Source organism: Sphingomonas sp. ATCC 31555, assembly GCF_000282895.1.
Lineage (GTDB): Bacteria > Pseudomonadota > Alphaproteobacteria > Sphingomonadales > Sphingomonadaceae > Sphingomonas.
Genome location: NZ_ALBQ01000003.1, coordinates 115,343 through 171,690, shown reverse-complemented (window position 1 = coordinate 171,690; position 56,348 = coordinate 115,343). Strand labels below are relative to the sequence as shown.

55 protein-coding genes and 1 riboswitch (2 of these 56 running past the window's edge) are annotated in these 56,348 nt (G+C 65.5%); of the genes, 35 read left to right on the top strand and 20 right to left on the bottom strand.

Translation table 11 applies throughout. From position 1 onward, the window contains the following. Both B215_RS0101525 and B215_RS0101520 read left to right on the top strand, forming a co-directional pair. A protein-coding gene (locus tag B215_RS0101525) for a PhoX family protein (protein ID WP_019367860.1) crosses the window boundary here: on the top strand, window positions 1-1,639 show its 3' portion. It extends 824 nt beyond the left edge of the window; 1,639 of the gene's 2,463 nt are visible here — the last part of the coding sequence; its start codon lies off the left edge, out of view; the stop codon is at window positions 1,637-1,639. Between the two features lie 94 nt (window positions 1,640-1,733). Next, window positions 1,734-2,363 carry a DJ-1/PfpI family protein gene (locus B215_RS0101520; protein ID WP_026008834.1) on the top strand — a complete coding sequence of 210 codons (630 nt, stop codon included), beginning with the start codon at window positions 1,734-1,736 and terminating at the stop codon, window positions 2,361-2,363. Here B215_RS0101520 and B215_RS0101515 read toward each other — a convergent pair. From B215_RS0101515 to B215_RS0101505, 3 genes are all read right to left on the bottom strand, one after another. Then, window positions 2,344-2,712, bottom strand: a complete 369-nt coding sequence (locus B215_RS0101515; RefSeq protein ID WP_019367858.1) for a hypothetical protein — start codon at window positions 2,710-2,712, stop codon at window positions 2,344-2,346. The genes B215_RS0101520 and B215_RS0101515 overlap by 20 nt on opposite strands. 107 nt (window positions 2,713-2,819) lie before the next feature. Further along, window positions 2,820-4,127 carry an amidohydrolase family protein gene (locus B215_RS0101510; RefSeq protein ID WP_026008833.1) on the bottom strand — a complete coding sequence of 436 codons (1,308 nt, stop codon included), beginning with the start codon at window positions 4,125-4,127 and terminating at the stop codon, window positions 2,820-2,822. After that, complete coding sequence (locus B215_RS0101505) at window positions 4,127-5,545, bottom strand: amidohydrolase (protein ID WP_019367856.1); 1,419 nt, start codon at window positions 5,543-5,545, stop codon at window positions 4,127-4,129. Before B215_RS0101505 ends, B215_RS0101510 begins: the two co-directional genes overlap by 1 nt. A gap of 351 nt (window positions 5,546-5,896) precedes the next feature. Between B215_RS0101505 and B215_RS0101500 the strand changes: the two genes are divergently transcribed. Both B215_RS0101500 and B215_RS0101495 read left to right on the top strand, forming a co-directional pair. Then, complete coding sequence (locus B215_RS0101500) at window positions 5,897-8,479, top strand: PAS domain-containing sensor histidine kinase (protein ID WP_236704501.1); 2,583 nt, start codon at window positions 5,897-5,899, stop codon at window positions 8,477-8,479. After that, entirely contained in the window at window positions 8,479-9,093 is a 615-nt protein-coding gene (locus B215_RS0101495) for a response regulator transcription factor (RefSeq protein ID WP_019367854.1), read from the top strand. Before B215_RS0101500 ends, B215_RS0101495 begins: the two co-directional genes overlap by 1 nt. A 72-nt stretch (window positions 9,094-9,165) precedes the next feature. On the opposite strand, the gene B215_RS0101490 is transcribed toward B215_RS0101495, so the two are convergent. Next, a complete protein-coding gene (locus tag B215_RS0101490; protein WP_236704502.1) occupies window positions 9,166-9,504 on the bottom strand; it encodes a hypothetical protein in 339 nt (112 codons plus the stop codon). Between the two features lie 237 nt (window positions 9,505-9,741). Beyond that, window positions 9,742-10,107 (bottom strand): flagellar biosynthesis regulator FlaF, encoded by a 366-nt coding sequence (gene flaF, locus B215_RS0101485; RefSeq protein WP_019367852.1) that lies wholly within the window; start codon window positions 10,105-10,107, stop codon window positions 9,742-9,744. Between the two features lie 112 nt (window positions 10,108-10,219). Between flaF and B215_RS0101480 the strand changes: the two genes are divergently transcribed. The 13 genes from B215_RS0101480 to B215_RS0101420 all read left to right on the top strand — a co-directional run bounded on the left by B215_RS0101480 (window position 10,220) and on the right by B215_RS0101420 (window position 21,512). Further along, window positions 10,220-12,640 (top strand): HAD family hydrolase, encoded by a 2,421-nt coding sequence (locus B215_RS0101480; RefSeq protein ID WP_019367851.1) that lies wholly within the window; start codon window positions 10,220-10,222, stop codon window positions 12,638-12,640. Window positions 12,641-12,730: 90 nt separating this feature from the next. Continuing rightward, window positions 12,731-13,615, top strand: a complete 885-nt coding sequence (gene motA, locus B215_RS0101475) for a flagellar motor stator protein MotA (protein ID WP_019367850.1) — start codon at window positions 12,731-12,733, stop codon at window positions 13,613-13,615. Continuing rightward, a complete protein-coding gene (locus B215_RS0101470) occupies window positions 13,590-13,910 on the top strand; it encodes an STAS domain-containing protein (RefSeq protein ID WP_019367849.1) in 321 nt (106 codons plus the stop codon). Before motA ends, B215_RS0101470 begins: the two co-directional genes overlap by 26 nt. Beyond that, the gene (locus B215_RS0101465) at window positions 13,907-14,272 is read left to right on the top strand and encodes a response regulator (protein WP_019367848.1); all 366 of its coding nucleotides are present in this window, start codon (window positions 13,907-13,909) and stop codon (window positions 14,270-14,272) included. Before B215_RS0101470 ends, B215_RS0101465 begins: the two co-directional genes overlap by 4 nt. After that, window positions 14,269-16,536: a chemotaxis protein CheA gene (locus tag B215_RS20515; RefSeq protein ID WP_019367847.1), complete on the top strand. Its 2,268-nt coding sequence runs from the start codon at window positions 14,269-14,271 to the stop codon at window positions 16,534-16,536. The genes B215_RS0101465 and B215_RS20515 overlap by 4 nt, the downstream gene beginning before the upstream one ends. After that, window positions 16,533-17,030: a chemotaxis protein CheW gene (locus tag B215_RS0101455; RefSeq protein WP_019367846.1), complete on the top strand. Its 498-nt coding sequence runs from the start codon at window positions 16,533-16,535 to the stop codon at window positions 17,028-17,030. Before B215_RS20515 ends, B215_RS0101455 begins: the two co-directional genes overlap by 4 nt. Continuing rightward, window positions 17,027-17,914 (top strand): CheR family methyltransferase, encoded by an 888-nt coding sequence (locus B215_RS0101450; RefSeq protein WP_026008829.1) that lies wholly within the window; start codon window positions 17,027-17,029, stop codon window positions 17,912-17,914. Before B215_RS0101455 ends, B215_RS0101450 begins: the two co-directional genes overlap by 4 nt. Beyond that, window positions 17,911-18,957 (top strand): protein-glutamate methylesterase/protein-glutamine glutaminase, encoded by a 1,047-nt coding sequence (locus B215_RS0101445; RefSeq protein ID WP_019367844.1) that lies wholly within the window; start codon window positions 17,911-17,913, stop codon window positions 18,955-18,957. The genes B215_RS0101450 and B215_RS0101445 overlap by 4 nt, the downstream gene beginning before the upstream one ends. Window positions 18,958-18,959: 2 nt before the next feature. Next, on the top strand, window positions 18,960-19,349 hold the full coding sequence (locus tag B215_RS0101440; protein WP_026008828.1) for a response regulator: 390 nt from the start codon (window positions 18,960-18,962) through the stop codon (window positions 19,347-19,349). Continuing rightward, window positions 19,349-19,873 (top strand): chemotaxis protein CheD, encoded by a 525-nt coding sequence (locus B215_RS0101435; RefSeq protein ID WP_019367842.1) that lies wholly within the window; start codon window positions 19,349-19,351, stop codon window positions 19,871-19,873. Before B215_RS0101440 ends, B215_RS0101435 begins: the two co-directional genes overlap by 1 nt. Next, window positions 19,873-20,205: a hypothetical protein gene (locus B215_RS0101430; RefSeq protein WP_019367841.1), complete on the top strand. Its 333-nt coding sequence runs from the start codon at window positions 19,873-19,875 to the stop codon at window positions 20,203-20,205. Before B215_RS0101435 ends, B215_RS0101430 begins: the two co-directional genes overlap by 1 nt. A gap of 1 nt (window position 20,206) precedes the next feature. Next, on the top strand, window positions 20,207-21,052 hold the full coding sequence (locus tag B215_RS0101425; RefSeq protein ID WP_019367840.1) for a flagellar motor protein MotB: 846 nt from the start codon (window positions 20,207-20,209) through the stop codon (window positions 21,050-21,052). Between the two features lie 7 nt (window positions 21,053-21,059). Continuing rightward, window positions 21,060-21,512 (top strand): hypothetical protein, encoded by a 453-nt coding sequence (locus B215_RS0101420; RefSeq protein ID WP_019367839.1) that lies wholly within the window; start codon window positions 21,060-21,062, stop codon window positions 21,510-21,512. Window positions 21,513-21,530: 18 nt separating this feature from the next. Here B215_RS0101420 and B215_RS0101415 read toward each other — a convergent pair whose 3' ends face one another. Then, window positions 21,531-22,286 (bottom strand): competence/damage-inducible protein A, encoded by a 756-nt coding sequence (locus B215_RS0101415; protein ID WP_019367838.1) that lies wholly within the window; start codon window positions 22,284-22,286, stop codon window positions 21,531-21,533. 53 nt (window positions 22,287-22,339) lie between these two features. Between B215_RS0101415 and map the strand changes: the two genes are divergently transcribed. Together map and B215_RS0101405 are read left to right on the top strand one after the other, a co-directional pair. Then, a complete protein-coding gene (map, locus tag B215_RS0101410) occupies window positions 22,340-23,164 on the top strand; it encodes a type I methionyl aminopeptidase (protein ID WP_026008827.1) in 825 nt (274 codons plus the stop codon). A 94-nt stretch (window positions 23,165-23,258) separates the two neighbouring features. Next, a riboswitch (SAM-I-IV-variant riboswitch) is annotated at window positions 23,259-23,369 on the top strand. 57 nt (window positions 23,370-23,426) lie between these two features. Then, a complete protein-coding gene (locus tag B215_RS0101405) occupies window positions 23,427-24,482 on the top strand; it encodes a threonine aldolase family protein (RefSeq protein ID WP_019367836.1) in 1,056 nt (351 codons plus the stop codon). A 43-nt stretch (window positions 24,483-24,525) separates the two neighbouring features. Here the strand turns inward: B215_RS0101405 and B215_RS0101400 are convergent, their stop codons facing one another. Then, window positions 24,526-25,341 (bottom strand): ferredoxin--NADP reductase, encoded by an 816-nt coding sequence (locus B215_RS0101400; RefSeq protein WP_019367835.1) that lies wholly within the window; start codon window positions 25,339-25,341, stop codon window positions 24,526-24,528. 219 nt (window positions 25,342-25,560) lie between these two features. Between B215_RS0101400 and B215_RS0101395 the strand changes: the two genes are divergently transcribed. The 3 genes from B215_RS0101395 (at window position 25,561) to glnA (ending at window position 28,870) form a co-directional block, all read left to right on the top strand. After that, entirely contained in the window at window positions 25,561-26,868 is a 1,308-nt protein-coding gene (locus tag B215_RS0101395; protein ID WP_019367834.1) for a methyl-accepting chemotaxis protein, read from the top strand. Between the two features lie 155 nt (window positions 26,869-27,023). Beyond that, the gene (locus B215_RS0101390; protein ID WP_019367833.1) at window positions 27,024-27,362 is read left to right on the top strand and encodes a P-II family nitrogen regulator; all 339 of its coding nucleotides are present in this window, start codon (window positions 27,024-27,026) and stop codon (window positions 27,360-27,362) included. A 95-nt stretch (window positions 27,363-27,457) separates the two neighbouring features. Next, a complete protein-coding gene (gene glnA, locus B215_RS0101385; RefSeq protein ID WP_019367832.1) occupies window positions 27,458-28,870 on the top strand; it encodes a type I glutamate--ammonia ligase in 1,413 nt (470 codons plus the stop codon). A gap of 94 nt (window positions 28,871-28,964) precedes the next feature. Here glnA and B215_RS19420 read toward each other — a convergent pair whose 3' ends face one another. Continuing rightward, window positions 28,965-29,600 carry a class I SAM-dependent methyltransferase gene (locus B215_RS19420; RefSeq protein WP_019367831.1) on the bottom strand — a complete coding sequence of 212 codons (636 nt, stop codon included), beginning with the start codon at window positions 29,598-29,600 and terminating at the stop codon, window positions 28,965-28,967. After that, on the bottom strand, window positions 29,597-30,214 hold the full coding sequence (locus tag B215_RS0101375; RefSeq protein WP_019367830.1) for a S24 family peptidase: 618 nt from the start codon (window positions 30,212-30,214) through the stop codon (window positions 29,597-29,599). Before B215_RS0101375 ends, B215_RS19420 begins: the two co-directional genes overlap by 4 nt. Window positions 30,215-30,351: 137 nt before the next feature. On the opposite strand from B215_RS0101375, the gene B215_RS20765 reads away from it, so the two are divergent. Both B215_RS20765 and B215_RS0101370 read left to right on the top strand, forming a co-directional pair. Next, complete coding sequence (locus B215_RS20765) at window positions 30,352-30,501, top strand: hypothetical protein (protein WP_237718449.1); 150 nt, start codon at window positions 30,352-30,354, stop codon at window positions 30,499-30,501. Beyond that, window positions 30,498-30,812 (top strand): hypothetical protein, encoded by a 315-nt coding sequence (locus B215_RS0101370; protein ID WP_037512746.1) that lies wholly within the window; start codon window positions 30,498-30,500, stop codon window positions 30,810-30,812. The genes B215_RS20765 and B215_RS0101370 overlap by 4 nt, the downstream gene beginning before the upstream one ends. Window positions 30,813-30,821: 9 nt before the next feature. On the opposite strand, the gene B215_RS0101365 is transcribed toward B215_RS0101370, so the two are convergent. Both B215_RS0101365 and B215_RS0101360 read right to left on the bottom strand, forming a co-directional pair. Then, complete coding sequence (locus tag B215_RS0101365; protein WP_019367827.1) at window positions 30,822-31,388, bottom strand: hypothetical protein; 567 nt, start codon at window positions 31,386-31,388, stop codon at window positions 30,822-30,824. 264 nt (window positions 31,389-31,652) lie between these two features. Beyond that, window positions 31,653-32,204: a DJ-1/PfpI/YhbO family deglycase/protease gene (locus B215_RS0101360; RefSeq protein WP_019367826.1), complete on the bottom strand. Its 552-nt coding sequence runs from the start codon at window positions 32,202-32,204 to the stop codon at window positions 31,653-31,655. A gap of 113 nt (window positions 32,205-32,317) precedes the next feature. On the opposite strand from B215_RS0101360, the gene B215_RS0101355 reads away from it, so the two are divergent. Next, on the top strand, window positions 32,318-33,334 hold the full coding sequence (locus B215_RS0101355; protein ID WP_019367825.1) for a DNA topoisomerase IB: 1,017 nt from the start codon (window positions 32,318-32,320) through the stop codon (window positions 33,332-33,334). An 8-nt stretch (window positions 33,335-33,342) separates the two neighbouring features. Then, the gene (locus tag B215_RS0101350; RefSeq protein WP_019367824.1) at window positions 33,343-34,509 is read left to right on the top strand and encodes a mechanosensitive ion channel family protein; all 1,167 of its coding nucleotides are present in this window, start codon (window positions 33,343-33,345) and stop codon (window positions 34,507-34,509) included. A gap of 13 nt (window positions 34,510-34,522) precedes the next feature. Here B215_RS0101350 and B215_RS0101345 read toward each other — a convergent pair whose 3' ends face one another. Beyond that, the gene (locus B215_RS0101345; RefSeq protein WP_019367823.1) at window positions 34,523-37,456 is read right to left on the bottom strand and encodes an L-glutamate gamma-semialdehyde dehydrogenase; all 2,934 of its coding nucleotides are present in this window, start codon (window positions 37,454-37,456) and stop codon (window positions 34,523-34,525) included. Between the two features lie 130 nt (window positions 37,457-37,586). Between B215_RS0101345 and B215_RS0101340 the strand changes: the two genes are divergently transcribed. From B215_RS0101340 to B215_RS0101315, 6 genes are all read left to right on the top strand, one after another. Then, window positions 37,587-38,045, top strand: coding sequence for a MaoC family dehydratase (locus tag B215_RS0101340; protein ID WP_019367822.1), 459 nt, complete (start codon window positions 37,587-37,589; stop codon window positions 38,043-38,045). A gap of 132 nt (window positions 38,046-38,177) precedes the next feature. After that, complete coding sequence (locus tag B215_RS0101335) at window positions 38,178-39,353, top strand: acetyl-CoA C-acyltransferase (RefSeq protein WP_019367821.1); 1,176 nt, start codon at window positions 38,178-38,180, stop codon at window positions 39,351-39,353. Between the two features lie 41 nt (window positions 39,354-39,394). Beyond that, window positions 39,395-39,886, top strand: coding sequence for a DUF805 domain-containing protein (locus tag B215_RS0101330; RefSeq protein ID WP_019367820.1), 492 nt, complete (start codon window positions 39,395-39,397; stop codon window positions 39,884-39,886). A 98-nt stretch (window positions 39,887-39,984) separates the two neighbouring features. Continuing rightward, a complete protein-coding gene (locus tag B215_RS0101325; protein WP_019367819.1) occupies window positions 39,985-40,935 on the top strand; it encodes a glucokinase in 951 nt (316 codons plus the stop codon). Window positions 40,936-40,977: 42 nt separating this feature from the next. Beyond that, window positions 40,978-41,457: a pyridoxamine 5'-phosphate oxidase family protein gene (locus tag B215_RS0101320; protein WP_019367818.1), complete on the top strand. Its 480-nt coding sequence runs from the start codon at window positions 40,978-40,980 to the stop codon at window positions 41,455-41,457. Between the two features lie 41 nt (window positions 41,458-41,498). Continuing rightward, window positions 41,499-41,867, top strand: coding sequence for a YkvA family protein (locus tag B215_RS0101315; protein WP_019367817.1), 369 nt, complete (start codon window positions 41,499-41,501; stop codon window positions 41,865-41,867). A 23-nt stretch (window positions 41,868-41,890) separates the two neighbouring features. Here the strand turns inward: B215_RS0101315 and B215_RS0101310 are convergent, their stop codons facing one another. Next, the gene (locus B215_RS0101310; RefSeq protein WP_019367816.1) at window positions 41,891-43,123 is read right to left on the bottom strand and encodes a polyhydroxyalkanoate depolymerase; all 1,233 of its coding nucleotides are present in this window, start codon (window positions 43,121-43,123) and stop codon (window positions 41,891-41,893) included. Window positions 43,124-43,274: 151 nt separating this feature from the next. On the opposite strand from B215_RS0101310, the gene B215_RS0101305 reads away from it, so the two are divergent. Continuing rightward, a complete protein-coding gene (locus B215_RS0101305; RefSeq protein ID WP_019367815.1) occupies window positions 43,275-45,053 on the top strand; it encodes an ABC transporter transmembrane domain-containing protein in 1,779 nt (592 codons plus the stop codon). Here B215_RS0101305 and B215_RS19415 read toward each other — a convergent pair. From B215_RS19415 to B215_RS0101290, 3 genes are all read right to left on the bottom strand, one after another. Beyond that, the gene (locus tag B215_RS19415) at window positions 45,050-46,813 is read right to left on the bottom strand and encodes a putative bifunctional diguanylate cyclase/phosphodiesterase (protein WP_019367814.1); all 1,764 of its coding nucleotides are present in this window, start codon (window positions 46,811-46,813) and stop codon (window positions 45,050-45,052) included. The two genes, B215_RS0101305 and B215_RS19415, sit on opposite strands and share 4 nt — an antisense overlap. Before the next feature lie 70 nt (window positions 46,814-46,883). Further along, a complete protein-coding gene (locus tag B215_RS0101295; RefSeq protein ID WP_019367813.1) occupies window positions 46,884-48,494 on the bottom strand; it encodes an NAD(P)/FAD-dependent oxidoreductase in 1,611 nt (536 codons plus the stop codon). 260 nt (window positions 48,495-48,754) lie between these two features. Next, window positions 48,755-49,186: a MarR family winged helix-turn-helix transcriptional regulator gene (locus B215_RS0101290; RefSeq protein ID WP_026008823.1), complete on the bottom strand. Its 432-nt coding sequence runs from the start codon at window positions 49,184-49,186 to the stop codon at window positions 48,755-48,757. A 138-nt stretch (window positions 49,187-49,324) separates the two neighbouring features. Here B215_RS0101290 and B215_RS0101285 point away from each other — a divergent pair, with 138 nt between their 5' ends. Then, window positions 49,325-49,750: an organic hydroperoxide resistance protein gene (locus B215_RS0101285; protein ID WP_019367811.1), complete on the top strand. Its 426-nt coding sequence runs from the start codon at window positions 49,325-49,327 to the stop codon at window positions 49,748-49,750. 41 nt (window positions 49,751-49,791) lie between these two features. Here the strand turns inward: B215_RS0101285 and B215_RS0101280 are convergent, their stop codons facing one another. From B215_RS0101280 to B215_RS0101265, 4 genes are all read right to left on the bottom strand, one after another. Continuing rightward, entirely contained in the window at window positions 49,792-50,208 is a 417-nt protein-coding gene (locus B215_RS0101280; protein WP_019367810.1) for a flagellar basal body rod protein FlgC, read from the bottom strand. 97 nt (window positions 50,209-50,305) lie between these two features. Beyond that, complete coding sequence (locus B215_RS0101275; protein ID WP_019367809.1) at window positions 50,306-52,393, bottom strand: M3 family metallopeptidase; 2,088 nt, start codon at window positions 52,391-52,393, stop codon at window positions 50,306-50,308. 413 nt (window positions 52,394-52,806) lie between these two features. After that, window positions 52,807-54,477 carry an MFS transporter gene (locus B215_RS0101270; RefSeq protein ID WP_026008822.1) on the bottom strand — a complete coding sequence of 557 codons (1,671 nt, stop codon included), beginning with the start codon at window positions 54,475-54,477 and terminating at the stop codon, window positions 52,807-52,809. A 14-nt stretch (window positions 54,478-54,491) separates the two neighbouring features. Continuing rightward, entirely contained in the window at window positions 54,492-55,889 is a 1,398-nt protein-coding gene (locus B215_RS0101265) for a DcaP family trimeric outer membrane transporter (RefSeq protein WP_019367807.1), read from the bottom strand. 183 nt (window positions 55,890-56,072) lie between these two features. Between B215_RS0101265 and acs the strand changes: the two genes are divergently transcribed. Beyond that, on the top strand, window positions 56,073-56,348 hold the 5' end (the start) of the coding sequence (gene acs / locus B215_RS0101260) for an acetate--CoA ligase (protein ID WP_019367806.1). 1,671 nt of this gene lie beyond the right edge of the window; the window shows 276 of its 1,947 coding nt (coding positions 1-276); it begins with the start codon at window positions 56,073-56,075; the stop codon falls past the right edge of the window.

The window sequence follows — 56,348 nt, the reverse complement described above, 5'->3', positions numbered from 1 at the left end:
CCACGGCGTGTCGGTGACCGAAGTCGTCGAAGGCGCGAACCGCGTGTGGAGCGTAAAGCAGGATTCGACCTTCAACCGGCGGATCACGCCGGCGACGCCGATGGTGTTCAACGGCCCGGCACGTGGCTCCGATCTGCTCAAGACCGTCTTTTCGCCCACCGGCGTGGCCGGCCGCGGCACGATCAACAATTGCGCCAACGGCTACACGCCCTGGGGCACCTCGCTGACCTGCGAAGAGAATTGGGCCGGCTATTTCCGCCGCAGCGGCGACACTGCGAACCGCACCGCGAAGGAGCTCACTGCGCTCAGCCGCTATGGCGTGACGAGCAGCACGGGCAGCTATGGCTGGTCGACCGTGGTGGCCGCGGACAGCACCAACACGCTGTTCCGCCGCTGGGATGCGCGCGCCGGAACGGGTGCCGCCACCGGCGATTTCCGCAACGAGCCGAACCAGTTCGGCTGGGTTGTCGAAGTCGATCCCTATGCACCGACCTCCACGCCGCGCAAGCGCACCGCGCTGGGCCGCATGGGGCATGAGGGCTGCTGGCCGGGCGCATTCGTCGCTGGTCGGAAGCCGGCCTGGTACATGGGCGACGATTCGCGCCGCGAATACTTCTACAAGTTCGTCTCGGCGACTGCCTGGGCAGCAGCCGATGCGAATGCGACCGACCGCCTGGCGATCGGCGACAAATATCTCGATGCTGGCACGCTGTATGTCGCCAAGTTCAACGCCGACGGTACCGGCACCTGGCTGCCGCTGGTCTACGGCCAGAATGGCCTGGACGCGAGCAACGCCGCCTATCCGTTCGCGGATCAGGCAGACGTGCTGGTGAACACCCGTCTCGCCGCCGACAAGCTGGGCGCGACGCCGATGGATCGCCCAGAATGGACGGCGGCGAACCCGGTGACGGGCGAGATCTACCTCACCCTCACCAACAACAACGCCGCTGGTCGTCCGCTGAACGGCACCGACGCCGCCAATCCCCGCCATTATAACGACCCCAAGGCGGGTTCGGCGCAGTATGGCAACCCGAACGGGCACATCATCCGCATCAAGGAAGCCACGACCGAGGCGACCAGCTTTACCTGGGACATCTATGGCTTTGGCGCCGGCGCCGACCTGGACAAGACCAACATCAACCTTTCGTCGCTCGACGACAGCAACGACTTCTCCAGCCCCGACGGCCTGATGTTCGCCCGTGCGAGCCATGCCGGCGGCCAGGTGAAGCCGATGCTGTGGCTGCAGACCGACGACGGCGCCTATACTGACGTCACCAACTGCATGATGCTGGCGGCCCAGCCGGGCACGGTAGGCGATGGCGGCGCACGCACCATCACCAACACCGGCTCGGGCGGCGTCACCGCCACCCAAGCGACCCGCATCGGCGCGGCGCCGGGCGCCAATCTCCGCCGCTTCCTGGTCGGCCCGATCGAATGCGAGATCACCGGCGTGGATTCGACGCCGGATGGGCGCACGCTGTTCGTCGGCATCCAGCACCCCGGCGAAGGCGGCACACCCGCGGCGCCGACCAGCAACTGGCCCGACACCCAAGCCGGCGGCACCGTCGCGAAGACGATCCGCCCGCGCTCGGCCGTGGTGGTGATCACCAAGAATGACGGCGGCGTCGTCGGCCTCTGATCCGGTACGCCACGACCAATCGTAAGGGGGAGGTCCGCCAGGGCCTCCCCTTTTTTGTATCAGCGCGTACAGTCTGGGCGAGCGGGAGACGATGATGCAAATTGCAGTGCTGACGTTCGACGGGTTCAACGAACTGGATTCGTTTATCGCCGCCGCGATCCTCAATCGCCTGCGGCCGCGCGGCTGGACTGCCCATATCACCTCGCCGACCGAGCGAGTGACGTCGCTCAACGGCGTTACAATCCACCGTCAGAAGCCGCTCGCCTTCGCGGCAGAGGCCGATGCCGTGCTGATCGGCAGCGGAATCAGGACGCGCGAGATCGCCGCCGATGCAGACCTGCTGGGCGAGATCCGCCTCGATCCGGCACGCCAGCTTATCGGCGCACAATGTTCGGGTACGTTGCTGCTGGCGCGGCTGGGACTCATCGCCACCCTGCCCGCCTGCACGGACCTGACCAGCAAGCCCTGGGTGATCGAAGCGGGCGTGGACGTTCTTGATGCGCCGTTCGTGGCGCACGGCAATGTCGCCACCGCAGGCGGCTGTCTCGCCTCGCAATATCTGGCCGCCTGGATGATCGCGCGCGCCGCTGGAGAAGCGGCCGCGCGCGAGGCGATCCATTATGTCGCGCCGGTGGGCGAGAAGGAGGAAACGGTCGCCCGCACGCTTGGGGTCGTCGCTCCGTTCCTTCTCGCCGACGCCACCGTTACCGGTCGGTACGGCTGACGATCTTGGCGGTGCCGTCCGGCGTGATGGTGATCATGTGCGCCGCACCGCCCTGGCAGTTGGCGCGCCACAGGGGATTGCCGTCCTGATCGGGCAGCCGCTCCGACTTGTCGACATGCTCGCAGGTGAGCCCCGCATCCATGATCGCGCGGATGAAGACAACGTTGCGCTGCGCATCATTCATCGCGATCACCTGCGCGGCGACGTTGTTGCCGGCATCACCATTGTCGACCACGGCGTTGCTTTCCGCTGCGGTATCGGCGGCGGCATTGCCGGTCGCCTCGCCGCCCGATTGGCACCCGGCCAGCGCCAGCAGCGCCAGGGCTGGAAGAAGGATCGGCTTGGTCATGGCTCTATTCTCCAGATGTCCCGGCGCGGAGGGATCCGCGCCGGGTTTGGTCCATCATGCCGCCAAAGCATCTGCGATTGTGAAGGTTCCGGATCGATCCCGTGCCTTCACCGCTCATAGGCCTTGGGCAGCGCGCTTTCGGTGGGCTTCCAGTAGCGATCGCGCAAGCGCGTCTGGCGTGTGGCCAGCGACTGTTCGATGCCGTCGACGAACAGCTTTACGGGCGCGCTGCCGATCTCGAGCGGATCGCCGTCCCACACCACCACGTCGCCGGCCCGGCCGGGGCGCAGCGATCCATAGCTTTCGCCCATGCCCATCGCCTCAGCAGGCTTCGAGCTGATCGCGGCGAAGGCCGCGTTCCAGTCGAGCCCGGTCGCGCCCGGCACGCGGGTCAGCGCCACCAGATTGCCGGCATATTGCTTCTCCAGCCGCGCCTGACGCGCTTCGTCGTCGTTGATCGTGCCGATGCCGACCAGCACGCCCGCCGCCTGCATCCGCCCGACGTTCGACTGGGTGGCGGCAAGCTGTTCGAAACTCACGGGAAGATCGGTCAGCGCATTCGCGATCACCGGCACGCCCGCGGCGGCGATTTCCTTCGCCACCGTCCAGCCTTCGGTTGCGCCGATCAGCACCAGCTTCAGCGCCGGCGTCTCGCGCTTAAGGTCCAGCAGCACCAGGATGTCAGATGCGCGCTCGACATGGACGAGGAGCGGCACCTTGCCCTGCACTACCGGCGCAAGCGCCTCGGCGTCGGCGCGGGTGAGGAAGGCATCCTTGCCCCGGTCCGCAAAGCTTGCCGGGTTACGGGCGAAATCGCGCAGCTGGGCGAAGACGTTGCGCAGCATCGCCACCGCCGCCGGACGGCTGCCACCCGCCAGCTGGCCGCCGCTTTCGCCGAATTCCATGAACTGAAACGCCCGCGGCCGCGCAACCGTGTGCAGATCGCTGCGCAGATCGATCACCGCGCCCTGGCCGGCGAAGATCGATCCCTTGCTGGCTTCCGGCGCAACGACGGCACGGGTAACGCCCTCTGCCCGGTTGATCGCGATCGGCGTCGCGCGCGGGTTCACCGCCGGTGCCACGTCGAGCGCGGCGTTGAACGGCGAATTTCCTGCCGACGCGTCGTTGGTCGGGCCGACGGCATCGACCTCGACAATGCCCATGCGGGTAAAGCCGGCGAAAATGCCGGGCGTGACAAAGCGTCCGCCCGCATCCATCGCCTGCATGCCCGCGGGCACTGCCACGCCGCGGCCGGCGGCAACGACTTTGCCGCCGCGCACCACCACGGTACCGCCCTCGACCGGCGCGGAGCCGTCGCCGATTACCAGTTTGGCGTTGGTGATCGCCACATCCTGCGCGATCGCAGGCGCCGCAAGTCCGATACAGGCCGCGGCGGCGAGAAACATGCTCTTCATCACTTCACATCCCCCTCACCCGGCTGGCCGAGCTCGAAATCGGAAACCGGTCGGCGCTTGGGATCCTTCGCATCGTAGAGCAGTGCACCATCGACCCACACCATCTCGGGCCGCGTATAGACGCTGTACGGATTGCCGTTCCACAGCACCACGTCCGCCATCTTGCCGGGCTTCAGGCTACCGGTCTTATCGGCGATGCCCAGTGCCAGCGCGGGGTTGTAGGAAAGCCACTTCCACGCCTCTTCCTCGCTGATCTGGAACCCGCCGCGCAGCGCGGAAGCGCGCGCCTTGGCAACTTCCTGGTTCAGCCGCTGGATGCCGTTCGCGTCGTCCGAATGGATCATCGCACAAGCGCCTTCCTTCTCCAGGATGGCGAGGTTCTCCGGAACCGCGTCGTAGGACTCCATCTTGAAGCCGTACCAATCGGCCCAGACGGCGGCGCAGGTGTTGTTCGCCTTCAGCAGGTCGGAGATCTTATAGGCTTCCACGGCGTGGTGGAATGCCGAGACATGGTAGCCGAACTCCTTGGCCATATCCATCACGATGGCCATTTCGTCGGCGCGGTAGCAGTGGTTCTGCACCCGGATCTCGCCTTCGATCACGCCGCGCAGCGTATCCATGGCGATGTCGCGCGCGGGCGGCTCGCCGCCGTCCTTCTCATACTTGTCCCAGCGACGCTTGTATTCGACCGCTTTCGCCCAGGTCTGGCGATCGACGGCGACGTTGCCCATGCGCGTGGAGGGCTGGCGGCCGCGGCTGCCATAGACGCGTTTGGGGTTTTCGCCGCACGCCATCTTCAGACCATAGGGGGCACCGGGGAACTTCATCCCCTGCATGGTGCGGGCATAGACGTTCTTCAGCACCACCGATCGGCCGCCGAACAGATTGGCCGATCCTGGGAGGATCTGCAGCGTCGTCACTCCGCCGTTCGTCAGCGCGCGGCCGAAGCCCGGATCCTGCGGCCAGACGCTGTGTTCGGCCCAGACATCGGCGGTGACCGGCCCGGTCGCCTCGTTGCCGTCGGAATGCGCATCGACACCGGGCGAGGGATAATCGCCCAGATGGCTGTGAATATCGATCACGCCCGGCGTCAGATACTTGCCCTGCCCGTCGATCACCGTCACGCCGGCGTCCGCCGCCAGATTCTGCCCGATCGCCACGATCTTGCCGTCGTGGAACAGCACCGCCCCGCGTTCGATCCGCCCGCCTTCGCCATCAAAGATGGTGACGTTGGTCACCAGCGTCGGCGTGCCGGCATAGGCCCGGTAGGTGGAAGGAAAGGGATCGTGGCTATAGCCTTTGCCGATCCCCGGCCCCTTGCCTTGTCCCGCCCCCTGTCCGGATGCTGCCTTGGCGGCGGTGGATGGGCGGCCGCCATCCCCCGCGCAGCCGACCAGGGCGGCGCATGCGGCCACCATCGCCAATGTTCTAATCAAGCGTGACTCCTCGCAAGGTTCTGATTTGCCCCGGTAGGATTGATCGCCGCAGACAGGAGTTTTGGCAAGCGCGCGCCGCCACACCGGAAAAGAAATCGCGCAACTCCGCCACATACGGATCAGTCCCTATGGCTTTTCGCTTTGATATAACGGATGCTAGCATGCTCGTGGCCCTCGGCTTCGACCTGTGCAGGGGCAGGTGGTTTGCGCGTTGAAGAACAATATTATCCGATGGGCTTCCGTCCATCGCGCAGGAGCAGGACTGTGGCCAAGGGGCTGGCCCTGTTTGCAATGCTTTGCAGCGCCGTTGCGCTGTCAGGCTGGGCATTCGGCTTGCCCATCCTCTATCAGTTCGTCCCAGGCACGCATCCGATCTGGCCGCTGACGGCGCTTGCCTATGGCTTCCTGGCGACCGGCGTCCTCGCAGACAGCGGCGAACGCCCGCGTCTCGCTCGCTTCTTGCTGGCGGTGCCGCTCATGATCGCCATCGGCGCGACCCTGCAACCGCTGATCGACGACGGCTTCGATTTTGGGATCGACTTTGCCAGCGGCGTCGCGCGGCACGCCGCGCACGTCCATGCCGGCCGACCGGGCGTGAATGCGATCGTCAATTTCCTGATGCTCCCCCTTGCCGTGCTCGCACGACGGAGCCGCCGACAATTGCTGCGGGATGTCGCGCCTCTGATCGCCATGGCCCCGCTCGCGCTGGCGGTGGCATCGGCGACGATGCTGCTCGTTTCCGGCGATCCCGCCAAGCTGAACATAGGGTTGCGCGCATCGGTACCGGGTACCGTGATGGCGCTTTCCATCACCGCCGCGGTGCTGTTCGGGCGCAACGCCGCGGTTTCGCGGCTGGGGCGGGTGGAACGCTCCGATCCGGTCCGCATTCAGGCCGTGGTGGCCGCCGCAATCATCCTGCCCGCGCTGCCGGCGATGATCGAACTAGCACTGGAGCGGGGCTCCCATGGCAACTCCACCTTCGGGCAGATCGTGCTGATCCTGTTCAACCTGATCGCAATCGGTCTGGTTTCCTTCTGGGCCGTCCACCGGGTCAGCCGCGAACAGGCGGCGCGCGCCGAGCTCTCCGTGGCGCTGGACAGCGCGATCGTGATCATCACCGATCCCGCCGGCACCATCCTCCATTGGTCGCGCGGCTGCGAACAGCTTTACGGCTGGCGCGAAGACGAGGCGCTGGGCCAGAACAAGTACATGCTGTTGCGGGCGCAATGCCCCAGCTGGCAGAACAGCTATTCGCTGCCCGACGCCGATGGCGCGCAGGAACTGATCGAACAGCGCAAGGACGGAAGCGAGATCCATGTGATCGAGCGGCTGCAGCATTTCGATGCTTCCGGCCGTCCGGAAGTCGTCGTGCACAACATCATCGACATCTCCGAGCGCGTTTCAGCGCTGCGGGCGCTGCGCGCCAGCGAGGAGCGATTGGCGCAGGCCACCGCCGCGCATGAACTGGGCATTTTCGACCTGGATCTGGGGAGCGGGCGGATCGAATGGTCCCCCGGAATGGAGCAGCGCCTGGGGCTCGCCCCCGGCGCGCTTTCCACGCTCGATTCCTGGCGGGAGCATGTGCTGCCGGAGGACCTGGAGAGCCTGCGCACAACCGTGCTTCGGGCCGTGCCGGAACGCTCCGAGCGGGTTTCCTTCCGCTATCGGCTGATAAAGGGCGGCGCGACCGGGCGCACGCTCGAGGGATCGGCTCGGTGCTTCTATGACAACGAAGGCGCGCTGGTGCGGGTGGTCGGCGCGGTGCTCGACATCACCGAGCGGGACGAACGCGAGGTGGCGCTCCGCCGTCGCGAGGCGCAGCTGCGCACGGTGCTGGAAACCGTTCCCGACGCGATGATCGTGGTCAACGCGCAGGGCACCATCCTGCAGTTCAGCACCGCTGCCGAAAGCCTGTGGGGCTATCGCGCCAGCGAAGTGGTCGGGCGCAACTTCACCATGCTGGTACCGGAGGAAGAGCAGGAGCCCAACGAGTCCGTATTCCGCCGCTTCATTGAAACCGGCCAAGGGCTGATCGGTGAAGTCCTCGTCGGCACCGCGCAGACTGCGGACGGCCGGTGCTTCCCTGCCGAACTGCGCGCCGGTGCCGCGAAGAGCGATGACGACATGCTCATCACCGTCTTCATCCGCGACCTGACCGAGCGCGTCGCCGCGGATCAGCGGCTGAGCGAGCTCAACAACGAAATCGCCCATGTGTCCCGCCAGAGCGCGATGAGCGAAATGGCGGCCGATCTCGCTCATGAGTTGAACCAGCCGCTCAGCGCGACGGGCAACTTCCTGGCAGCCGCGCGCATGCTGATCGAGCGCGGAGAATCCGGCGAGCGGGTCACGGACCTGCTGCGCATGGGTTCCGAACAGACGCAGCGCGCCGGCGAGATCATCCGGCGGCTGCGGGCATTCGTGGCGCGCGGCGAAGTGGAAATGCGGGTCGAATCGGTCGAGCGCACGATCCGCGACGCGGTCGAACTGGTGCTGGTCGGTACCGGCCACTTCAACCTGCGCGTCAATTATCAGTTCGATCGCGCGGCCCGTTTCATCCTCGCGGATCGCATCCAAGTGCAGCAGGTTTTGGTTAATCTGTTGCGCAATGCCGTGCATGCATTGAAGATGGTGGCGCCAGACGACCGTCAGATAACAATCACTTCCGAAAAACTACCCGACCAATTGATCGCGATTACGGTTACCGACAGCGGCCCGGGCATTCCGCCGCACGTCTTGGAAAGCTTGTTCTCGCGTTTCAGCACCACGAAGGGAGGATCCGCCGGAATGGGTATTGGACTTTCGATCAGCAAGCGTATCATTGAAGGCCATGGCGGGGTACTAAGCGCGGAAAACGATCCAGCAGGGGGGGCATCGTTCCGCTTCACCTTGCCAGCCGTGGAAGAAGGTGAAGAATAATGACCCGAACCATCTACATCGTTGACGACGACGATGCCGTCCGCGCTTCGCTGCACAGCCTGTTGTCCGTCCGGCCCGACCTGATCGTGCGCGGCTATCGTTCGGGGGATGCGTTCCTGACGCAGGTCGCCGAACTGGATCCCGGCGTCGTGCTGCTCGATTTCCACATGCCCGGATCGAGCGGGCTCGACGTGCTTGTGAAGCTCGATCGGTCCCCGAAGTTCGTCGCCATCGTGCTGACGGGCCAGGGCAATGTCGGCCTAGCGGTACAGGCGATGAAGGCGGGGGCGCTCGATTTCATCGAAAAGCCCTACGAAGCCGAGTTCCTGCTGAAGGTAATCGACCAGGCCTTCTCGCGTCTCGAAGAGGATAGCGAGGCGGCCGCACGCGTCGCCGGCGCGGAGGCGAAGATCGCCAAGCTCTCGCCGCGCGAAACCGATGTGCTGAAGGGGCTGATCGAAGGTCGCTCGAACAAGATCATCGCTTATGAGCTCGATATCAGCCCACGCACGGTGGAAATCTATCGCGCCAACCTGATGGAGAAGCTGGAAGTGCGCAGTCTGTCCGAAGCGCTGCGCATCGCGTTCGCCGCCGGGCTGTTTCCGAAAAGCTGAACCTACGGCCGCATTCCGAAGGCGGCGCCCGGCGCACACACGTCGCCTTCGGGATTGCTGCCTATCGCTGCGTCAATGCGTGGTCGCGGCCCCGCGCAGCAGTGCCGAGATCGAAGCAACCGGATCGTCCGCCCGGACATAATGGACATGGTCGGCGCCGTCCGCTGCGTGCTCCATCCCGATGATAACGACGAGGCGCCAGGCCGCATCGGCCGCCAGTGCATCGATGCCGCCCGGGTGTCGGGCAGCAGCAGCCGCGTCCGCGACCAGCGTGGGCGATTGCGAGGTGAGCCGGGCGATCCGCCCCGCGTCGACATTTTCCATGCTGACGACGTCGGCGCCGGCCAGCGCGAGTCGCGCCGCAAGCATGCTGCGCAGCCCCGCCTCATCGATCATCAGTATCACTAGCATGTTCGCGAAAACCAATCCGAACATCTCGCCACCACCCGCCCCTGCCGCTCGACACCAGCGCCGGGGGCGAAGGTTGTCTCCGTTCTGAATAGCATAACGCCGGGCCGGGAACTTCAAAATTCGCGGGCACCCACGGCAGATGCCGGCCGCCCGTCTCGCCGCGGCTGATCGGGCACGCACCAAAAAAGCCCCGGAAGTGCTTCCGGGGCTCTGCTGGTGCTTGCGGAAGGATCGGGATCAGGCGGCTACGGCGCGTTCCTGCCCCGCCAGTCCTTCCATGACCGACCGATTTACCTCGACCAGCGCCATGACCGATTCACGACCGGCGACGACATCGCTGGTGAACCGATCGACCCACAGGCCGAGCGAAATGATCTTGGCGCGCAGATCGTTCGGCAGGTTGTTGCCGCGCGTGCCGCAGTCGGTGACGAATACCGACCACATCTCACGGTTGCGATAGAGCGCCGGCATCAGGAACGCGCCCTTCAACCCGGCGTCGTGCGCCGCCATCATCTCACCGGTGATTTCGCGCATCAGCCGCAGTTCCGCGGCGCGTGGCGTCTCGGCCCGGCTGCGGGCCGCCTGATAAGCATTGATGGTCATCGTGGCTCCTTTGCTACTGCCCTATTCTAGGAAGATTTTGCCGGGTTGGTTCTTCGCCCTCCTATAAGATTCGTGCGTCCCATGGTGCGGGCGCATCTCCAGGGACAGGGCCTTGACCGACTTCATCCTTCCGCATGCCTTGCCGACCGCGCTCGACGGACGCGACACGGTGGCGCTGCTTTCGCTCGATTGCTTCGACACCTTGCTGTGGCGCGATTGCCATGCGCCGCGCGACCTGTTCGATGCGCTGCCGGAAATCACTGCGCTGCAACGCCAGTGGGCGGAAACGCGCGCACGCACGGCCGCGCTAATGCAGCATCGGCGCAACGAAGTGACGATCGGCGAGATCTATCGCCAACTTTTTCCCAACGCCGGCCGCGCGGTGATCGAGGCGGCTGTCCGCCACGAAATCGACGCCGAGGCGCGTCACTGCTTCGGGTTCCAACCCACCGTGGCGCTGATGCGTGAGGCGAAGCGCCGGGGCATCGGCGTCATCATCGTATCCGACACCTATCTCGATGCGGAGCAGTTGCGCACGCTGATCGCCCGCGCCGCGGGAGACGATGTCGCAGCCCTGATCGATCGGATCTTCTGCTCGTCGCGCTATGGTCGCTCTAAGGCGGAAGGCCTGTACGAAGACGTGCTGAAGGCGCTGAAGCGCGCGCCGGGCACCATCCTGCATATCGGCGACAACAAGGCGGCGGATGTCGGGGGCGTCGCGCCGTTCGGGGTGCAGACGCTTCACCTGCAACAGTTCGCGGCGGGCACCGAACAGCGCCTGCGCATGGAATCGGCCGTTGGAGCGATGCTCCACCCGCGTCTGCCGGGCGTGATCGGCGGGCAGCAGCCGCACCGCGCCGCACTCGCCGCTGCGGAGCCGCTGATCACCGACGATGCCGAAGCGCTGGGCTTCTCGGTGCTCGGCCCAGTGCTGCACGGGTTCGAACGCTGGCTGCAACAGGAGGCGGCAACGCTGCAGGCCGAACGCGGCGGCACCGTGCATTGGCTGTTCATGCTTCGCGACGGGCTGCTGCCCATGCGTGTGCACCAGACATCCGGGCATGCCGCCATCGGCCATCCGGTCGAGATCAGCCGCTTCACCGCCACCGCCGCGTCGCTGACCAGCGATGCCGCCGTGGATCGCTATCTCCAGTTCGAGCTCGGCACGGATCTGGAGGCGGTCACGCGCCAGCTGATGCTGCCGGCGCCCGAAGCGAAGCAGTTGCTGCGCGGCTTGCCAAAGGAAAACGGCCGCCTGGCGGCGTTCCTGCGCGAGATCCGCAAGCCTTTGCGAATGAAGCAGATCCAGAAATCGGCTAAAGCCTTTGGCGATCGGCTGGAGGCGCACGTCCGGGCCATGGTGGATCCGCAGCCCGGCGACACGCTGATGCTGGTCGATCTCGGCTACAACGGATCGGTCCAGAACCAGATCGACACCTTGCTCGCCAAGCGTTTCGACGTGCACGTCGCTGGCCGGTACCTGCTGCTGCGCGAGCAGTTCCGCAGCGGCTTCGACAAGAAGGGCCTGATCGACGAAAGCGGCTATGATGCGCACACGCTCGAGGCGATGGCGCTCAACGTCGCGGTGCTAGAGCAGATCTGCACGGCGGCTCAGGGCTCGACCGTCGACTACCAGGCGGACGGCACGCCGATCCGCAAGGGCAACAGCATCAAGGGCCGACAGAGCGAAACGCGTGAGCGCATCCAGAGCGGCGTGGTTCGGTTCGAACGCGAACAGGCGGCGATGCGGCTGCGCGGCGCTCCGATCGACGAGCTAAGTTTGTGGCGGAACGCCGCCACCGCCACGCTCGCCCGACTGATGTACCTGCCCCTGCCGCACGAGCTGGCGGTGCTCAACGCGTTCGAACACGACATCAACCTGGGCGTCGACGATACGGTGGCGCTGTTCGATCCGGAGATCGCCCGGCGCGGGCTGCGGCGGCGCGGGCTGTTCTACATGAAGGGTTCGGAACGGATGTACCTGCCCGCCGAACTGCACGGCGAAGGCATGCCGATACGTCTTTCGCTGCTCACCCAAAAGCGGTTCGGGCTCCCGTTCAAATATGCGGATTTCGTCGACAGCACGATCTCGCTGCCGCTGATCGTTGCGGATGGCACCACGGCGTCCACCGGCACCGTTACCGCAACGCCCACGCACGACGGCTATTATCTAGCCCCTATCCCGATAGGCGATTGCCGCTTCTCGGTGGGAGTGCAGTTCGGCCAGCTATTCGATTGGGTGCAGGTGGAAAGCGCGGTGTTCATGCCGGTCGAACGCTTCCTCAGTGAAACCCAGCGGCCGGGGGAAGAGGAACAGGATGCCGCGCCCTCGCTGGAGGGAATGGTGCAGGCAGCGCCTCACCTGTTCCACTGCGAGAACGAATTTGCCTTCATGATGGTGCCGCCGCCGCCTCGCGCCGACGATCGGCCGATGATGCTGGCGATCACCTTCCGCCCGATTGCGCGGCGGGAAACGCAGGCGGCCGAAGCGCCGCAGCACGCGGCGCCGGTGCACGCGCCGGGCGTACGCTGAATCGTCACTAAGCAATAGTCCCGAGCCACCGCTGCGTCCCAAACCATCCTATAATTCTGGAAACATCCAGGGAAAGTTTTCGAGCCCGTCATGCTGAACGCCGTCGGTTTCATAATCATTTTGGGTTGCGTGTTCGGCAGCTTCGTGATCTCGGGCGGCAAGTTCGAGATCATCGCGCACGCGCTGCCACACGAAATGATGGCGATTGCCGGTGCGGCGATCGGCGCCTTCATCGTCGGCAATTCGATGGCAACGGTGAAGAAGGCCGGTGCCGGCCTGGTCCGCTCGTTCAAGGGCGGCCGCTGGAAGGCAAGCGACTATACCGACCTGCTGACGCTGATGTTCACGCTGCTGTCACTGTTCAAGAAGTCCGGCGCCACCGGGATTGAACCGCACCTGGACAAGCCGGAAGAAAGCGATCTCTTCAAGCCCTATCCCCGGCTGCTCGCGGATCACCACCTGATCGAATTCATCTGCGATTACCTGCGGATGATGACGGTGAACTTCGAAGATCCGCATCAGCTCGAATCGGCGATGGAAGCCGATATGGAGAAGCACCATCACGAGGAAACCGGCCCGCAGCACGCGCTGCAGCTGATGGCCGATGGCCTTCCCGCCATCGGCATCGTCGCCGCGGTGCTCGGCGTCATCAAGACGATGGGCTCGATCGATCAGCCCACCGAAATCCTGGGCGCGATGATCGGCGGCGCGCTCGTCGGTACCTTCCTGGGCGTGCTGCTCTCCTACTGCGTGGTCGCCCCGCTCGCCACCAAGCTGCTCGAAACCATCGAGGGGGATTCCAAGCCCTTCTCCATCGTGAAGACCGCGATCGTTGCCTATGCCCAGAACCAGCCGGTGCAGGTGGCCATCGAAATCGCCCGTCGCATGACGCCGTCCGCGTACGCGCCGAGCTTCCAGCAACTCGAAACCGCTCTCGACGAGGCCAAGAATGGACTTTCCCCTGCCGCCGCTTGACGACAGCGCTGATGATGCGCTCGCGTTGCCCGCTCACGGCACGACCGTGACGGCCGCGGACCTCCAAACGCGCCTGATCCAGGCGATCGACGGCGACGGCCCGGTCGAAATCGATGCCTCTCAGGTCGAGAGCGTCGGTCAGGCGGTGCTGCAGCTACTGATCGCCGCCCGCACCGAAGCCGAACGGATCGGCAAGGCCTTCACCATCCTCAACCCCAGCACTGCCTTCACCGATCGTGTGAACCGCTGCCAACTCGCCGCCGCGGTCGGCATTGATACCGGAGACCTCCTGTGACCAAGCTGATCCTTACCGTCGACGATTCCGCGAGCATGCGGATGCTCCTGAAGACCTCGCTGACCTCGCAGGGCTTTCGTATCGAAAGCGCGAATGATGGCCAGCATGGCCTGGAGCGCATGCACGAGGTGAAGCCGGACCTGCTCATCACCGACATCAATATGCCGAAGATGGACGGATTCGAGCTGATCGAGGCCGTACGCAAGGTTCCCGAGTTCAAGGGCGTGCCGATCCTGGTGCTCTCGACCGAATTCTCGGACGAGAAGAAGACTCGTGCCCGCAATGCCGGTGCCACCGGTTGGATTACCAAGCCCTTCGAAGCCACCAAGCTGGGAGCGGCCATCCGCCGCGTTTGCCCGTGAGCGACGAGTTCGACGATATCCAGGCAATCTTCTTCGAAGAGTGCACTGAAGGCCTCACGACAGCCGAAGAAGGCCTGTCGGCGATGCAGGCGGGCGACCTGTCCGCGGAAACCATTGCCGGCGTGTTCCGCGCGATTCACTCGATCAAGGGTGGCGCCGGCGCCTTCGGCCATTCGGATTTGACCGCATTCGCGCACAAGTTCGAAAACGTGCTCGATGAAGTGCGTGCTGGAAAGATCGTCCCCACGCCCGGCGTGATCCGGGTGATGCTCAGCTCGTTCGACGTGCTGTCCGATCATGTCGAAGCGGCGAAGGGCAATGCCTCGCGCCCGAACGACGCGGCGGCGCTGAGCGCGCTGGAACAGGTGCTCGCCAACAAGGGCGTTCCCGATAGCGACGCGCCGGCTGCGGCCGCGCCTGCCCCCGCGCCTGCTGCACCGGCGCCCGCGCCGGCGATGCAGGAAGAGGAAGACGAATTCGGCTTCCGCCCCGTTGGCGTGTCGCTCGATGATCTCGATGGCCCGGCGGAGGAAGCTGCCGGCTGGACCGTCCGCTTCAAGCCCTCGCGTGCTGCGCTCGCCAATGCGGCCGAGCCGCTGCTGACGGTGCGCGAGCTGGAAGGCCTGGGCGCCCGCGTCGAGTCGGTGGATCTCAGCGCGCTGCCGCCACTTCGCGAGATCGATCCGGAGGACAGCTATGTCACCTGGGTCATCGCCGCACCGGCCGAGCTGCCCGAGAGCGACCTCTCCGACTGCTTCGATTTCGTCGCGCCGGACTCGGTGATCGAGATCAAGCGCGGTGGTGAAGAAACGCCTCCCCCCGGCACGACCGAAGCACCCATGGACGGCGACGAAATCCCGTTCGTGCCGGTCACCGCCACCGTTGAAGACTTCATGGACCTTGGTCCTGCCCCGACGCCCGCACCTGCGCCGACCGCAGCTGCGGCAGCGCCTGCCGCCCCCCCTCCCGCGCCGGATCCCGCCCCCGCAGCGGCCGCTACGCCGCCGGCGGGCGGTGGCGGCACGCCGGGTTCGGGCGGCCCGGGTGGTGGTGGCGGTGGTGGCGGTCCGGCCAAGCCTGCCAACGAAGCCGCGCAGACCATCCGCGTCGACCTGGTCAAGCTCGACCTGCTGCTCAACCTGGTCGGCGAGCTTGTGATCCGCAACTCGATCCTGGCTGACCGGCTGTCGCCGGCCGATCGCCAGCGCGTTGAACTGCCCGAACTGGCCCGCCTCACCCGGCAGATCCAGGACAACGTCATGTCGCTGCGCGCCCAGCCGATCCGGCAGGCCTTCAGCCGCGTGCCGCGCATGCTCCGCGATCTTTCGGTCGAGACCGGCAAGCAGATCAACCTCGAGACGATCGGTGAGACGACCGAAGTCGACAAGGGCGTGATCGAGAAGATCGGCGATCCGCTGACCCACATGATCCGCAACGCCGCGGACCATGGCCTGGAAAGCGCCGAGGAGCGGATCGCGGCGGGCAAGGACCCCGCCGGCACGATCAAGCTGTCGGCCGAGCAGAAGGGTGCCCGGATCTTCGTTCGCGTCGCGGACAATGGCCGCGGCATCAATCGCGAACGCGTCCGTGCAAAGGCGGTTGAAAAGGGCATTATCAGCGCCGATGCGGTGCTGACGAACGAGGAAATCGACCAGCTGATCTGCGCGCCGGGCTTCTCCACCGCGGAGAAGATCTCGAACATCTCGGGTCGCGGCGTGGGCATGGACGTGGTGCGCTCGAACGTGGAAGCCCTGGGCGGCCGCGTCGAGATTCACTCGGTACCGGGCGAAGGCACGACCTTCACGATGATCCTCCCGCTCACGCTGGCCATTCTGGACGGCATGATCGTGCGGCTCGCCGGCCAACGCTTCGTCCTGCCGCTGACGCACGTGCTGGAGACGATCCAGCCCGAGCCCGGCCAGGTGAAGCGCACCGCGCCCGACCACGAAGTGATCGACATGCGCGGCGAATATCTGCCGGTGAAGCGCGCGACCGAGATCTTCGGCCTGAACGACGACCGCGCCATCGAGGACTCGCTGGTGGTGATCGTCGAGAGCGAAAGCTCGGGCAAGGTCGGTCTCGTCGTCGACACCATCGATGACCGTCGCGAAGTCGTGATCAAGAGCCTGGATCAGAACCTGCATCCGATCCGCGGCCTGGGTGGCGCGACCATCCTGGGCGACGGCTCGATCGCTCTCATCCTCGACATCGAGGCGCTGGTTTCCTCGCCCACTCGTTTCACGCCCAAAGGACTGGCAGCATGAGCACCACCCCCGACACCGCCAATGATCGCAAGATCGTAACCTTCTCGCTCGCCAAGCAGATCTTCGGGATCGACATGAGCGCGCTCATCGAAATCCGCGAATGGGACGAGCCCACCCCGCTCCCCAACGTGCCCAGCTTCGTCAAGGGCGTGACCAACCTGCGCGGCAACGTCATCCCGGTCGTCGGCCTGGCCGAGCGCCTGGGCTGGGAGCCGAGTGTGCTCCACGCACGCTCGTGCATCCTCGTCGTCAACATCGCAGGCAAGCAAGCGGGCTTCCTCGTCGATGAGGTCAACGACATCGTCGGCATCAACGTGGGCGAGATCCAGCCGGCGCCTGCAGTCGAGACCGCGCTGGAGGAAAGCGTGATCGCGGGCCTGGTGCGCATCGCCACCCGGGCGAAGGACGGCAGCCGGGACGAGAATGGCAGCATGGTGCTGCTGCTCGATCTCGACGCGCTGAGCCTCACCAAGCATCTGGATCTGGCAGCATGAGCCCCGCCGGGGGCGCCATGACGGCGTCCGCCGGCGCCGGGAACGGGATGGCACCGGGCCAGGTGGCGGAGCTCACGCCTCGCGACTTCCAGGCCATCGCGACGATCATGCACGAGGATGCCCGCATCGCGCTGAGCGAGGCGAAGACCACGCTGGTCCAGTCCCGCCTCGCGCGGCGGCTGCGCAAGTTCGGCCTCACCCGCTTCTGCGACTATGTCGATCTGGTGCACAGCGATGCGGAGGAACGCCATGCGATGGTGGTCGCGCTCACGACCAACCACACGCATTTCTTCCGCGAGCCGCACCATTTCGACCATTTCCGCGAAACGGTACTGCCGACGCTGAAGCGCAAGCAGGGCCCGATCCGGATCTGGTCGGCAGGGTGCTCGTCGGGCGAGGAAGTCTATACGATCGCCATGTGCCTGCTGGGGCCGGACCGGAGTTCGGCATCCTGGCTGCGCCAAGCCGACGTGCGGCTGCTGGCCACCGATATCGCCCCGCATGTGGTGGAGTCGGTGCAGCGCGGAGTCTATGCCGAGAACGTCGCCTCCGGCGTGCCGGAACCGTATCGTTCCACCTGGATGCGGCCTGCTGCCGGCGGCTTCCAGATGGCGGACGAAGCGCGCCAGCTCGTCACCGCAAAGGTGCTGAACCTGTTCGAACCATGGCCCCTCAAGGCCGCGTATGACGTGATCTTCTGCCGTAACGTAATGATCTATTTCGGGGATCCCGCGAAGGAAGAGCTGGAACATCGCTTCGTCGAACAGCTCGCACCCGGCGCATTCCTCTATATTGGACATTCCGAACGACTGATCGGCCCCGCCGCTGCCAAGATGCGGTCGTGCGGGCACACAATTTATCATAAGCCGGAGTCCAGGGCATGAAACCAGTACGTACGCTCATCGTCGACGACAGCGCTTCCATGCGCGCGACGCTGAAGCGGATGCTCTCGGCCGATCCCGATATCGAAGTGGTCGGCATGGCGCCGGAGCCGTTCGCGGCCCGCGACATGATCAAGGCGCTCAATCCCGACGTGCTGACGCTCGACGTCGAAATGCCGGGGATGGACGGCCTGTCGTTCCTCGAGCGCATCATGCGCCTCCGGCCGATGCCGGTGGTGATGTGCTCCACCCTCACCGCGCGCGGTGCGGAAGTGACGATCGAGGCGCTGCGCCTCGGCGCGGTCGACTATGTGACCAAGCCGAGCGGCACACCCGAGGATATCGAACGCGACGCGCATCTGCTGTGCGAGAAGGTGAAGACCGCCGCCCGGTCGATCGCCCGCGCCGGGCCGCAGCGCCTGCCCGCCCAGCCGAGCGTCGGCGCAGGCGGCGGTGCCGCCGGCCAGCTGATCGCGATCGGCTCGTCGACGGGCGGCGTGGAAGCACTATTCTCGCTGCTGCCGTCGCTCCCGGAGGATTGCCCGCCGATCCTGATCGTTCAGCACATGCCGGCAACCTTCACGCGCAGCTTCGCACAGCGCCTGAACGCCGAGTGCCGGGTAACGGTGGTGGAAGCTACGGATGGTGCCCAGGTGGCCCCGGGAACCGTCTATATTGCTCCTGGAGGCGAAACGCACATGGAACTGTCTGGGGGGGCGAACGGCCGGATCAAGCTGATCCATGGCGATCCGGTAACGGGGCACCGTCCTTCGGTGGATGTGCTGTTCCGCTCGGTCGCCCGGCTGGGCTCGGGCGCGGTCGGCGTCATCCTCACCGGGATGGGCAGCGACGGCGCACAGGGCTTGCTGGAAATGCGCCGCGCCGGGGCTCGCACCTTCGGGCAGAGCAAGGAGACCTGCGTGGTATGGGGCATGCCCCGCGCCGCGAAGGAACTCGGCGCAGTGGAACGGGAAGTTGGTCTGTCGGCAATGCCGGAAGCTATTCTGAAGGCCTGTCGCGAAACGGTTAAGGTTGGGAGCGCATAAAAATGCCCGCTGCATCACAGATTAAGGTGATGGTCGTCGATGATCAGACCAGTATGCGGGCGATGATCCGTCGTGCGCTACAGGATCTCGGGTTCAAGGACGTGCGCGATAAGCCGAGTGCCACCGAGGCACTGCCGGCGATCAAGAGCGATCGTGTTCACCTGGTCATCTCCGACTACAACATGCCCGATATGGACGGGCTGCAGTTCCTGGAAGCGGTTCGCGCCGATCCGGTGATCGGCAAGACGGTGTTCATCATGCTCACCGGCTCTTCGGATCGCGAGGTTGTGCAGAAAGCGGCCGCGCTGGGCGTCAACAACTATGTCGTGAAGCCTTTCGCGCCAGCGGCGCTGAAGGAGAAGATCGAACGCGTTTTCGGTGAGCTGACCTGATGCGTAGAGTTTCCATCGTCCAGGGCGAAAACGCAGTCATCGGCGAGCCCCATGTCATCATCTCGACTCTGCTGGGAAGCTGCGTGGCCGCGTGCCTGTACGACCCGGTGGCAAAGGTGGGCGGCATGAACCATTTCCTGCTGGGAGAACCCGGCGCGGATCATAAGGTCTCGGGTTCGGATATGGCGCGCTATGGCGTCCACGCGATGGAGCTCTTGATCAACGGGATGATGGCCAAGGGCGCAACGCGCACGCGGCTTCAGGCCCATCTTTATGGTGGCGCCAACATCATCTCCGGTCTGGGCGGCATTGGTGCCTCCAATGCTGCCTTCGCCCGCCGGTTCATGGAAACCGAAGGCATTTCGATTGCGCATTGCGATCTCGGCGGCACGCTCGCCCGCAAGGTCGAGTTCCTGCCGCACGAGGGCAAGAGCCGCTGCACCAAGGTGGCGGAGCGCGTCCAAGAACGTCCCGTTGCGCCCCCGCCCATGCCCGCACCCGGCGGAGAATTGGAGCTTTTCTGATGTCGTGCCTGCCCATGTCGGAACCCTCGAACACGCACCCCCTGCCCGGCTACGATCCGTTCGCCGGCGTGCTGCACAGCGTGATGGCGGGCGAGATCCGCGAAATCCGGGAGAAGCTGGAACTGCTGGCCGAAGTGCTCGTGTGCGACGAGCATTTCGCCAACAACTATCTGGAACAGCTCCAAGCCTTCGATTACCTCATCCAGCACGCCGATGAGTGCGTGAACCTGCTTGATCGCATCGCAGGCGGCGAGGATTCGCTCTCGGCGATCAGCCATGTGCGGCTCGGCGCTGTGCAGGATCGCCTGCGTACCGCGTTGAAGGGCCAGTAACATGGCCCGAGGGGGGGACGCGCGGCCGATCATCGTCAAGAAGGTCAAGAAGATCGCGGGCGGCCATCATGGCGGCGCGTGGAAGGTGGCCTATGCCGATTTCGTGACGGCGATGATGGCGTTCTTCATGCTGCTGTGGCTCATCTCCAATCCCGACAAGGATCGGCTGAAGGGCCTGGCCAAGTATTTCTCCCCGACGATCGCGGACAACGCACCGGCAACACCGGTCAGCAACACCGCGCCCGGTGCGGGCGGCCCGACCCGCCGTTCCGAGGCGGATCCCACCCCTGCCAAAGGCCAGCCGACCTTCCAGGCTGCCACCGCAGGCACGGCGCGCGGCGGCACTGCGGACGTGCCGGCAACGATGCGCGTCATGGCCTCCGAACTGATGGTTGCGCTCGAAGCCTCGCCGGATGCTCAGGGCAAGAAGAATATCGACATCCAGCAGGATCGCTTCGGCCTGCGGATCACGCTGATGGATACCGACCAGCAATCGATGTTCAAGCCGGGCACGGCGGATCTCAACCCCTATGCCCGCCAATTGCTGGCCAAGGTGGCAGGCAAGATCGCCAATATCGGCGCCCAGATCGCCATCGAAGGGCATACCGATGGCGCGGGCGGGCAGAGCGATGCCAATTGGCTGCTCTCCGGCCAGCGGGCTCTTGCCGCGCGCTCGGCGCTGGTTGCGAACGGCGTGACGGCAGATCGCTTCGCGGAGGTGATCGCGATGGGCGCTACCCAGCCGGTCTATCCGGATCAGCCGGCGCGCGCCGAAAACCGCCGCATCAGCATCGTGCTGCGAGGCCAGACCTCCGCACTCCCCAGCGATTCCAGCTTCAAGTTCTGAGGGCGCGGTGAAGAAAATCCTGTTCCTGCTGGTCGTCCTGATCGCCGGCCTCGGCATCGGCGGCGGCGCGGCCTATGCGATGGTGCAGATGCTAGGCATCGGCGCAGCGGCGGCTCATGCCGAAGTCAAGGAAGAGAAGGCGGAGGAGCCGACCCGGTTCGTCCCTACCGGACGGGTGCTGGCACCCCTCGTCTTCGCCGACGGCCGGCTTGCCGGCTATGCCGCTTTCGAAGTGCAGCTGGAGGTGGACGAGGCGAAGGCCGATTACGTCACTACGCGCCTTCCGCTCCTGCTCCACGCGATCAACATGCGCACCTATCGCACGCCGCTTGCGGCCGGGCCGGACGGCATGTTGCCGAACCTGGACAGCTTCCGCACCGTTGTCGATGCCGCCGCCACCGAGGCGTTCGGCGCGAAGGCGATCCGCAAGGTTGCCGTCACCGCCGCCACCCCGGCCTGATCGCCGGGACGCGTCGCTTCAGATTCCGTCCGGAACGGGTTGGAAGCCGCGCGTTGCCAACCCTTCGGCAAGCGCCGCGATACAGGCGTCGAGTACCGCCGCATCGGTTGCCCGCACCACGAAATTGGCACCCACCTTGCCCTCGCGAAAAAACGGGTAGCTGCCGATAGCGACGCCCGGATGTGCCTGCTCGGTATCGGCCAGCAGATCGGCGATCTCGCTTTCGGCCACCCAACAGCCGATCGTGCGCGACAGGACCGGGCGGCCGCCTTCCAGCGTGCCGGTCAGCGCGTCCAGCATCCCCGCGGCGATGTGCGGCACGCCCGCAAGGATAAACAGATTGCCGACGCGCAGTCCCGGTGCGCCGGACATCCGGTTCGGGATCAGTGCCGCGCCCTGCGGCGCCCGCGCCATGCGCATCCGCGCCTCGGTCAGCCCGCCGCGGCTGGCATAATAGCCCTCGAGCATCGCGCGGGCTTCCGCATGGATCTCCACCGGCACGCCCAGTGCCGCGGCGATCGCATCGACGGTGATGTCGTCATGGGTCGGCCCGATGCCGCCGGTGGTGAAGCAGTAATCATTGCGCAGACGCAGCGCGTTTACCGCCTCGACGATCGCCGCCTGCACATCGGGCACCACCCGCACCTCGGCGAGGCGGATGCCCTGCACATTGAGCCAGCTGGCGAGTTGCGCGACGTTTCGGTCCTGCGTCCGGCCCGAAAGGATTTCGTCGCCGATCACCACCAGGGCCGCTGTCCAGATCCGCTCTTGCATGTGCACTGCGCTACGCCCTCGCAAAGCGGCGTGCAAATGCCTATATTGCCATGATGACCGAATATGTGACCGTCACAGCGGACATGCCGCTGGCTCGCAGCCATGCGATCAAGCTCCATGGCCCCGAAGGGTTCGAAGGGATGCGCCGCGCCGGCCGTCTCGCGGCGGAGATTCTGGATGCGCTGGTGCCGCATGTCGTGCCGGGCGTCACGACGCAGGAGCTGGACGACATCGTCCGCAAGATGGCGATCGATGGCGGCGGCGTGCCCGCGACCTTGGGCTATCGCGGCTATACGCATAGCTGCTGCATCTCGATCAACCATGTCGTCTGCCACGGTATCCCGAGCGACCGCGCGCTGAAGGATGGCGATATCGTCAATATCGACGTGACGCCGCTCGTCGATGGTTGGCACGGCGACACCAGTCGCATGTTCCTCGTGGGCGACGTGCCGATCAAGGCGCGCCGGCTCGTTGACGTCACCTATGAATGCCTGATGCTCGGCATTGAACAGGCGAAGCCCGGCAATCACCTCGGCGACATCAGCCACGCTATCCAGCGCCATGCCGAAAAGCACCGCTATGGCGTGGTGCGCGATTTCTGCGGGCACGGCGTGGGGCGCATGTTCCATGACGCGCCGGAAGTGGTGCATGTCGGCCGGCCGGGCACCGGGCCGGAACTGAAGCCCGGCATGTTCTTCACCATTGAACCGATGATCAACACCGGCCGGCCGGACGTGAAGCTGCTCGACGATGGCTGGACGGCGGTGACGCGCGATCGATCGCTTTCGGCGCAGTTCGAACACTCGATCGGCATCACCGAAACCGGCTGCGAAATCTTTACTCTCAGCCCCAAGGGCCTGCACCAGCCGCCCTATTGAACACGCCACGAGCCTAAACTTCCTAAACTTAGCGGAGGCGGCGAGAGGGCGACCGCAACAATCTTGCGCTCTCCCGCAACTTCCGCTACCCGGCGGCCAGCATCAAGAGTCGGGCCGACGCCCGGCACCAACCTGCCCCGTGCAAGGTGGTGCCTCTGTCCATGGATGGAGGGATGTGGCCGAACCGGCAACACGGTGTTCAAGCCACGCTTTCGTCGGTCTGCCTCTCTGGTGATGGAACCAGTAACAAGGCAGGTAGCGCGTGAAGACGACCGACGTTCAGCAATTCGCCAGCGACAACTATGCCGGGATCTGCCCGGAAGCCTGGGCGGCAATGGAAGCCGCCAATCGCGGTCACGCCCCGGCCTATGGCGACGACAGCTGGACGCAGGCCGCCGCCGACGCCTTCCGCACGCTGTTCGAAACCGATTGCGAAGTGTTCTTCGCCTTCAACGGCACGGCGGCCAATTCTCTAGCCCTGGCAGCGCTCTGCCAGTCGTACCATAGCGTGATCTGCTCAGCCGCCGCCCATGTCGAGACCGACGAGTGCGGCGCACCGGAATTTTTCTCCAATGGCTCGAAGCTGCTGGTGGCGCAGAGCCAGGACGGCAAGCTGACGCCGGAAGCGGTGCGGGCCGTTGCCACCAGCCGCTCCGACATCCATTTCCCCAAGCCGCGCGTCGTGACGATCACCCAGCCCACCGAAACCGGGCAGGTCTACACGGTCGAGGAAGTGCGGGCGCTCTCCGGCGTCTGCCGCGAACTCGGGCTGAAGCTGCACATGGATGGCGCGCGCTTCGCCCATGCATGTGCCACCCTGGGCTGCGATCCGGCCGAGATCACCTGGCGGGCGGGCGTCGACGTGCTCTGCTTCGGCGGCACCAAGAACGGCATGGCGGTGGGCGAAGCCGTGCTCTTCTTCGATCGCACGCTGGCGCAGGATTTCGATTACCGTTGCAAGCAGGCGGGCCAGCTCGCCTCGAAAATGCGGTTCCTCGCCGCGCCGTGGGTTGGAATGCTGGAAAACGGCGCCTGGCTGCGCAATGCCGCCCACGCCAATGGCTGCGCCCAGCGACTGGCCGAACAGATCCAGGGTCTGTCCGGCATCGAGCTGATGTTCCCGGTGGAGGCGAACGGCGTGTTCGTGCGAGCGCCAGAGCCGGCGCTGGAGGCGCTGCGGGCGCGCGGCTGGCGCTTTTACACATTCATCGGCGGCGGCGCCCGCTTCATGTTCGCCTGGGACGCCGATCCGGCGCGGGTGGATCAGCTGGCAGACGACATCCGCGCGGTGAGCGGCACGACAGCCATGGCGGCCTGATGGAAAAGCCTCCCCCGGGATCCCGGGGGAGGGGAAACGCCGGTCAGCCGACGAACGCGCGCTCGATCACGAAATCGCCCGGCGCGTTGTTCGAGCCTTCCTTGAAGCCCTTGCCTTCGAGCAGCGCCGCAAAGTCGCGGATCATGTCCATCGATCCGCACAGCATCACGCGGTCGGTCTCCGGGTGCAGCACCGGGTCGCCGGGCACGCCCTCGAACAGCTTGCCGTTCTCCAGCAGCTCGCCGATGCGGCCACTGGTGTGGAACGGCTCGCGGGTCACCGTCGGCACATAATGGAACTGCGCGGCCGCCTGCTCGCCGATCAGCGGATCGTCGGCCAACTTTGCGGACAGTTCGTCGTGATAGGCAAGGTCGCTCACCCGGCGGACGCTGTGCACCGCCACCACCTGCTCGAACCGTTCATAGATTTCCGGATCACGTGCGACACTGAGGAATGGCGCGAGCCCGGTCCCCGTCGAGAGCAGGAACAGCCGGCGACCCGGCAGCAGTGCGTCGGCGACCAGCGTGCCGGTCGACTTCTTGCCGAGATAGATATCGTCACCCGGCACGATCTTCTGCAGCTTCGAGGTCAGCGGGCCGTCCTGCACCTTGATCGACAGAAATTCGAGCTCCTCCGCCCAAGACGGGCTGGCGACCGAATAGGCGCGCATCAGCGGCTTGTCGCCTTCGCCTTGCAGGCCAATCATCACGAACTCGCCCGAGCGGAAGCGGAAGCTGGCAGGCCGCTCGATCGCGAAGCTGAACAGATGCTCGTTCCAGTGGCGGACCCAGAGCACCTTGGCGGTGGCGAAAGCGGGATGTTCGGGCAGCAGCGCCGGCGCGCGCGTATCGACGGTCATGGTGGGAAGGATCCTCGTTCGAACTCTCTGAGCGACCGGGCGTCCCGCCAAGCGGCGCCGCGATCAGAAAACATGAAGGCGGCCCTCTGCCACCAGAAGCGCCCCGCGTCCAGAAAGGAGGACTTCAAGGCGCTAAACCCTGGCGGGCCGCACGCCTGTCGCAAAGCTGTCATCAAATGCTAAGACCGCGTTTACCAGCAGCTGCGTAGGTGGCGCGCGATGTCCACCCTGCCCGCGCATCCCCGCCGCCTTCTGGATTGGCTCACCCCCGCCGAGCGGAACCCGCCCTTCGTCGCGCTGGATGCGCCGCTCGCGCCTGCCATACGCCGCTTTCAGGATGAGCCCGACCTGCGCCTGCTGCCGGTGCTGGACGCCCTTCACAAGCCGATCGGCGCGATCTTCGAGAAGGACGTCCGCCGCCTGCTGCTCAACCCGTTCGGCCATGCGCTGCTGCGCAATCCCGCCTATGGGCGGCGGATCGAAACCTTGATCCGGCCCTGCCCCACGGCCGATCTGCACGTGCCGGCCCGCGCCGTGCTCGATAGCTATGCCGCCGAGAACGGCCAGGAAGGTATGATCCTGACCAGCAATGGCCGGCTGTTCGCGGTGATCAGCAATCGCAGGCTGATCCGGCTCGCGGCCGAGGAGCAGTTGCAGGACGCTGAGCGCCAGATGGCGCGGGCGCGGCGCATTGAAACGGCAAGCGAGCGGATTGAGGCCGAAGTCGCCGCGTTGGCGGAGCAGTTGCGCAGTCTCGCCGGCACGCTGCGAAACGGTGCCACCGCAACCGCCGAACGCGCGGCGATCAACAGCGCCGCCGCCACGGCGCTTGCGGCAGAGGTCGCCCAGCGGCGCGACAATCTTGCGGCGATCGGGCGGGAGACGGATGCGCTGGCTGCCACGCTCGACGCCATCGGCCGCGACACCGCGACGGCACGTGCCGCGACGGTGGAGGCCGTGCAGCGCGTGGACGACAGCCGCACCCGCATCGCTGAGCTGGGCAGCTTTGCCGAGACGATCGGCACCGTCACCGCCGTGATCCGCGGCATCGCGTCTCAAGTGAACCTGCTCGCATTGAATGCCGCCATCGAAGCGGCGCGTGCCGGCCCGGCCGGAGCCGGCTTCACCGTGGTGGCGAACGAAGTGAAGCTGCTCGCAGGCCAAGCGGGGCGAGCAGCGCAAAGCGTGAGTGGGCAGGTCGAGGCAATCCGCGCCGCCGTGGAACGGGTAAGCGCAAATCAGGAGCGGGTGGAAGCCGCCATTGCGGCCATTGCCGGCATGACCCACAATGTCGAACATGCGGTACGCGAGCAGCATCTCGCGACCCACAGAATCGCGCTAAACGTCGGCGACAGTGTGGAAAGCACCCATTCAGTGCAGAACGATATTGAGCAGGTGGGGGCCTCCGCTAGCGCCGCCGCCGACAACGCTGCCCACATCGCCGATCTGTCGATCGACTTGCTGGTTGGCGCGGAGCAGCTCTCCGCGGGCGTCGATCGTTTCGTGTCCGAGCTACATGCCAGCTGAACAAGCAGCAACTGCTCAATTCTTAGGCACGATTCCACCTCCGTAACCGTTCGGCGCGTGCGATGCTCTAGCTACTCCCGTTCTGGCACGTGGGTTGCTAAACACCCAGGAATCACACCTACTGCGGCTCGACACCCGCTGGCCTGGGGGAAGAAGTGAAGAAGATCGAAGCCATCATCAAACCGTTCAAGCTCGACGAAGTGAAGGAAGCGCTGCACGAAGTGGGCGTTTCCGGCATCACCGTTACCGAGGCGAAGGGCTTCGGGCGGCAGAAGGGCCATACCGAGCTGTACCGCGGTGCCGAGTATGTCGTTGATTTCCTGCCCAAGGTGAAACTGGAAGTGGTGGTGGAAGACGGCCTGGCCGAGCGCGTGGTCGAAGCCATCGCCGCTGCCGCGCAGACTGGGCGCATCGGGGACGGTAAGATTTTCGTCATCCCGGTGGAGACTGCGCTTCGGATCCGCACGGGCGAACGCAACGAAAACGCCGTTTGACGACGCGCAACGCCACGTCGATTGTGCGCGCGCGAAAAGAAATTTAATTGCCCGATTCGTTGGGCACACGAAAGAGAGCGAAAGGGCTTAGAACGATGGCGAATTCGGCCAGTGACATTCTGAAGATGGTGAAGGATCAGGAGATCGAGTGGATCGACCTGCGCTTCACCGACCCCAAGGGCAAGTGGCAGCACCTGACTATGGTCGCGTCAGTCCTCGGCGAGGACGAGCTGACCGATGGCCTGATGTTCGACGGCTCGTCGATCGAAGGCTGGAAGGCGATCAACGAGTCCGACATGATCCTGAAGCCGGATCTGGACGCCGTCTGGGTCGATCCGTTCTCGGCCACCCCGATGCTGATCCTGGTGTGCGATATCGTCGAGCCCTCGACCGGCGAGCTCTATGCCCGCGATCCGCGCTCGACCGCGAAGCGCGCCGAGGCGTATCTGAAGACTACCGGCATCGGCGACACCATCTATGTCGGCCCGGAAGCCGAGTTCTTCATGTTCGACGACGTCCGGTTCGAGAACAGCTACTCGACCAGCTACTACAAGATCGACGACATCGAACTGCCGGGAAATACGGGCCGCGAGTATGAAGCCGGCAATCTCGGCCACCGTCCGCGCGCCAAGGGCGGCTATTTCCCCGTCGCGCCGGTCGACAGCGCCGTCGACATCCGCGGCGAGATGGTTTCGACCATGCTCGAAATGGGCCTGCCGTGCGACAAGCACCACCACGAAGTCGCGGCAGCGCAGCACGAACTGGGCCTGACCTTCGGCACGCTCGTGACCACCGCCGATCGCATGCAGATCTACAAGTATGTCGTGCACCAGGTAGCGCAAGCCTATGGCAAGACCGCGACCTTCATGCCGAAGCCGATCAAGGAAGATAACGGCTCGGGCATGCACACCCACATGTCGATCTGGGAAAAGGGCCAGCCCCTGTTCGCCGGCAACGGCTATGCAGGCCTGTCCGAGACCTGCCTTTACTTCATCGGCGGCGTGATCAAGCACGCCAAGGCGCTCAACGCCTTCACCAACCCGTCGACCAACAGCTACAAGCGCCTGGTCCCGGGCTATGAGGCGCCGGTGCTGCTCGCCTATTCGAGCCGCAACCGCTCGGCCTCGTGCCGCATCCCGTACGGCACGGGCAGCAAGGCGAAGCGCGTCGAGTTCCGCTTCCCGGACGCGCTGGCTAACCCGTATCTCTGCTACTCGGCGCTGCTGATGGCCGGCCTGGACGGCATCCAGAACAAGATCCACCCGGGCGACCCGATGGACAAGAACCTGTACGATCTGCCGCCGGCCGAGCTGGCCGAAGTGCCGACCGTGTGCGGTTCGCTCCGCGAGGCGCTGGACAGCCTGGAAGCCGATTTCGACTTCCTGCTGAAGGGCGACGTGTTCTCGAAGGACCAGATCGAGGCCTATATCGAGATCAAGCGCGCCGACGTGGCCCGTTGGGAAATGACCCCGAGCCCGGTCGAGTACGACATGTACTATTCGAGCTGATCCTCGCCGGATCGGTTTCAAGGAAGGGGCGTCCGGAGCGATCCGGGCGCCTTTTTCTATGCCACCGGCCAGCCTCGAAAACTATGCGCGAGGGTCATGCAACCGGGTACGGACCCGCACCCCGATAAGCATAGACGGCTGCGGGCTTCGGTGCTCCCGTTTCCGCCACCTGGTAGCGCGCCAAGAAAGTGAGCCGATCGCGCGGCAGCGGCGATCGGCCGGGATCGCCGACCAACACTTCAATGCCGGAAGCGACGCATCCGTCGAGAAAGGGAACCACACGCGCGGCGACATCGGGCGCGTAGAACAGGTCGCCGGCCAGGATCACGTCGACCGCCGGCGACGGTGCGTTCATCACATCTCCGACAATGTCTTCAAGTATCACGCCGTTCAGCGTCGCGTTCAATGCGATCGCCGCGCGGCCATGCGCGTCGACCTCGGACGCTGCGACGCCGGCAGCACCCATGCGCGCGGCGACGATCGCCACCAGCCCGGATCCCGCGCCCAGATCGAGCACCCGGCGGCCCGCGACAAGCGCCGGGCAGGCCTGCAGATGCTGGGCCAGCGCCAGCCCCCCGGCCCACCAGAATGCCCAATAGGGAGGCGGCCCCTCCGCCGCCCACCGGCCGACGCCGCTGGACGGCCCGGCCTTATGCAAATGCACATCGACGATCCCCGGCACTGGCGTAACCGGCAGGTGCGCACGGATGAAGCTTTGCGCATGGCTCACAACGCGCGCCCCAGCCAGGCCACACGTCCGATCACCTCATACGCCCCCATGGCGACAAAGCGCGGCGGATAGGCTGGGTTGTCGCTGACCATGTCGATCCCGCCCACCGCCGAACGCACCCGCTTCACGACCAGCGCCTCCTCCACCCGCAGCACGAAAATGCCGCGCGAATCGATGCGCCGCTTGTCGCGATCGACCAGGATTTCATCGCCGTCGCCCAGTGTCGGCAGCATGGAATCACCGGTAACCCGGATCATGGACGCCGCCTCCGGCCGCACGCCGAGCTGTCGCAGCAACAAGGGTGGGAAGGGAAAGGGCTGGCGCGCCGCCTCCTCGCCCGCAAAGGCGCCGGCACCGGCCGCAGCGCGCACGTCCAGGCGCGGTACCGGGACTAAAATCGCCGGCGATGGACCGCCGAGCGCCGCCTCATCGACACCAAGATAGGCGGCGAGCCGCGCTCGGTCGCGCTCGCTCAGCTCGCGCGGAGAACCGCGATGCAGATATTGATGGAGATAGGCCGCATTGCGCCCGAGCACACGCGAAAGTTCGGACAGGCTGAGCCCCCGTTCGGCAATCAGCCCCGCCAGAGCGACACGTTGAAAATCTCCATTCATAGCCTCTTTCCTACACATAGGATTTTTCCTAGGCAAGGTTCGCGATGAGAACAAATAGGGATCATCACGAGTCGAACGTGGAGGAGGACTGGATGTCAGTGCATCAGGAAGTTGAAACATTCCTGCAGAGTACACGAATGTCAGCGGCCCGCTTCGGCCGCTTGGCGGCGGGCGATCCGCGACTGGTGTACGATATGCGGCTCGGCCGGAGGCCAGGCGCGGACCTTTCGGCGCGGCTGCGCGCCTTCATCGCCGCGCAGGCATGCGGCCGGGGAGCGGCACGATGAGCGGGCGGCGCGATCTGGGCACGCGAATGGAGCGTGTCCTGCAAAAGGCAGCGTACGCTGCCGGATGCCCGCTCACGATCCTAACTGCCAAATGGGTGCGATGGTCCAGTGCAAGCTTCGACGGCGCCCGACACCTGCTCACCATCGAGCTGGACGAGACGGCAGCATCCGCCGCGTGGCTCGATGCGCTACCGGAAGCGGATCTGCCCATCCCGGGTCATCTCGTCGCTGATCTGGTGATCGCTAGCCGCTCGACGAGCGGCGGCAGGATCACCGCCGCGGTGGAAGTGCTGACGGTGGAGGCTTGCTGATCCGGATGCTCAGCCCTGGCGGACCAGCGTACGCAAGGTGGCAAGCCCATCATCCAGCCTGCGATCAGTGCGGGTGCGATGATGCTGGTTACGCGGCGGCGTCGCCACCTCACGCCGGATGACGCCGCGATTCAGGCGATCGAGAAGCGCATGCGCCGCACTGTCCATCTCGCCGTCGATACTACCGGCGTTAGGCCTGCGGCGCGGTGCATCCACCGATGCCGCGTGCACCGCATGCAGGCCGGGAACGACCGGGGCGGCCCACCCTCCGGTGGAAGGCGCGGTGATTGCCCTGGGCGTAGCCGCACTGCCGTCGGAATCGCTCTGCGGCGCACCAGCAGCGCGGCGGCGAACCAGCAGGGTGGCGACCCCCCCCGAACATGAGCCGAAAAGCCCTGCGGCGACGACGAGACCAAGTCGACCGAAATTGCCGGCTTGGGCCACACCGCCCGCCGACCAGACCTGCAACTTGGCGGATAATAGTTCGCCGGTGGCCGTCGCCGATACAGCGGCGGCTGCGATAACGGAGACACCGCCAAGCGTAACGGCGGCTATGGGTACGAGCGACAGCTTCATGCATTCACCCGATACGTGTGCGACCACGTGTTGTTCATGCCATCTTTATGGCAAGGTTTTCATACAGAATGTTGTAGCGCGCAACATTTACAATGGCGTTACGCCGCCCTTGCGTGTGCGTTTTCCTATATTTGTTGGCTAACAAGTTCAAAAGACGCAGGAAAAAATTTTTTCCTGCGTCGCCTGCCTATGTTGCCGAGTGTTACTGCGCAGCCTCGCTCCCACCATCGCCGGCACGAAGCCGGCGACGGCGAGTGGATATCTTCAGGCAGGCGCGGTCACGTCTTCCAGAGCAGCGATCACCGCCTGGTTGAAGGCAGGGATATCATCCGGCTTGCGGCTAGTGATCAGATTGCCGTCCTGCACCACCGCCTCATCGACGACATCGGCGCCGGCATTGGCAAGATCGGTGCGGATCGAAGGCCAGCCCGTCAACCGGCGGCCTGCGACCACGTCGGCTTCGGCCAGCAGCCAGGGCGCGTGGCAGATCGCCGCAACGACGCGGTTCGAGTCCATGAACGTCCGCACGATTTCGACGGCGCGGGTGTTCATCCGCAGCTTGTCCGGATTGCCGACGCCGCCGGGCAGCAGCAGCGCATCGAACTGTTCCAGATCCACCTGCTCCACCGTGGCGTCCGGGGTTATGCTCTTGCCCTTCTCGCCGGCCTTTTCGCCGGTGATGGGCGCCATCTTCAGCGAAGCGAGCGTTACCTGTGCGCCGGCATCAAGCAGCGCCTGGCGCGGGTCAAACAATTCTGATTCCTCGAAACCATCGGTGGCGATCATCAGTACGCGGGCATTCTTCAACTGCGCCATGGGGGCATCCTCTCTCGATCACTGGATGATCGGGCAACCCCCGCGCCCTTAGGCAGGTTCCGGAACGAATTGTTGCTGCGGCGCATTTTGCGCCCACGGAACAAGGAACTGCAATGGACAGCGCCGACATCGTCTATGTCGATGATCATGAACCGGGCATCACACGGCGCAAGATGCGACATGGCTGGGGATATTTCGACGCGAACGGCGACCGCATCACCGACCGCGACGTAATTGAACGGCTGAACGCGATCGGGCTGCCGCCGGCCTATGTCGACGCCTGGTTCTGCCCCGACCCCAACGGCCATATCCAGGCCACCGGCTATGACGCGAAGGGGCGCAAGCAGTATCGCTATCATACCGGCTTTCGCGAAGCTCAGGAGGCGGCAAAATATGATCGCTGCGGCAACTTCGGCGAACGGCTGCCGCGCCTTCGCCGCAAGGTGGAAGCAGACCTGCGCCTGCGCGGACTGTGCCGCGAAAAGGCAATTGCAGCCGTGGTGCGGCTGCTCGATCTGGGCACCATCCGCATCGGCAACGAAGCCTATGCCCAGGAAAACAAGAGCTTTGGCGCTACGACGCTGCGCAAGCGCCACGCGGTGGTGAAAGGCGGAGTGCTGAAGCTGCAGTTCCGCGCCAAATCGGGCAAGCTGCGGATCATGACCGTTTCGGATCGTTCGCTCAGCAGCTTCGTCAAGCGTTGCCAGGATCTGCCGGGCCAGCATCTGTTTCGCTGGGTCGACACGGAAGGTGGTGCGCATCCCGTCACGTCCAGCGATGTCAACGCCTATATCCGCGATGCCATGGGTGACAATTTCACCGCCAAGCATTTCCGCACTTGGGGGGCAAGCGTAATCGCCTTTAAAACGCTGGCCCAGTCGGATGCCTATATCGGCCTGAAAACGTTGCTCGAGCCGGTTACCGAAGCGCTGGGCAACACGCCGGCCATCGCCCGAAAGTCCTATGTCCACCCGCGCCTGATCGATCTGGCACGCGACAAGCAGGCGCAGGCGCTGTTCCGCGCCGGCTTGCGCTTGCCGCGTACGACGCAGTACCTCGATCGCTACGAACGTGGCCTGATCGCTTTTCTGGAAAGCGATCCCGCCGAACAGCCAGCCAAGGCAGCCTGATCCCGACGATGCTGAACGCCAACAAATCCTCCCCCGCCCATCTCGAACGCCAGATCACGAGTTTTGTCGGCGATACGCCGGAATGGCTCGCCGAACATTGGCTGAGCATCCTGATCGCCACCGGCATTGCCGCCGGCATCGTGCTCCTGCTCCATACGCTCAGATCCTGGGGGATGCGGCTGTGCCGCAACAGCGAGAGCGGCGGCACGAACTGGTACACGATCCTTGGCCGCACCGTCGCCCGCACCGGCAATTTCTTTATTCTGATGACGGCGATCCGGCTGGTGGTAAACTATGCGCAGACGCCGGCGCTGCTGGACAAGACCGTCACCTTCCTGTTCACCGTGGCTGCAGCCTTCCAGGCCGCGATCTGGGTCCGCGAAGTCATTTTCGGGCTGATCGAGCATCGCACCCATGGCGACAAGCCCAGCGAGAGCCTGGCCAGCGCTATCGGCATCATCCGACTGCTGATTTCCATCGCGTTGTTCGCCATCGCGCTAGTGATGGTGCTGAGCAATGTGGGCGTGAACGTCACCGGCCTAGTCGCCGGTCTCGGCGTCGGCGGCATCGCCATCGGTCTGGCCGCGCAGGGCATCTTCGGCGATCTGATCGCGGCGCTGTCGATCCTGTTCGATCGCCCGTTCCGGGTGGGCGACAATATCAAGTTCGATCAGACCAGCGGCACGGTGGAAGGCATCGGCCTCAAATCCACTCGCGTCCGCTCATTCGACGGCGAGATGCACATCATCTCGAACCGGCAGCTGCTCGACAAGGAACTGCAGAACCTCTCCGATCGCACACGCATCCGCCTGCCGTTCAAGCTCGGCGTCGCATATGAGACGCCGCCCGACGTGCTGGATCGGCTGCCCGAGATTCTCAAAGACATCGTCGAGGCGAATGGCGCAACCGCGGTCCGCAACGGCTTTTCGGGATTTGGTGCGAGTTCGCTCGACTATGAGCTGATCGCCGAAGTGCATTCGTCCGACTGGAACATCGCCCACCCGACGCGGGACCGGATCGCGACGGGCATTCTACGCAAATTCGCTGAGGAGGGGATTTCCATCCCCTACCCCACTCAGACCAGCTTTACCGCAGCGCCCGATGGCAAGCTGATCCTGCCCTATCCGGATGTGCAGCCGGTACTGCGCGTCGACAAGGATCCGGGAGAGCGATAACCGCTCCCTCGTTTCAAATCCCCCCTTCGTCCAGGCTGAGCAGCGTCGCATTACCGCCGGCGCTGGTGGTATCCACCGACACCGCCCGCTCCGCGCAGAAGCGGTGCAGATAGTGCGGCCCGCCCGCCTTGGGGCCGGTGCCCGACAGGCCCTCGCCGCCAAAGGGCTGCGAGCCCACCACCGCGCCGATCATCGAACGGTTGATGTAGAGATTGCCGACCCGCGCCTCCGCTTCCACCAGCTCGGCCGAGCGGGCGATGCGGCTGTGCAGGCCCATGGTCAGGCCGAAGCCCTTGGCGTTGACCCGCGCCACCGTCTCGGCAAGCGTGCCCGCCTTCCAGGTGGCGACGTGGAGGATCGGGCCGAACCATTCGCGGGTCAGGTCCTCGGGCCGGTCGATGCGGATCATCGTCGGCGGCACGAACAGGCCGGTAGCCGGCACCGGCACGGTCTTGATCCACTGGGCCTTGGCGCTGTCACGATAGGCCATCAGCTTGTCATAGGCCGCCTGGTCGATCACCGGGCCGATATCGGTACGCGGATCGGCGGGATCGCCGAGGATCAGCAACTCCATCGCGCCGCGCAGCATCTCGATCACGCCCTCGGCGATCTCTTCCTGCAGCAGCAGCAGGCGCAGCGCCGAGCAGCGCTGCCCGGCCGAGCGGAAGGCCGAGGTGAGCACATCGGCCACCACCTGTTCGGGCAGCGCGGTGGAATCGACGATCATCGCGTTGATGCCGCCGGTTTCGGCGATCAGCGGCACCAGCGGGCGGTCTTCGCCCTCCAGCAGCGCGGCGGCGATCTTCTTGGCGGTCGGCGTAGAGCCGGTGAAGGCCACGCCGGCGATGCGCGGATCTGAGGTGAGCGCGGCGCCCACTTCCGGCCCGCCGGTCACCAGCACCAGCGCATTCTCCGGCACGCCCGCCTGATGGGCCAGGCGCACCGCCGCACGGGCGATCTCCGGCGTCTGCGGGGCGGGCTTGGCGACGACGGCGTTGCCGGCGACCAGCGCCGCCGCGGTCTGGCCGAGGAAGATCGCCAGCGGGAAATTCCACGGCGCGATCGTCGCCCATACGCCGCGGCCTTCCATGCGCAGCTCGTTGCGCTCGCCCGTCGGCCCGGGCAGGGTGATCGGGGCAAGCCCGGTGCGCGCCTGGAGCGCGTAGTAACGGCAGAAATCGGCGGCCTCGCGGACCTCGCCGAGCGCATCGGGAATGGTCTTGAAGGCTTCCTTCACCGCTAGCGCCATCAGCTCGATGCGGTTTTCCTCGAGCAGGTCGGCGAGGCGCTCCAGCACCGCCGCACGGGTGGCGAGCGGCGTCGCGGACCATGCCGGGAAGGCGATCGAGGCGCGATCGATGGCCGCCCTTACATCGGGTGCCGCGTTGGGGGTGACACTGGGCAGCGGCTTGGCTGCAATCGCTGCTGCCGTCTCCGCCAGGACGGTCCGCTCGGCCAGATCGATCCCGCCGCTGTTCTTCCACGCCCCGAACAATTCCACCGGCAGCGGGATGCTCGGATGCCGCGTGCCGCCGACCGCAGCGATCTTATCCACCGGATCGGCGAGCAGTTCCTCCTCGCTCAGTTGCTCGTCGGCAAGCTGGTGAACGAAGCTGGAATTCGCGCCATTTTCGAGCAGGCGGCGGACGAGATAGGCGAGCAGGTCGCGATGCCCGCCCACCGGCGCGTAGATACGGCAGTGATAGCCCTGTTCGTTGACGAGGCGCTCGTACAGCCCCTCGCCCATGCCGTGCAGCCGCTGGAATTCGAAGTCACGGCTGTCACCGGCCCAGTCGAGGATCGTCGCAACGGTCAGCGCATTGTGGCTGGCAAAGGCCGGCACGATGTTCTTCGCCGCCAGCATGTCGCGCGCGCAGGCGAGGTACGACACGTCGGTCGCCGCCTTGCGCGTGAACAGCGGATAGTCGGGCAGGCCCTCCACCTGCGTGCGCTTGATCTCGCTGTCCCAATAGGCGCCCTTGACCAGCCGGACATGCATCGGTCGGCCGAGATCGTCGGCCCAGCCGATCACCGCGCGGGCGCGCTTGCCATAGGCCTGGACCGCCATGCCGAAGCCGCTCCAGCCCTTCAGCTCGGGCCGGCGCGCGACCGAACCGATGATGTCGAGGCTCATCTCCAGCCGCTCGCTCTCCTCGGCGTCGACGGTGAGCGGGATGCCCTGTGCCGCCGATTCCGAGGCGAGCTGGGCCAGCATGTCGGTCAGCTCGGGCACGCAGCGGTCGTACTGCGCGACTTCGTAGCGCGGGTGGAGGGCGGAGAGCTTGACCGAGATCGAATGGCCCGCCTTGGGATCGCGGCCGACCGCGCGGATCGCCTCGAAATAGGCCTGGAAATAGCGTTCGGCATCAGCCTTGGTGCGTGCCGCTTCGCCCAGCATGTCGAAGCTGGCGGTGAAGCCCTTGTTCTCGGGCTTCTTCATGCGCTTCATCGCCTCGTCGATGGTGCGGCCCATCACGAAGACTTCGCCCATCCGCTTCATCGCGGCACCCACCGCCTGGCGGACGAAGGGCTCGCCCGCGCGCGAGATCAACCGGCGAAGCGCCCCGGTCTTCTCGTCGCCGACCAGCGCGCGGCCGAGCATCAGGCCCCAGGTGGCGGAATTGACCAGCACTGAGTTCGATTTGCCCGAATGCGCCTTCCAGTCGGCATCGCCGATCTTGTCGGCGATCAGCAGGTCGGCGGTCTCGGGATCCGGCACGCGCAGGAACGCCTCGGCCAGGCTGAGCAGCGCGACGCCTTCGGACGAATTCAGCCGATATTCCTGGAGGAACTGGTTCACCCAGCCGCGGGTCTGCGCCGCGCGCAGGTCGGCCAGCAGCGCGAGGGCGTGATCCATCACCCGCTCGCGCGAATCAGGCGTGAGTCGCGCCCGTTCCAAAAGCGGTTTTAGAACATCCGGTTCGGCCGCACGGTGCAGCTTGGCCATCGTTTCACGGTGGTGTGACGGTACGGCAGTCGGCATTTTCCAGTTTCCGGTCGGCTAAAGCTTGCAGGGAGGCCGGTGGCCCCACTAGATATGGCGTGCCTATGAAAGATAATTACGCGAGAGGATAGTCTTGGCGGCGACCGTCACCCCGCACGCGATGGCCGAACGGATCGGCGCCGAGCATGTCTCGGACTGGGTGGAGGTCACCCAGGCGATGATCGACCAGTTCGCGGAAGCGACCGGCGACCACCAGTTCATCCATGTCGATCCGGTACGCGCGGGCGAAACGCCGTTCGGCGGCACGATCGCGCATGGTTTCCTGTCGCTCTCGCTGATGCCGATGCTCGCCGTCCGCACCGATGCGCCGGGGATCGAAGGCGCGCGGATGGGCGTGAACTATGGGGGGAACAAGGTGCGGTTCATCACCCCGGTGCGCTCGGGCAAGCGGGTGCGCGGGCGGTTCACGCTCAAGAAGTTCGTCGAGCGCCAGCCCGGCGTCTGGGAACAGGTGCAGGAATATCGGCTCGAGATCGAAGGCGAGGAGAAGCCGGCGGTGATCGCCGAGTGGATCGCGCTGATTTACGTCTAAATTCCCCTCCCGCTTGCGGGAGGGGTTAGGGGAGGGGCTGGTCTAGCCTCGAAACAACGGAACCGGAGGGGCCCAACCCCTCCCCCAGCCCCTCCTGCAAGCGGGAGGGGAGCGAAGAAGGAAGGACAGGAAATGCGCTCCGCAGTCATCGTTTCCACCGCCCGCACGGGCATCGGCCGGGCCTATCGCGGGGCGTTCAACGCCACGCCGGCGCCGACGCTGGGCGCGCACGCCATCCGCGCCGCGGTCGAGCGGGCGGGCATCGAGCCGGGCCAGGTCGACGACGTCGTGTTCGGCGCCGCGCTCCAGCAGGGCAGCCAGGCGCCCAACATCGCCCGCCTGGCATTGCTCCGCGCCGGGCTGCCGGTGGACGTGCCGGGCATGTCGATCGACCGGCAATGCGCCTCGGGCCTGATGGCGATCGCCACCGCGGCCAAGCAGATCGTCGTCGACAATATGGATATCACGCTGGGCGGCGGCGTGGAGTCGATCAGCCTCGTCCAGACCCCGCAGATGCGCGTCGAGCCCGACCGTGAGCTGATTGCGATGCACAACGACACCTATATGCCGATGCTCCAGACTGCCGAGGTGGTCGCCGCCCGCTACGGCATCGGCCGCGATGCGTGCGACGCCTATGCCTTCCAGTCGCAGCAGCGCACCGCCGCCGCGCAGGCCGCGGGCAAGTTCGACGACGAGATCGTGCCCGTCACCGCTACGATGAACCTGGTCAACAAGGAGACCAAGGAAGTCTCGCAGAAGGAAATCACGCTTTCCAAGGACGAGGGCAATCGCCCCGAGACGACGCTGGAGGGCCTGCAGGCGCTTCAGCCGGTGGTGCCGAACGGCACCGTCACCGCGGGCAATGCCAGCCAGCTGTCCGACGGTTCCTCGGCCGCGGTGCTGATGGAGGAGAAGCTTGCCGAGCAGCGCGGCCTCACCCCGCTGGGCCGCTATGTCGGCATGGCGGTGGCGGGCACCAAGCCCGACGAAATGGGCATTGGCCCGGTCTATGCGATCCCCAAGCTGCTCGAGCGCTTCAACCTTAAGATGGACGATATCGGCCTGTGGGAGCTGAACGAAGCGTTCGCGGTGCAGGTGCTCTACTGCCGCGACAAGCTGGGCATTCCTAACGAGCTGCTCAACGTCAACGGCGGCGCGATCTCGATCGGCCACCCCTATGGCATGTCGGGCGCGCGGATGACAGGCCATGCATTGATCGAAGGCAAGCGTCGCGGCGCGAAGTATGTCGTCGTCACCATGTGCATCGGCGGCGGCATGGGCGCAGCGGGTCTTTTCGAGACACTCTAAGGGCTTGACCGGAGGGTGCCCGCCACGGCACCCTCCCTTCCATGACGGCAGCAACCTACGCCGATGGCGTTTCGCTTCGCAGCGGACTCCGCGCATGCACACAGAGCTTCGTGCTCCGCGGCCGCGCAACGCGCAGCGAGCTTGCCAGCGCCCTGATCCTGATCGCCTTTGGCGAGGCCATGCTTCTCGTGCTGGTGCATTTCTTTCACCCGCCCACGGCCCTCGGATTACCCATCCTCTGGCGGCGCGTCGCCTTCGAGCAATCGCTGGCATTGCTGCTGCTCGTACCCTTGATAGGGCTGGGCGCGCGGCGCCTGCACGATGTGGGCTTGCCGGTGCTTCCCGGCGTCGTGCTGGCGCTGATCGTGCTGGCAGGCTGGCTCAATCGGCAGCAGGTGGCGATTGGGCTGCACGGGGGCCTACCCGTACTATCTTGGGCTGCACCGGTGGCATTGACGATCCTGGTGATCGCGCTTTTCTGGTCGCCGATGATTGGGACCAATCGCTTCGGTGCCGATCCGCGAGCCCGCTGAACCCGCAGAGCAACGACAAGCTATTGCTCTTTCAACATTGTTAGCGATACCCTGTCCCAAACGCCCGTTCGATAGGGCAGCAACAGGACGAGGAAGCAATGGGGGATGGCGTGGCGCTGGTGGCCGATATCGGCCGCCAATCGGTCCGGTTCGGCTTGACCGGAGGCGAGGAAGGCACTGATCCGCGCGAGCAGCAGCGCTTCTTCAACGCCGATCACCCTACGTTCACCAGCGCACTGATCACCTATCTCACCCGCGTCGGGCTGCGCGATGCACGCCTGCCGAGCGCATTGGCGGTGGCCGGCCCGGTGCGCGGCGATCTGATCAACCTTACCGGCAGCCGCTGGTATATCTCGTTGGCCGGGGTGGAAGCGGTGTTGCGCGAGCGCCCGATTGCGCTGAACGAATGCTCGGCAAATGCACTGGCGCTGACCCGGCTGCCGCAGGCGGCGTTCACGCCCCTGTCCGGTCCGCCGCCCAAGCCCCCGAGCCCGCAAGGCAATTATGCAGTGGTTGGGATCGGCACCGGGCTCGGCGTATCCGCCCTGATCGGTGCGGATGGGCGGCTGGTGCCCGTGCAGAGCGAAGCCGGCCACATCGCCTTTGCGCCGCAGACGGCGGAAGAGGAACGTTTCGCGGCCTTCTGCCGCAGTCGCGGCATGCTGGTGGAGGTGGAGACGCTACTCAGCGCCGGGGGTCTTCTCTTGGCATATGAGGCGCTGTCGGGCGGCAAAAGGCTGCGCGCGCCGGAAGACGTCACCCGCAATGTCGGGCGCGATCCGATCTGCACCGATGTCGTGCGGATGTTCGCCCAGCATCTCGGCGCCTTTGTGGGGGATCTCGCGTTGACGTTCGACGCGTGGGACGGCGTGTTCCTCACCGGCGCGATCGCTCGCGCGCTGCAGGTCGATCTGGCCGGTCCCTGTTTTCGCAAGCGCATGGAAGCGCGCATCGCCTTTCGCCGCCCGCTGTCGGAAGTCCCGGTGGCGCTGGTCAATCGCAACGACCTGGAGCTGATCGGCGCCGCCGCCGCCCTCCGGAACGCCTGAGCGGGCCTGCACGTTACCCGGCCAGATCCTAAGGAGACGATCATGGCCGACACCGTCGAACTGAAGAAGCATTTCTGGTCCAAGCTGGCGAGCAGCCCCTATATGATGGTGGGTCTGCAGGACGGACAGCACAGCGAACCGCTGACCGCACAACTGGACGAGGACCAGATCGACACGATCTTCTTCTTCATCGGCAAGGACAATCGCATGGCCAAGGGTGGCCCGGCGATGGCGCAGTTCGTCGCAAAGGGGCATGATTTCTTCGCGTGCCTGGCCGGCACCGCGCGGATCGACAACGACTTCGCGATGATCGACAAGCTGTGGGACAACCAGGTGGAAGCCTGGTTCCCCGGCGGCAAGCAGGATCCGAACCTCGCACTGCTGCGCCTAGACATCGAAGATGCCGAAATGTGGGAGACCGATATGTCGGTCACCGGCAAGCTGAAGATGCTGTTCGGCGGCAAGATCCGATCGGACGAAACCGGCAGCCACGCCAAGGTGGATACCACCGCAGAATCCTGATCCGCGATTGACCGGGCGGCGCCGCTGCGCGATCCAGGGCCATGGGCCCTTCCCTCGCGCACCGCGTCCGCACCGAAGCGCATGCCGTTTGGCTCGCGATCCGCGATCCGCGCACGCCCCTGGCTGCGCGGATCGTCGGCGTTTTAGTCGCGGCCTATGCGCTGTCGCCGATAGACCTGATCCCTGATTTCGTTCCCGTGCTCGGGCTGGTCGACGATGCGATTCTGATCCCGCTCGGCATCTGGCTATTCGAGAAGCTGATCCCGGCCGAGCAGTTCGCCGAGCATCGGATCGAGGCGGAAAAGGCAAGCGGGCGCCCCGTCAGCTGGGGCGGCATCGCCATTATTCTCGCGATTTGGGCGCTGCTCGCCTGGCTGGTGTGGAGCTGGCTCGTCACCCGCTACGATTGACGAGCCCGCCTAAGGGCTGCTGCTCAACCTGCGTGAGTCGCCATCCACTGCTCGACCACCGGCGCAATCCGGTTGCGCCACTTCGAACCGTTGAAAATGCCATAATGGCCCACGCCTTCGGCCAGGTGATACTGGCGATAGGCTTCCGGCAGGTTCTTCGCGCAGGTAAGCGCCGCCTTGGTCTGACCGATGCCGGAGATATCGTCGCGCTCGCCTTCGATTGCCAGCACGCCGATATCGGTGATCGCACCCGGATCGACCAGCCGGCCGCGATGCGTCATCGTTCCCTTAGGCAGAGCATGCGACTGGAACACGACGTCGATCGTCTGGAGGTAGAATTCGGCGGTCATGTCGCAGACCGAGCGATATTCCTCGTAGAACTTCATCGTCGCATCGGCGCTCTCGTCATCGCCCTGAACGAGGTGCTTGAACATTTCCCAATGCGAGATCAGGTGGTTGCCCAGGTTCATCGTCATGAAACCGGCGAGCTGCAGGAAACCCGGATACACTTTCCGCCCGGCGCCGGCATAGGTCATCGGGACGGTGGCGATCACGTTATGCTCGAACCAGGTGAACGGCCGCTCGGTCGCGAGCGTGTTGACGGCGGTGGGCGCCTCGCGCGTGTCGATCGGGCCGCCCATCATGGTCAGCGTGCGCGGACGGTTGGGATGCTTGTCGGCGCTCATCAGCGCCGCGGCCGCGTAGCAGGGCACGGAAGGCTGACAGACGGCGAGCATGTGCGGACGCGGATCGCCCTCCGCTCCGATATGCTCCAGGAACGCGATTAGATAGTCGATATAATCGTCGAGGTCGAACCGGCCCTCCGACGTCGGCACGAGTTTCGCGTCGCGCCAGTCGGTGATGTACACGTCCGCCACCGGCAGCATCCGCTCCACCGTGCCTCGCAGCAGCGTGGCATAGTGGCCGGACATCGGCGCGACGATCAGCAGCTTCGGGCCACCTTCCACGCCCTTGCGCACGAACCGCTTCAGCTGGCCGAACGGCTTGCGCAGCACCACTTCCTCCTGCACCTCCACCATTTGGCCGTCGATCACGGTCTGATCGAGCAGGAACCTGGGCTTGCCGCGCGGTGCCGAGGCATGCGCAAACACCTCCAGCGCAGAGGCGAGCACCGGTCCGCCCCCGAAATAGGCGAAGGGATTGGCAGGATTGTTGAGCAGGCCTGCGCCGAAATTGGCCAAAGCGCTCGCTCCGGCGAGCATGGAACGCTGAATCTCGTAGGCGTCGTACAGCATAGATTTCCTTCCCCGTGCCCCGATCCCTGCAGCGGGGGTTTGTTATGATCCATATAGACGGCGGCGTTGTGCGCCGCAATGTCGTACCAATGCGGAACCGAGACAGTCGCGGGTGGTTCCCCTGCCTCGCGAACCGCGCTACGCGCTCGCCATGGCCGATACGATCCCGCCGCCGGCGCCCCGCCGCAAGCTCAGCAGCCTGCTCGTCATCTGGCGTTTCACGCGCGGCTATCCGCTACAGATCGCCATCGCGACCGCAGCGCTGATCACGTCGTCGCTCGCGACGCTATGGATCCCGCGCACGTTCAAGCAAATCGTCGACAACGGCTTTTCCGCCGGTGCCGATACCAGCGAGATCGGCGTGTATTTCCAGGGTCTGCTGGCGGTGATCCTGGTGCTATCGATCGCGACAGCGGTGCGCTTCTACGCGGTATCGTGGGTGGCCGAGCGCACCGTGGCCGATCTCCGCGTCGCCGTGCACCGCAACCTGCTGCGCCTGCCGCCGAAATGGTTCGAGGAAAATCGCCCGTCCGAAATCGCATCGCGCCTTACATCGGATACGGCACTGGTCGAACAGGTGGTGGGATCGACCGTATCCACCGCGTTGCGCAACCTGCTCACGGGCATTGGCGGCGTAATCTACCTCTTCGTGCTTGCGCCGAAGATCGCCGCCTATCTGATCGTCGGCATGCCGCTCACCGTGCTTCCCATCGTGTGGTTGGGGGGGCGCGTGCGCCAATACTCGCGCACCAGCCAGGATCGCGTCGCCGATATCGGCGCAATCGCATCGGAAACGCTGGGCGCAATGCAGATCGTGCAGGCTTTCGGACAGGAGCCGCGCGAAGGGAAGCGATTCGAAGATGCGGTGACGCGCAGTTTCGCTGCGGCCAAACGGCGGTTCGCGCTGCGGGCAGTGATGACGGCGCTGGTGATCGGCCTGCTCTTCACCGCGATCACCCTGATCATGTGGGATGCGGTTGCCGGGGTCGCGGCCGGGCAGATCAGCGGGGGCGCGATCACCGCCTTCGTCATCACCGCTGGCCTGGTCACCGGCTCGTTCGGCGCGCTGACCGAGGTTTATGGGGATCTGCTGCGCGCGTCCGGCGCGGCCAGCAGGCTGGCGGAACTGCTCGCGCAGGAGCCGGATATCGCCGCGCCGGCCCGGCCCACGCCCCTGCCCCGCCCTGCCGAAGGCGCCATCGCATTCGATTGCGTTACCTTCCGCTACCCAACCCGTCCCGAAGTCTCGGCACTCCAGGACTTTTCGCTGTTCGTAGCGCCTGGCGAGACGGTTGCGGTGGTGGGCCCGTCGGGTGCGGGCAAGTCCACTCTCTTCCAGTTGCTGCAGCGTTTCTACGATCCTGAATCGGGCGAGATCCGGGTCGATGGAGTCGCCATTCCCAGCGCCGATCCCGCCGATGTCCGGGCCCGCATCGCGATGGTGCCGCAAGAGACGGTGATCTTCGCCGCCAGCGCTCGGGATAACCTTCGCTACGGCGACTGGAACGCTAGCGACGACGCCATCTGGGCGGCCGCCGAGGCGGCCAATGCCGCCAGCTTCCTTCGCGACCTGCCCGATGGGCTCGATACCTATCTGGGGGAAGGCGGAGCGCGGCTATCCGGCGGCCAGCGCCAGCGACTGGCCATCGCCCGCGCGCTGCTGCGCGACACGCCGATTCTTCTGCTCGACGAAGCGACCAGCGCTCTCGACGCGGAAAGCGAAAGGCTGGTGCAGGATGCGCTGGAACGGCTGATGCATGGGCGCACCACCTTGGTAATCGCCCACCGCCTCGCCACCGTGCGGGCGGCAGGCCGCATCATCGTGATGGATGCCGGCCGCATTGTGGAGACCGGCACCCATGCGGAGTTGGTCGCCAAGGGCGGGCTCTATGCCCGGCTGGCCGCGCTGCAGTTCCAGGAAAGCGCTTAAGCCGCGATCGCCCTGCGCGCCGCCACCCATTCGAGGAACGCCGCCGCCTCCAAAGGCCGCGCGAACCAATAGCCCTGCCCTTCCTCGCAGCCCATGGCGGCCAGAAGCTGCGCGGTCTCCTCCGTCTCCACGCCCTCCGCGACAACGCGACGGCCCAGCTTGTGGATCAGTCCCACCATCGTTTCGATCAGCACATGATCGGCGCCTCCGTCGGTGCCGAGGCAGCGGACGAACGCCTGATCGATCTTCACCACGTGCGCAGGCACCTGCTGCAGATAAGCAAGACTGCTGTGCCCGGTGCCAAAATCGTCGATCGCCAGCGCGACCCCCGCCGCCGCCAGTTCGCGCAGCATGGCCAGCGCCTTTTCGGGCTCGGCCATCACCGCACTCTCGGTAAGCTCGATTTCCAGCTGCTCGGGTCGCAACTGGCGTGCAAGCAACGCCAGTTGCACGCGCTGGATCAGGTCCGTCTCCATCAGATTGGCAGCCGAAAGGTTGATCGATAGCGTCAGGTTGATGCCTGCCGCCTGCCAGCGAACCAGTTGGTCGAGCGCCTGCTCCAGCACCCATTGCGTGATCGGCTGGGCCAATGCGGTTTGCTCGATGATCGGGATGAATTCGGCCGGCGATATGTCACCCAGCACGGGATGACGCCACCGCAGCAACGTTTCCGCCCCCACGCACGCGCCGGTGCGAAGGTCGATCCGCGGCTGGTACACGAGCCGCAGTTGATCTCCCGCCTCCAGCGCCGCGCCGAAATCCTGGAGAAGATCGTACCGCCGGCGCATCGCCTGATCGCGTTCGGCCGAATAAAGCGCGATGGCGCCATCGGTGCGGCGCGCGTCCTGCGCCGCGCTGATCGCTCCACGCAGAACGTCTTCCGACGAAACCTCACCCAAGCGGAACGGCCGCATGCCCACGGCCACACTGGTGACAAACCGCACGCTGGAAGTCGCCCGCATGGTTTCGAACGCCTGCTCGAGCAGCGGCTGATAGGTTTCGGGTTTCATATCGGGGGGCGAAAGGAACGCGAATTGGGTGGTGCCGATATGATAGGCGGTACGATCGGCGCCCAGCGCCGCCTGGATTGCGCGCGACGCTTCACGCACCATCTCGTCGACGCGCGGCGCGCCCATTGCGCTCACGATTTTGGCGATCTGGTCGTCGCGAGCAAGGTCGCCGACCACCGCGATCCGGGCTTGCCCCGGATAGTCCCGCGCCAGATCAATCAGATCGTCGCGAAACTGCGCGCGGGTCGGCAGGCCGCTGATGGGATCGATCCGTCCGAAAGCGTGCTGCAGTTCGATCTGCGTCATCACCATCGCCGCGAGATCGGCCAGCGCGCCGAGCTCCGCCTCGGTGGCATGGCGCGGCGCCATGCCTAGTACGCACAGCGCGCCCAGCCCATAGCCATCGCTGGTGATGAGTGGTGCGCCCGCATAGAAACGGGTGCCGGCCTGGGCGAGCAGGCTGTCGGCATAGCCGGGGTGCGTCGCGAAGTCCTCAATGATCACAAAGTCGCACGTCTCGGCGACTTCGGCGCAAGGCGCTTTGTGCCGCGGGATGCTGCAATGCTCGACACCCACCCGCGACTTGAACCATTGCCGGTCCCTGTCGGTCAGCGATACCGCCGCCACCGGCAGGCCGAAAATCTGTGCCGCCATTCGCGTAATGCGGTCGAAATGCTCGCTCGGCGGCGTGTCCAGCAGTTTCAGCTGGTGCAGCGTGTCCAGCCGGGCGGCTTCGCGATAATCCTGCACAATCGTTTCCCTTCACCTTTCATTATAGAGGCGGGCGGAAACGATTTTCCCAAAACCAGCGGGGATTGCGCTATTGTCCGGTGATGCTCTTCGCCAAGGCCTCGGCGACCTTGATGCCGTCGATCGCCGCCGAAAGGATGCCGCCGGCATAACCCGCGCCTTCGCCAGCCGGGAACAGCCGCGGCGTGTTGAGGCTCTGCAGGTCCGGCCCGCGGGTGATCCGTAGCGGCGAGGAGGTGCGCGTCTCCACGCCGGTCATCACCGCCTCGGGATGGTCGTAGCGGGCGATCTGGCGGCCGAACACGGGCAGCGCCTCGCGGAACGCCTCGATCACGAAATCGGGCAGGCAAGCGGAGAGATCGGTGGGCGTGACCCCCGGCTTGTAGCTCGGTACCACCTGGCCCAGTGCGGTGGAGGGCCGCCCGGCGAGCAGGTCGCCGACCAGCTGCCCCGGCGCGTTGTAGTTGGAGCCGCCGGCGATAAAGGCCGCGTCCTCCCATTTCCGCTGCAACTCGATGCCCGCGAGCGGACCGCCCGGATAGTCGCGCGCGGGGTCGATCGCCACGACCAGCCCAGAATTGGCGTTGAACTCGGCACGCGAATACTGGCTCATGCCGTTGGTGACGACGCGGCCCTCCTCCGAGGTCGCCGCCACCACCCGGCCGCCCGGGCACATGCAGAAGCTGTAGACGGTGCGGCCATTGGCGCAGTGGTGCGACAGCGCATAGGCGGCGGCGCCCAGGTCCGGATGCTTGGCGCAGTTGCCGAAGCGCGCCTGGTCGATCCAGCTCTGCGGATGCTCGATCCGCACGCCGATCGAGAAAGGCTTGGCCTCCAGATGCACGCCCATGCGGTGAAGCATCTCGAAGGTCGGGCGCGCGCTGTGCCCCACCGCGAGGACGACGTGATCGGCCTCCAGGAAGCTGCCATCGTGCAGGTGCAGGCCGCGCATCTTGCGCTCGCCGTCGAGCTCGATCGCATCGACGCGCGTCTGCCAGCGATATTCGCCGCCCAGTTCCTCGATGGTGCGGCGCATGCTCTCCACCATCGAGACGAGGCGGAAGGTGCCGATGTGCGGATGCGCCTGCCACAGGATGTCGTCGGGCGCACCGGCCTTCACAAACTCCTCGAGCACCTTGCGGCCGAGGAAGCGCGGATCCTTCACCCGGCAATAGAGCTTGCCGTCCGAGAAAGTTCCTGCTCCGCCCTCGCCGAACTGGACGTTCGAGTCCGGGTTGAGCTCGGAGCGGCGCCACAGACCCCACGTGTCCTTGGTCCGCTCTCGCACGATCTTGCCGCGATCGACGATGATCGGGCGGAAACCCATCTGGGCGAGGATCAGGCCCGCGAACAGCCCGCACGGCCCTGCGCCGATCACCACTGGGCGCAACCCCTGCCACCCTTCGGGCGCATGGACCGGCGGGCGGTAGGTCATGTCCGGCGTGGGCCGCACATCCTTGTCACCGGCGAGGCGCGCCAGCACCTCGGCCTCGTCCGCCAGATCGACGTCGACCGTGTAGACCAGCAGGATCGCATTGCGTCGCCGGGCGTCATTGCCGCGCTTGAACACAGTAAACCCGCGCACCTCGGCCGGCGCCACGCCCAGCCGCAATGCGATCGCCGGGGCCAGTGCATCGGCGGGATGATCGAGCGGCAAGGAAAGTCCGGACAGGCGCAGCATCGAAACGTGGATTCCAGCAGATTTGGGGGTGAAGGTGCATCCCTTATACAAGGTAGCGTCGATGGGAACCCGTAACCCCGCCCGTCCTCCCGGCGAAAGCCGGAATCCATTGGGGTCTCCATCCCGCCATTATCTGCGACCGAGCGGCGAATGGATCCCCGCTTTCGCCGGGAGGACGGCGTGGAAAGCGAGTCCCCGCAACGCCATGTGCTATTAGCGTCAGTCCGTCCTCCGGCAAACCGCAGATCGGTGCGTACCGTTCAGTCGCGCGCCAGCGAGTCGCGCAGCGCCTGCGCCTCGCGGTTGAGTGCCGCCAGCCGCTCCAGCGCCATGTCGGTCTTCTCCACAAGCGCCTCGCCCAGGCAGCCGCATTCCTCGCGGATCGCCTGGCCCTGGTCGGAGAGAAACACCTGCACCTGGCGTTCGTCCTCCGGGTTGCGCTTGCGCTCGACCAGCCCGGCCGCCTCCAGTCGCTTCACCAGCGGCGTGATCGTGCTGGATTCGAGCGCCAGCCGCTCGGCAATTGCGCCCACTGTGCGGCCGTCCTTCTCCCACAGCGCATGGAGCACCAGATATTGCGGATAGGTGATCCCCAGCCGGTCGAGGATCGGCTTGTAGACGCGCGTGATCGCCATGCTCGCGCCGTAGAGCGAGAAGCAGAGCTGGCTGTCGAGCGGAAGCGGCGCAGGCATGGGCAGAAACTCCTCTCCGCCGACCATGGCGGTACAAAACGCATATCGCGATAAATAATCTCTGGACAAGAGGTTCAGCATCGCCTATCCGCCGATTATCGCGATAACGGTTATCGCGGGAATTAAGGGAGACACACGATGTCGGTCGATGTGAAGTACACCACCAAGGCGACGGCAACCGGCGGTCGCGACGGCAGCGCGCGTTCGGAAGACGGCGTGCTGGAAGTCAAACTCTCGACCCCGAAAGAACTTGGTGGCGCCGGCGGCGACGGCACCAACCCGGAACAGCTGTTCGCGGCAGGCTATTCGGCCTGCTTCATCGGCGCGCTGAAGGCGGTCGGTGCGCAAATGAAGATCAAGGTTCCGGCGGACGTGACGGTCACTGCGACGGTGGGCATCGGCCCGCGTTCGGAAGGCGGCTTCGGCATCACCGCAGACCTGCTGGTCAACCTGCCCGGCCTCGACCGCGCGGAGGCGCAGAAGCTGGTCGACGCCGCGCACCAAGTTTGCCCCTATTCGAACGCGACCCGCGGCAACGTGGATGTCGGTCTGACGCTGGCCTGATGCTTGCGAGCCCTCTCCCTTCGGGGAGAGGGCCGTGTGCTTTATACGCGCATATCCAGCAGCGAACCCATCATCCGGTCCTCGGTCCGGATCACCGACAGGTTTGCGCGGAAGGAAAACAGCGCCTTGCGCTGTTCGACGTCTTCGCTCGCGAAGTCGATGTCGGGCGCCTCGATCATACCGTCTTCGTCGGCATCCTGCGATTCGGGATCGTAGCGCGGCCCCGTCCCGGGCACCGCCGGCACCGGCTTGGCGTTCACCCCGCCGGCCGCGGCCGCCGCCTGATAGATCGCGATCGGCTGGTAGGCGTGATTGACCGTCTTGCCGATCGCCGTAGCCGCCGTCACTGCCTTGGCGGTCTCGCCCGTCGTTTGGACGTTGGCGAGGTTTTGCGCGCTCGCGTTGACGCGCGCGACGCTGGCCTGAAGCCCCGTCAGGGCGATGTTGGTGGCGATCATGGCGCTACTCCGATGTACCATGATCGCAGTCATTCGTAATCGATCGGTGGACGAACATGGTGCATGCGCGGCTAACCCGATCGCCGCGCCGGGGTGGTCAGTTCAGGCCCCGGCTGCGCAGCAGCGCGTCCGGCGCGGGCATCCGCCCCCGGAACGCGATATAGCTTTCGGCTGGATCGCGCGTGTTGCCGCGTTCCAGCACCTCGCGGCGCAGCTTCGCCGCCATCGCCGGATCGAAGATGTCACCCGCCTCCTCGAAGGCCTGGAATCCGTCGGCGTCCATCACTTCCGCCCAGGTATAGGCATAATAGGCCGCCGCGTAGCCTCCGTCGAAGATGTGACTGAAATGCGCGAGGCGATGGCGCATCCCAACTTCGGGCGGCACGCCCAGCGCCTGCAGTTCCGCCGCCTCCCAGGTACGCGGATGGAAGTCGTCCGGCAGGCTGGTCAGCATGTGGAGCCGCATGTCGAGGATTGCGGAGGAAAGCTGCTGGACCGTCAGATAACCCTGGTTGAACGTGCGGGACTGGAGCAGCGCCTGCAGCATCGCGTCCGGCATGGGTTCTCCCGCGGCGTTGCGGGCATAGCGCCGCAAGGTCTCCGGCGCGACCACCCAATGCTCGTACACCTGGCTCGGGAACTCGACGAAATCCCGCGGCACGGCGGTGCCGGAAAGGCTGGGGTAGCGCACCTTGCTGAGCAGGCCGTGCAGGCCATGGCCAAATTCGTGGAACAGCGTTCGCGCTTCGTCCATCGAAATCAGCGCCGGCTGGCCCGGCGCGGGCGGCACGATATTCTGGTTGTTCACGACGATCGGCTGTTCGCCGAACAGATCGTTCTGGTCGCGCAGGCTGTTCATCCAGGCGCCGGGGCGCTTGGTCGGCCGCGCGAACCAGTCGGCATAGAACAGGCCGATTTTGCGCCCGTCGGCCTCGCGCAACTCCCACACACGCACGCCTTCCGCATAGACGGGCACGTCGGGCCGCGCATGGGCGGTGATGCCATAGAGCCGTTGGGTCGTGTCGAACAGCGCGGCGACCATCCCCTCCAGCGGCAGATATTGCTTCACCGCCGCCTCATCGAGGGCGAAGCGCTCCTTGCGCACCTGCTCGGCATAATAGCGCCAATCCCAGGGCTCCACCCTGGCGATGCCGTCCCGCGCCGCGCAGGCGGCGATATCGCGCAGCTCCTCTCCGGCGCGCGCCAGCGCCGGACGATAGACGCGCATCAGCAGCTCGGTCGCGGCGGCCGGCGTCTTCGCCATCCGGTTCTGTAGCACGAAGGCGGCATGGCTCTCCGCGCCGAGCAGCCTTGCCCGCTCGATCCGCAACGCGAGAAGCCGGGTAACAATCGCATTGGTATCATTCGCATTGCCATGATCGCCGCGCATCACGAAGGCGCGCCACACTTTCTCGCGCGCGTCGCGGTTCGGTGCAGCGGTCAGGAACGGCTCTGCAGCGGAACGGGTAGCGGGGAACAGGAAACTGCCGGAATGCCCAGCAGTCTCCGCGGCCATCGCCGCGGCGCTGCGCTGGTCCTCGGGCAGGCCCGTGACCTCGGTTGCAGACAGCAACACGCTGCCAGCCTTCTGGTCCGCAAGTAGCTTCTGACCGAAATCGACGCTCAGCGTCGCCATTTCCTCGTTGATTGCGGCGATGCGGGCGCGCTCGTCCGGGCCGAGCGCCGCGCCAGCGCGCACAAACCGCTCGTGCACCTCCTGCAACAGCCGCGCCTGTTCGGGCGTAAGGGTCAGGCCCGCGCGCGCGTTCCAAAGCGCACGGATCCGGCCGAACAGCTTCGGATCCAGCCATGTCTCGTTGGCGAGGCGAGTCAGCTTGGGGGTGACATGTTCTTCGATGCGCTGAATTGCGTCACTCGCGTCGGCGGAGGCCACATTGAAGAACGCGCTGGCGATGCGGCCAAGCAGTCGCCCCGCCCCCTCCATCGCCTCGATCGTGTTGGCGAAGCTCGGCGGAGCGGGGTCGTCTGCGATGCGGCGATAGCCGGCATGCGCTTCGGCGAGCGCCACGTCGAAGGCGGGCGCATACTGCTCCGGGCGGATACGGTCATAAGGCGGCACGCCATCGGGCGTCGTCCAGGTTTCGAGCAGCGGGTTGACGGTCTGATCGGCCGCCGAGCCAGGCGCCTGCGGCGCCGTCGCGTCGGGAAGTGGGGATGCCAGCATGGCGAGAGCAGTACAGGCAAGCAGCCGCGTTCGCACGACAAATCTCCCGCGCGGGCGGCGTGCGGAGTGAGCCGGCTGCCGGCCTCGCCTTCAGCGCACCAAGAAGGTCGCGTCCCCCTCCGGCCTGGCCAGCCCGATCGAACCGCTCCGATAGACCAGGCTGGCCCCTGGGCGATCCGCGGCATCGAACCGCACCTTGCCGCCTGGTCGGGCGCGTCGATCGGCACCAGCAGGATCGCGCCCCCGCGGGTCGCGATTGCCGTGCCCACCGCACCCGCCAGGAACAGGCGGCGATCGATGGTCATCTTCTCTCCCTTTAACAGGGGTATTTCAGCCAAACACGCAGCGCAACCGCGCGTACGAAAAGGCGAGCCGCGCCACGGCGCAGCCCGCCCTTTAGGATCTTGCCAGTCTTATGCTTCGATGTTGCGGCGGAACGTCTCCGGCAGAAAGAACACGCCGATCACCACCGTAACGGCGGCGACCACCACCGGATACCAAAGTCCATAATAGATGTTGCCCGTCGCCGCGACCATCGCGAACGCCGTGGTCGGCAGGAAGCCGCCGAACCAGCCATTGCCAATGTGATAGGGCAGCGACATCGAGGTATAGCGGATGCGGCTGGGGAACAGTTCGACCAGCATAGCCGCGATGGGGCCATACACCGCCGTGACCAGCAGCACGAAGAAGAACAGGATCGCTACCACCAACACGGTGTTCACCTGCGCCGGATCGGCCTTGGCCGGATAGCCGGCATCGGCGAGCCCGCCCTTCACCCGTCCCTGGAAGTCGGTAATCGCCGCCTTGCGGTCCGCGCCCGCCACCTGGGCGGGATTGGGCGCCACGAAGCTTACATCGCCGATCCGGATCTGCGCCACCGTTCCGGCAGGCGCCTCGATATTCTGATAGTTGATGCCGCCCTTGGCCAGATAGGACTTGGCGATGTCGCAGCTCGTCGCGTCGAACTTGTTGCGCCCGATCGGATCGAACTGGAACGAGCACTCCGCCGGATTTGCGATCACCGAAACCGGCGCCGTCGCCACCGCGCGGGCGAGCGCGGGATTGGCCGCGTTGGTGAGCATGCCGAACAGCGGGAAATAGGTAAGCGCCGCCACCGCGCATCCGGTGAGGATGATCGGCTTGCGCCCGATCTTGTCCGAAAGCCAGCCAAAGATGACGAAGAACGGCGTGCCGAGCGCAAGCGCGATGGCGATCAGGATATTGGCGGTGGCGCCATCCACCTTCAGCATCTTCTCCAGGAAGAAAAGCGCATAGAATTGGCCGGTGTACCAAACCACCGCTTGTCCGGCGACTGCGCCGATCAGCGCGATGATCACCCAGCGCAGATTGCCCCATTTGCCAAAAGCTTCGGTCAGCGGCGCCTTCGACGTGGTGCCCTCGTCCTTCATCTTCTGGAACACCGGGCTTTCGGAGAGCTGCAGCCGGATCCACATCGAAACGGCGAGCAGCACGATCGAGATCAGGAACGGCATGCGCCAGCCCCAGCTGGCGAACGCTGCCTCGCCCAGGACGGTGCGCAGGCCGATCACGACGAGCAGAGCGGCGAAGAGGCCAAGCGTGGCCGTCGTCTGGATCCAGCTGGTGTACAGGCCGCGCTTGTTGTCCGGGGCGTGCTCGGCAACGTAAGTTGCGGCGCCGCCATATTCGCCGCCCAGCGCGAGTCCCTGGATCAGCCGCAGCGCGACGAGAATGAACGGCGCTGCCACCCCGATCGTGGCATAGGCGGGGAGCAGACCCACCGCGAAGGTGGAAAGGCCCATCAGCCCCATGGTGACGAGGAAGGTGTTCTTGCGCCCGACCAGATCGCCGACCCGCCCGAACACGAGCGCCCCGAACGGTCGTACCGCAAACCCCGCCGCGAACGCCGCCAGCGCAAGGATGAAGCCCGTCGTCTCGTTCACACCCGAAAAGAACTGGGCCGAGATGTAGCTCGCCAACAGACCGTAGAGATAGAAATCATACCATTCGAACACCGTCCCCAGCGACGAAGCGGCGATGACGAGTTTCTCGTTCTGCGTCGCCCTGTGGTGCTTGGGAAGCCCGTCATCATATGCGGTCGCCATCATCCTCTCCCTTGTTAAAATCCGTATTTAAAGGCCATTTCGATGCGGTCGAGCGCACCACTGTCTCCCGACACGAGCTCACGCTGACCGTGGCGATACTCGATGCCGACATCCATCCCCTTCACCGGCGTCCAGAACAGATTGGCCGCCGCACTCCACGCCGCCTTGTTGGCAAGCAGCGTCACCGCCAACCTGTCAGGATATTGCGCTGTCTGATAGCTGCCGGTGAAGGTAGAACGCAGGTTATTGGTCCAGCCCAGCTTCAGCGCAGCGAAGGCGGCGAAATTGTCGATCCTGGCCATGCGGGTGGCCGTGCCGCCGAACAGCGCATCGGGCACATAGCCCAGTCCCAGATACCGGCCGATCCCCTGGCCATAGGTGGCCATGAACCGCACGTCGTGGCGCGTCCCGATCGGCACCCGCCCGGCGCCGGAGACGCCCCAGCCGACTGCGCTGTCGCCCACTCCGCCAACTTCCGCGTGCAGTTCGCGGGCGATGCCGGCGAGCGAAAAGTCGCCGAGCCGCGTCTTCCAGTTCACCCGCGCGACGAGGTCCGGCAGGCGCTCATGGTCGTTGTCCACCAGCGCCGCCGCCGAAGGCAGCGCGGTTTCAGTCTGCGGATTTTCGATCGCGATTTGGAAATTGCTGCCGCCGCGCAATGGCGTGGTGTAGCGGATCAGGCCCTGCCGATTGAACACCGTGCCTTCCAGCGGCCCGACGAAATCGGTGCTTTCGGGCAGCACCGCCACGTTCTGGAAGGTCGACCATTCCTGCCCGACGAGCCATCGGCCATATTCGATGAAGCCGCGCCGGAAGGTGGGTACATAGGGGTTTGTCGCGCGCTGAGCGCCCACCGGCGCAGTTGCCAGCGCGAAGTCGAACTCGATGTGCGTCTTGATGTCGGTGCCGTTCATGGGCGTGGTCGCGGTGACCGCCAAGCGCGTTTGTCGCGCCGAAAGCAGCATGTCGCGGCTCGAATAGCCGCCGCCGACCGGGATTTGCTGCGGCAGGTAGAATTCCTTGCCAAGTCCACCCGTCGGTATCTCGCCGTCATTATACCGTGTGGCGATGGCGTTCAGCCGTACGAAGCCGCTCAGCTTCACCGTCGATCCGCCCATGCGGAAGCCGTCGCGCGGGGGCGCCGTCTCCAGCGCAGCGACGCGCTTCTCGGTCGCCACGCTCGCCTGCGTCGCTGCAGCCACTGCCTGGCTGCTCTGTTCGGCAGCCGCGGCGGTGCGCACCTGTTCGGCACGCGCCGACCGGAGTTCGCCGCGCAGTTCGCTCACCGCCTGCTCCAATTCCCGCAGCCGCGCTTCGAGCGCCGCCTCGCGACTGCTCTGGGCGATGGCGGCCGCTGGCGACAGCCCAGCCGCTGCCGTGCCCGCCAGCAGCGCCAGCTTCCAACCTTGCATAATCCTCTCCCGGTCTTGCTCGGATCCCCCCAAGTCTTTCCGGAGCTTGCAACATCGCCGCGAGCCGGGTCCTCGCACCAGATAGACCTTGGTCGAACCTGCCGGGCCGCGATGTTCGACCTTTGGCCAAGGTGCGCCGCGCCGTGCGCTGCCTTACCGTTCCGGCAAAATGGGAGAGGCACTATGAGCACGATCACGCACAAGGTTCCGGCAGAATGGGCCGATCGCGCGTTCATCGACGCGGCCCGCTACGAAGCGCGCTATGCCCGCGCGGCCGGCGATCCCGACGGCTTCTGGCGCGAGGAGGCACAGCGGATCGACTGGATGCAGCCCTTCACCGTGGTGAAGAACACATCGTTCGACGAAGCCGATTTCGGCATCCGCTGGTTCGAGGATGGGATGCTCAACGTCTCGGCCAACTGCCTCGACCGGCATCTGGCCGAACGTGGCGACAGCCCG

Coding starts and splice junctions, on each gene's coding strand:
- B215_RS0101520 (WP_026008834.1), top strand. CDS start 1,734: ATGCAAATTGCAGTGCTGACGTTCGACGGGTTCAACGAACTGGATTCG.
- B215_RS0101515 (WP_019367858.1), bottom strand. CDS start 2,712: ATGACCAAGCCGATCCTTCTTCCAGCCCTGGCGCTGCTGGCGCTGGCC.
- B215_RS0101510 (WP_026008833.1), bottom strand. CDS start 4,127: ATGAAGAGCATGTTTCTCGCCGCCGCGGCCTGTATCGGACTTGCGGCG.
- B215_RS0101505 (WP_019367856.1), bottom strand. CDS start 5,545: ATGGTGGCCGCATGCGCCGCCCTGGTCGGCTGCGCGGGGGATGGCGGC.
- B215_RS0101495 (WP_019367854.1), top strand. CDS start 8,479: ATGACCCGAACCATCTACATCGTTGACGACGACGATGCCGTCCGCGCT.
- B215_RS0101490 (WP_236704502.1), bottom strand. CDS start 9,504: ATGCTAGTGATACTGATGATCGATGAGGCGGGGCTGCGCAGCATGCTT.
- flaF (WP_019367852.1), bottom strand. CDS start 10,107: ATGACCATCAATGCTTATCAGGCGGCCCGCAGCCGGGCCGAGACGCCA.
- motA (WP_019367850.1), top strand. CDS start 12,731: ATGCTGAACGCCGTCGGTTTCATAATCATTTTGGGTTGCGTGTTCGGC.
- B215_RS0101470 (WP_019367849.1), top strand. CDS start 13,590: ATGGACTTTCCCCTGCCGCCGCTTGACGACAGCGCTGATGATGCGCTC.
- B215_RS0101455 (WP_019367846.1), top strand. CDS start 16,533: ATGAGCACCACCCCCGACACCGCCAATGATCGCAAGATCGTAACCTTC.
- B215_RS0101450 (WP_026008829.1), top strand. CDS start 17,027: ATGAGCCCCGCCGGGGGCGCCATGACGGCGTCCGCCGGCGCCGGGAAC.
- B215_RS0101445 (WP_019367844.1), top strand. CDS start 17,911: ATGAAACCAGTACGTACGCTCATCGTCGACGACAGCGCTTCCATGCGC.
- B215_RS0101440 (WP_026008828.1), top strand. CDS start 18,960: ATGCCCGCTGCATCACAGATTAAGGTGATGGTCGTCGATGATCAGACC.
- B215_RS0101435 (WP_019367842.1), top strand. CDS start 19,349: ATGCGTAGAGTTTCCATCGTCCAGGGCGAAAACGCAGTCATCGGCGAG.
- B215_RS0101430 (WP_019367841.1), top strand. CDS start 19,873: ATGTCGTGCCTGCCCATGTCGGAACCCTCGAACACGCACCCCCTGCCC.
- B215_RS0101425 (WP_019367840.1), top strand. CDS start 20,207: ATGGCCCGAGGGGGGGACGCGCGGCCGATCATCGTCAAGAAGGTCAAG.
- B215_RS0101415 (WP_019367838.1), bottom strand. CDS start 22,286: ATGCAAGAGCGGATCTGGACAGCGGCCCTGGTGGTGATCGGCGACGAA.
- map (WP_026008827.1), top strand. CDS start 22,340: ATGACCGAATATGTGACCGTCACAGCGGACATGCCGCTGGCTCGCAGC.
- B215_RS0101400 (WP_019367835.1), bottom strand. CDS start 25,341: ATGACCGTCGATACGCGCGCGCCGGCGCTGCTGCCCGAACATCCCGCT.
- B215_RS0101395 (WP_019367834.1), top strand. CDS start 25,561: ATGTCCACCCTGCCCGCGCATCCCCGCCGCCTTCTGGATTGGCTCACC.
- glnA (WP_019367832.1), top strand. CDS start 27,458: ATGGCGAATTCGGCCAGTGACATTCTGAAGATGGTGAAGGATCAGGAG.
- B215_RS0101375 (WP_019367830.1), bottom strand. CDS start 30,214: ATGAATGGAGATTTTCAACGTGTCGCTCTGGCGGGGCTGATTGCCGAA.
- B215_RS20765 (WP_237718449.1), top strand. CDS start 30,352: ATGTCAGCGGCCCGCTTCGGCCGCTTGGCGGCGGGCGATCCGCGACTG.
- B215_RS0101370 (WP_037512746.1), top strand. CDS start 30,498: ATGAGCGGGCGGCGCGATCTGGGCACGCGAATGGAGCGTGTCCTGCAA.
- B215_RS0101365 (WP_019367827.1), bottom strand. CDS start 31,388: ATGAAGCTGTCGCTCGTACCCATAGCCGCCGTTACGCTTGGCGGTGTC.
- B215_RS0101360 (WP_019367826.1), bottom strand. CDS start 32,204: ATGGCGCAGTTGAAGAATGCCCGCGTACTGATGATCGCCACCGATGGT.
- B215_RS0101355 (WP_019367825.1), top strand. CDS start 32,318: ATGGACAGCGCCGACATCGTCTATGTCGATGATCATGAACCGGGCATC.
- B215_RS0101350 (WP_019367824.1), top strand. CDS start 33,343: ATGCTGAACGCCAACAAATCCTCCCCCGCCCATCTCGAACGCCAGATC.
- B215_RS0101345 (WP_019367823.1), bottom strand. CDS start 37,456: ATGGCCAAGCTGCACCGTGCGGCCGAACCGGATGTTCTAAAACCGCTT.
- B215_RS0101335 (WP_019367821.1), top strand. CDS start 38,178: ATGCGCTCCGCAGTCATCGTTTCCACCGCCCGCACGGGCATCGGCCGG.
- B215_RS0101330 (WP_019367820.1), top strand. CDS start 39,395: ATGACGGCAGCAACCTACGCCGATGGCGTTTCGCTTCGCAGCGGACTC.
- B215_RS0101325 (WP_019367819.1), top strand. CDS start 39,985: ATGGGGGATGGCGTGGCGCTGGTGGCCGATATCGGCCGCCAATCGGTC.
- B215_RS0101320 (WP_019367818.1), top strand. CDS start 40,978: ATGGCCGACACCGTCGAACTGAAGAAGCATTTCTGGTCCAAGCTGGCG.
- B215_RS0101315 (WP_019367817.1), top strand. CDS start 41,499: ATGGGCCCTTCCCTCGCGCACCGCGTCCGCACCGAAGCGCATGCCGTT.
- B215_RS0101310 (WP_019367816.1), bottom strand. CDS start 43,123: ATGCTGTACGACGCCTACGAGATTCAGCGTTCCATGCTCGCCGGAGCG.
- B215_RS0101305 (WP_019367815.1), top strand. CDS start 43,275: ATGGCCGATACGATCCCGCCGCCGGCGCCCCGCCGCAAGCTCAGCAGC.
- B215_RS0101295 (WP_019367813.1), bottom strand. CDS start 48,494: ATGCTGCGCCTGTCCGGACTTTCCTTGCCGCTCGATCATCCCGCCGAT.
- B215_RS0101290 (WP_026008823.1), bottom strand. CDS start 49,186: ATGCCTGCGCCGCTTCCGCTCGACAGCCAGCTCTGCTTCTCGCTCTAC.
- B215_RS0101285 (WP_019367811.1), top strand. CDS start 49,325: ATGTCGGTCGATGTGAAGTACACCACCAAGGCGACGGCAACCGGCGGT.
- B215_RS0101280 (WP_019367810.1), bottom strand. CDS start 50,208: ATGATCGCCACCAACATCGCCCTGACGGGGCTTCAGGCCAGCGTCGCG.
- B215_RS0101275 (WP_019367809.1), bottom strand. CDS start 52,393: ATGCTGGCATCCCCACTTCCCGACGCGACGGCGCCGCAGGCGCCTGGC.
- B215_RS0101270 (WP_026008822.1), bottom strand. CDS start 54,477: ATGGCGACCGCATATGATGACGGGCTTCCCAAGCACCACAGGGCGACG.
- B215_RS0101265 (WP_019367807.1), bottom strand. CDS start 55,889: ATGCAAGGTTGGAAGCTGGCGCTGCTGGCGGGCACGGCAGCGGCTGGG.